Source organism: Paenibacillus elgii NBRC 100335 (assembly GCF_004000865.1).
Classification (GTDB): Bacteria; Bacillota; Bacilli; order Paenibacillales; family NBRC-103111; genus Paenibacillus_G; species Paenibacillus_G elgii.
The window spans coordinates 1-46,934 of record NZ_BIMB01000055.1; the positions used below are offsets into that span (position 1 = coordinate 1).

Sequence of the window (46,934 nt, forward strand, 5' to 3'; positions counted from 1 at the left end):
TCCCGCAGTCCAGGGGAAATCGAGTTTTTTTGCAGCTGGGGAGCCATCTAACTAAAGCTCGGGAAGTTTCTTCAGATGGCTCAGCTTATCCGGATTGTTCACGAAATACATCGTCCGGATTCGCGTGCCTTCGAATTCGAATAACATGGCGATGCGGGAGCGGGAGCCGTCAACTAGCAGTCCGGCTCCGCCATTGAACGATACGGGGACGCTCCGCGTCAGGACAGTGCCTTTGGACGCTATGCCGAGCAGAAAGGCAGCAATCCGGTCTGCGCCGAGAATCGGCCGGAGCGCCGCGCGCACCTTGCCTCCGCCATCGGAGTACAGGACGGCATCCTCCGTCAGCAGGTGGACGAACTGAAGCACGTCTCCCGTGCTGACTGCCTTCAAAAAGCTGCGGACAAGCGATTCCGATTCCGCGATGCCGGGCTGAGGGAGCAGGGGCTCCTCGGGATGCAGCTTTTGCTTCAGACGGCTGTATGTTTTACGGCAGGCGGCTTCGCTTTTGTCCAGCATGTCGGCAATTTCTTTATAGTCGTAGTCGAACACTTTGCGCAGGACGAAAATCGCCCGTTCAACCGGGTTCAACTGCTCCAGCAGCAGCAGGAAGGCAAAGGAAATGTCTTCGTTCCGGGCCGCATGCAGCAGCGGGTCTTCCTTGTCCGAAGTTTGCAGCGGCTCGGGAAGCCACGGCCCGACATATACTTCCCTGCGCGAGCGAGCGGATTTGAGCTGATCGATACAGCGGCGGGTAACGGATTTGCACAAATACGCCTTCGGGTTCTGAATCGCGCCCGGGTCTGTGCGGGATACGGCCAGAAACAGATCGTGGATGATATCCTCCGCTTCGGACACCGACCCCAGCATCCGGTATGCGATCGAAAACAACAGCGATTTATACTCGGTATACCAGTCTTCCAACGGAAGCTGCGTCATAGGCGGATTCTCCTTTGCGGTAAACATCGAACTGCCGGCTTCGGCAAGGTTCGCTCGTAAGAAAATAAGACGAGACGGCGGGCAGGTTTGTGACAAGTCCTTTCCATTGTAGCACGGATCGTTTTCCGGAGGCAGTGAAATCCGGGGTACTTGCAACGGCCGCCGGACCCTTTTAGAATGGGGGTAGTTTAGACGAGCCCGCGAAGCGGAATCGAGAAAGGAGCGGGTTAGCCGCTATGGACAAGCAAGAGATGACGCAGCCGAAGAAGAACGGGCTTTCGGATTTGCTGCTGCTGGACCGTTCGCAAGACGTAACGGAACAGGATGTGCTGTATCCGTTTGCGCTGGAGGAGCTGCTGTGCAAGCACGTGGGTGAAGGCGGGGCGTCAATGTGCCATCTGTGGCGTCACCCGCGCGCGTTCGTCATGGGGCTGCGCGACAGCCGGCTGCCCGGAGCGGCGGAAGCGGCTAGGTACTTAGAGGCGCAAGGCTACAATGTCGCCGTCCGCAATTCGGGTGGCGCGGCAGTGCCGCTTGATCTCGGCGTCGTCAACGTATCGTTGATCATGCCGAAGCGCCGGGCGGGGGAAATCGACTTCCGCGACGACTTCGAACGGATGTTCGAGCTGATCCGGCTGGCGCTTCAAGCGACCGGATGCGAAGTGAGCAAAGGGGAGATCGAAGGGGCTTATTGCCCCGGGGATTACGATCTGAGCATCGGCGGCCGCAAATTTTGCGGCATCGCCCAGCGGCGGCAGGCCCATGCGTACGTCGTGCAGGCGTTCGTGATTGCCGAAGGAGCAGGGGCGGAGAAAGCGCGGCAAGCGCGCGAGTTTTATGAGCGGGCTTCCGCCGGCGCGCAGGATATCGATTTCCCGCGGGTGACGATCGATAGTATGGCCAGCTTGGAAGAGCTGACCGATCTGGGCGAGGGGGCGGCGCTCAAGTTCATGGAGGCGGTAAAGCGGGTCGTGCGCGAGCGGCAAACCCCCGAAGGGCTGGAACGGGCGGCAGCGGGACTGTGGGTCCCGGAAGCCTCTCAGGTGAGAGAAATGGCGGCCCTGCTCCGAGAGCGCTACGGCATTCGCGGGAAGGAATCCGGCGGCGAATAAGAGGTCTGTAATGAATTCAGGTCAAAAATCGCTTCAGCATGCCCGGCAGTTCATTTTGCCAAAAGCCCCAAATGTGTTTTCCCGGCTTTTCTTCATAATGCAGCGAACAGCTTCTCGTGACGAGGAGCTGTTTTGTTTTGCGGTTCGCCTCCACAAAATCGAACGTACCGCGTTCCGTCGTCACTTCCGTTTCTTCGAGCCCAATAACCATGGATAGCTTCAGCCACGACAACTCGTCCTCGGCTTCGATCCGCTCTTGCGTCGTTTGTAAAAATGCGCCGGACAAGGATATAACTTGGCAAAAAAGGCTACGATAATCTAAGGCAAGATGCAGAGAAACGGTACCCCCGAGCGAATCGCCGGCCAAGATCCGTTCGTTCAAATCCGCGCGAACCGGGTAATGATCTTCTATAAACGGAATCAGCTCTTCGGCAAAAAACGCGCAGTAAGCGCCGAAACGCTCTCCTTCGGGTGCGTACTCGGAAGTGCGAACCTTTTTGTCTACGTCTACGCCGACGATGATGGCGGGCTCCACATTATCATCGAAGATAAGCCGGTTCATCGTGGTGGCAATGCGGCCGAAATTAAAAAAATCTTCGCCGTCCTGGCAATAGATGACAGGATACGACAACAGTTCGTTGTAGCCCGGCGGAAGGTAAACGCGCAGCGATCTTTCCTGCCCGAGAGCGTGTGAAAATACGGTTTCTTTTACGATAGTACGCTTGTAATACAAGCTGTCGTCCATGTGACAAACCTCACAGTGTATTATAATAGTTTTATGGATTTTATTAATCTGTATTATTATTTTTTAGAAACTGTTATATACGCCTAATCGAAAAGAATTCACATTTTACAAGTATGTTCTTGTGCAATTCACTAAAACAGGTTTATAATAATACTATAACAGAAATACCCCAATTTCGACATCCCTTCAAAATCTATCGCTGAGGTGAATATGGAAATGAGCAAGCCTTATGTTGTGGGCGTACAGGAAGTACAGCCGTTGTCCGTTCTGGGCACCGACGGTACCGTTACGAATCCCGAAGCTATGCCGAACCTGACGGATGACCAATTGAAAGAATTAATGCGCCGTATGGTGTTCACACGTACGTGGGACCAACGCGCTGTCAATTTAACGCGTCAAGGACGCCTTGGATTTTATGCGCCGGTTTCCGGCCAGGAAGCAACGATGGTCGGCAGCGAATTCGCGCTGAACAAAGACGATTTCATCTGCCCGGGCTACCGCGACATGCCCCAAATCGTATGGCACGGTCTGCCGATGTACCAAGCGTTCCTTTATTCGCGCGGACATCAGCACGGCGGACAAATTCCGCAAGACGTACACGTTCTTATGCCGCAAATCATCATCGGCGCGCAATATTTGCATGCGATGGGCGTGGCGATGGCGTTCAAACAGCGCGGGGAAAAACGCGTTTCCATTACGTACACCGGTGACGGCGGGTCGTCCGAGGGCGATTTCTACGAAGCGATGAACTTCGCGGGGGCGTTCAAGCTGCCGTCGATTTTCATGGTGCAAAATAACGGCTATGCGATTACGACACCGTTCTCCAAGCAGACGGCTGCGCTTTCTGTAGCGCACAAAGCGGTTGCTGCCGGTATCGAAGGCGTACAAGTAGACGGGATGGACGTGCTCGCGGTGGTGAAAGCCGTTCAAGACGCAGCAGAGCGCGGCCGCAAGGGTGAAGGCGCGACGCTCATCGAGGCGATAACTTATCGTTTCCTGCCGCACTCCATGTCCGGGGACGACCCGTCCAAATACCGCACGAAAGAAGAAACGGCTGAATGGGAGCTTAGAGATCCGCTGAACCGCTTCCGTACGTACCTCGTTTCCAAAGGCTTGTGGTCCGAAGAGGAAGAAGCCAAAGTCGTCGAGGATGCGAAAAACACCGTTGCTGAGCAGATCAAGAAGGCCGAAGAAACGGAAAAAATGACGGTTCCGGGCTTGATCGACAGCATGTTCGAAACGACGCCGCAGCATTTGGAAGAGCAAAAAGCGGATTACTTAGCGTAAAAGGGGAGGAACTTTCAGCCATGGCTCAAATGACAATGATTCAAGCGATCAAGGACGCGATGCGAGTCGAGCTCCAGCGCGATCCGAACGTGGTCATATTCGGGGAAGACGTAGGTAAGGTCGGCGGCGTATTCCGCGCAACGGAAGGTCTGCAGGCCGAATTCGGGGAAAACCGCGTATTCGATACGCCGCTTGCGGAATCCGCAATCGGCGGGATGGCGGTCGGGATGGCCATTCAAGGCTTCCGTCCGATCATGGAAATCCAGTTTGTCGGCTTTATTTTTGAAGCGTTCGACCAAATCGCCGTACAAGCGGCGCGCATGCGCTATCGTTCCGGCGGCCGTTACAACGCGCCGATTACGATCCGTACGCCTTTCGGTGGCGGCGTTAAAGCGGCAGAGCTGCACACCGACCCGCTGGAAGGGCTGATGGTGCAAACGCCGGGTATTAAAGTTGTTGTACCGTCCAACCCTTACGATGCGAAAGGGCTGCTCATTTCGGCAATCCGCGACAACGATCCCGTGTTCTTCATGGAGCATCTGAACTTGTACCGTTCGTTCCGCGCGGAAGTGCCGGAAGGCGAATATACGGTACCGATCGGCAAGGCAAATGTTGTTCGCGAAGGCTCGGACGTCACGATCATTACTTACGGCGCCATGGTGCACACTTCGCTCAAAGCGGCCGAGGAGATCGAGAAAACGCGCGGCGCGAAAGTCGAAGTTATCGACCTGCGCACGTTGATGCCGCTGGACATCGACACCATCGTTGAGTCGATCAAGAAAACGAATCGTGCGATCGTTGTACAGGAAGCGCAAAAGACCGCAGGTATCGCCGCGGAAGTCATCGCGCAAATCAACGAGAAGGCAATTCTTCATCTCGAAGCGCCGGTGCTGCGCGTAGCGCCTCCGGATACGGTGTATCCTTTTGCGCAAGTCGAAGATCAATGGCTTCCGAATCCGGCCCGTATCGTCAAAGGCCTGAATCAAGTATTGGATTTCTAATATCTTACTAAGAAGCAAGGACGGTGAGCGACCGATGGCAAACTTTGAATACCGCTTTCCCGAGCTGGGCGAGGGCATCCACGAAGGCGAGATCGTGAAATGGCACGTAAAACCCGGCGATACGGTAAATGACGAAACGATCCTGATGGACGTTCAAAACGATAAATCAACGGTGGAAGTACCTTCTCCGGTAGAAGGGAAAATCATCGAGCTCAAGGTCTCCGAAGGTACGGTATGTACGATCGGCGACGTGATCGCCGTCATCGAAGTGACCGGCGAGGTGCCGCAGCAGGCTCATGGCCACGGCGAAGCGCCGAGCGCTGCTCCGGCGGCAGTGGAAGCTCCGGCCGCGCAAGGCGGCGCAGAGTGCGCGGTTGGCGGTGCCGTAGCGGCGAACGTGAACGCCTCGAAGCTGGATACGCCGATGGCCGGCGGAGCCCAAGCGGCAGGCGACGAGCGCGAAGTGCTCGCGACGCCAAGCGTGCGCAAGCTGGCGCGCGAGAAGGGTGTCAACATCGCGGAGGTTATCGCGACAGGCAAAAACGGACGCGTGACGCGCGAGGACGTGCTTGGCTTCACGCCGGGCGGCGCGCCGAAAGCGGCTGAAGCACTGGCGGCAGCGGCTCCGGCAGCAAGCGCGTCGGCGTCTTCGGCAGCAGCGCCGGTCAGCGGCGACCGTGAGGAAGAGCGCGTACCGCTGAAAGGCATCCGCAAGGCGATCGCGAACGCGATGGTTAAGAGCGCTTATACCGCTCCGCACGTAACCCTGATGGACGAAGTCGATGTGACCCGCCTCGTCGCGCTGCGCGAAAAAGCGAAGCCGGTTGCGGAGAAGAAGGGCGTCAAGCTGACCTACTTGCCTTTCATCGTGAAGGCATTGGTAGCGGCGGCTCGTCAATTCCCGGCGATGAACGCCATGATCGACGAAGAGAAGCAGGAAATCGTCTACAAAAAGTACTACCATGTCGGCATCGCGACGGATACGGACAACGGCTTGATCGTACCCGTCATCCAGGACGCGGACCGCAAAAATATTTGGACCATTGCCGGCGCGATCAAGGATCTTGCCGTACGCGGCCGCGAAGGCAAGCTCGGTCCGAGCGAGCTGAAAGGCTCCACGATCACGATTACGAACATCGGCTCCGCCGGCGGCATGTTCTTTACGCCGATCATCAACTTCCCTGAAGTGGCGATCCTCGGAACGGGCCGCATCAGCGAAAAACCGGTCGTCAAAAACGGCGAAATCGTCATCGCTCCTGTTATGGCGTTGTCGCTTAGCTTCGACCACCGCATTATCGACGGCGCTACGGCTCAAAACTTTTTGAACTATATCAAGCAGCTGCTGGCAGATCCGGAACTGCTTGTCATGGAGGTGTAATCCAAGATGGTAGTAGGAGACGCATCGATTGAAATTGACGTTCTGGTCATTGGGGCCGGCCCCGGCGGTTATGTAGCCGGTATCCGCGCGGCTCAGCTTGGCAAAAGCGTGCTGATCGTGGACAAATCCGAGCTTGGCGGCGTGTGCCTGAACCGTGGCTGCATTCCGTCCAAGGCGCTGATTTCCGCGGCGCATCATTTTGAAGTGATGAAGCATGCCACGTCGATCGGGATTTCGGCGGAGAATGTGACCGTCGATTGGACGAAGATCCAGGAGTGGAAAGACGGCATCGTCAAGAAGCAAAGCGGCGGCGTAGGGATGCTGCTGAAAGGGAACAAGCTGCAAATCTTTAACGGTGAGGCGCTGTTCATCAACGAGCATGAAGCGCGCGTCTTCAACGATAACGAAACGGCGCGTTACCGTTTCAACCACTGCATTATTGCGACAGGCTCCCGTCCGATCGAGCTGAAGGCATTCCCGTACGGCGGACGCATTCTGTCCTCGACCGAAGCGCTGTCGCTGAGCGAACTGCCGAAGAGCCTTGTCGTCATCGGCGGCGGCTACATCGGTATCGAGCTGGGACAAACGTATGCCAAGTTCGGCGCGAAGGTGACGGTGCTGGAAGGCTCCGATTCCATCCTGCCGGGCTTCGAAAAAGAACTGTCGCAGCCGGTAGCGCGCAACCTGAAAAAGCTCGGCGTCGAAGTCGTCACCGAAGCGATGGCTCAAGGCTGCGAGCAAACGGACAAAGACGTGACGGTAACCTACACCGTCAAAGGCGAAGAGCACAAAATCACCGCGGACTATGTGTTGGTTACCGTCGGCCGCCGTCCGAATACCGATGGCGACTTGTCGCTGGAACTCGCAGGCGTACAGGTTGGCGAACGCGGCTTGATCCAAGTCAACGAAAAATGCCAGACGAACGTTCCGCATATCTACGCGATTGGCGACATCGTACCGGGCATGGCGCTCGCTCATAAAGCTTCGTACGAGGCGAAAGTGGCGGCAGAATCCATTGCCGGACTGCCGAGCGTTGTGGACTACAAAGTTATTCCGGCCGTCGTCTTCTCGGATCCGGAAATCGCCGGCGTAGGCCTCAGCGAGACCGAGGCGAAAGCCAAAGGCATCAACGTGTTCACCGGCAAGTTCCCTTACGGGGCGAACGGCCGCGCGCAATCGATGAACGTCACGGACGGCTTTGTGAAGCTCGTCGGCGACAAAGACACCGGCCTTTTGGTTGGGGCACAGGTTGTAGGAGCGGAAGCTTCCAACCTGATCGCAGAGATGACGCTCGGCATCGAGATGGGCGCTACGCTTGAAGACATTGCGATGACGATTCACGCGCATCCGACGCTTGGCGAAATCACGATGGACGCCGCCGAAGGCGCGCTCGGCCATCCGATTCACCAGCTTGCCAAAAAATAAATTCGTATATTCGAAACCCGAAGCAAATGCAGCTTAGAGCTGCGTTGTTTCGGGTTTTTTTAATAGCAAAATGGTCACGGTACTGAATTTGAAACTTTGCTCCTACTCCCAGTGACTTATTTACATATAATCTCATAATGGTAATATAAAACTATATAACCATAATTTTCATTTTCGTCAAATTTAATGTGCAGGAGTGTGTATCAAATGAGCTTGGGGTTTAAAAGATCGAGGTTTAAAGAAGTAATGGCAATTCTGCTGACTGTTGTTTGTTTCACGGGTCTGGGCACGAGGGAAGCCTTGGGCGGACCCTGGCAGACGACATGGGATTGCAGTGATGCGCTCTATCATTGTCAAGCGGCGGATCTAGTGCCCGATCTTGCGCAGCGAATGGACACGGTTGAAATCTACGTTCCCGAAGGACAAGTAATCTCATATCACTATAAGGATTCAAGGAAGAAGACGTATGATATTTCAAAGACGGAAATTTTAGTTTTATATTTGGAATCGGGTACTCCGGTACAAGTTGCCTCTGCGGTTGTTCCTCAAGGAGGCGAAGCCAATGGGGAATTTATCGCGCCGAAATCGCAATACTATTATCTTTCTATGGAATGTCGGTACTCAAGCGATTGCGATGGCAGAGGTTACTTACGAACATCGAAATGACATGATGCGGCCTCGCTAAGCGAATTGCTCCGTCTTTTATGATACAAAATGTATCAAATCATAAGTCGCAGCTTAATTTCTTCAACCCGGAAAGAATGGGGGATACTTCCGTAGCCGATCAATGTTCTGAAATTTAATAATTCAAAAGGATGGTGTATGAAATGAGTCTGTGGTTCAAAGAAAAAGCGGTTCAAAAAATAGTCGTAGTGCTTTTCGTTCTTGCGCTTTCAACAGGCTTGGGCACAAGGGAAGCTTTTGCTTACGTTACGTACAATTGCAGTGACGAGTTCTATACATGTCAAGGGGCATTCCTTCCTCCAGGCTATGGAGAGTCACAAACCCGATCCATTTATGTCAAGGAGGGAATGGTAATTGATTATGGCTACTTAAGTCTCAATACGACGTCCGAAAGCGTTTATAGTACGACTGTTTCTCTCGTGAGTCTCTATGACGGTGTCGTCAAATCCGAAGTCGTTGTGCCTCCGGAAAAAGGCGCCGGGGGATACTATACTGCAACCAGAACAGACTGGTATTCTCTTAAGTTTGAATGCGAAACGGATCATGCGATGGAATGCTATGGCGACGGTTATTTAAGAGTGCCAATTGAACCATAAATAATGGAGCGTTGGAAGCGGGCCGTCCCGGCCTCAGCTTGTCGCCCGTTCCAAAGCTTCCAAATACGCATAAGCCTCTTCGTTCGAATGGCCGCACATCTCCTCTGAGGCCCGCAGGTTGCCGCATACGGCCGGGCGTTCCGGACTCCCGAACAATCCGCAGCGGTTATCCGCTGTGAGCTGGGTACAGCGAACCCCGGCAGGCTTGCCTTCCGGCATGCCCGGAATCGGGGAAGAAATCGATATAACGATGCAGCAAGCGGCGCATCCGACTCGGCATTCCATAGTTCTTACCTCCTATTTTTTTGCGCTTCAACCACGCTCTACGACTCATTTTCTTATTATACCATATTCGTTAAGAAGATCGGGGAAGCCAATGGGCTTTCCCTTTTTTTATTAGAAATACACTATTAAAAATGGAAATAAATAATAAGTAGATAATTTTATCCCACCAAAGTTGAAATGTATACCTGTGACGCGCCATGGCGCGATTTTATAATAAAAGCAAGGTGAAGGTCACCGATACAAATATGGAAATAGGGGGATTCCCAGATGAAGAAAAGTGTACTTTGTTCCGCAAGCGCAGCGCTCTTGCTGACCACCGTACTGGCAGGCTGCGGCAGCTCTGCGCCGGCAGCGAATAACGACAAAGACAAAGGCGCAGATCCTGGCAAGTCGGCTGCCGGTACGGAGGCGAAGGCCGGCTCGTTCCAAATGACGGTGCGCCACATCAACGTCCGGGACACGGCGAAATCGACGCTGGAGCTGCTGCAAAAGGTGACGGCGAAAACGGAGCAGGACGTTCCGGGACTTAAGCTGAACCTCGACGGCGTCGAAGATACCGTCAACCGCGATGTGAAGCTGAAAGCGGAAATGTCCTCCGGCAAGCCGCCGCACATTTTCAACTTATTCGGCGGTGCGGACACCCAGAACTATGCCAAGGCAGGCCACTTGCTCCCGTTGAACGATATTCTTAAAGAGCTTGGCTTGTCGGACCAATTCTACAACCTCAGCGAATTTACGGTAGACGGCAAAATCTACGGTCTGCCGGAATCCGGTTACGTGGAAGGGTTCTACTACAACAAGAAAATGTTCCAGGACGCCGGCGTACAGGTTCCGAAAAACTGGGAAGAATTCCTCAAAGTCTGCGAAGCCTTGAAAGCGAAAAAAATTACGCCGATCGCACTGGGCGGCGGACCGGAAAGCGCTTGGGCCATCAACATGCTCGGCAACAGCTTGTTTGTCGGCTTAGGCGGTACCGAGCTGCAGGAAGGCTTCAAACCGGGCAAAACGAAGTGGACTGACGCTCCGGTTGTAGAAGCGTTCAAGAGGATGAAGGAATTGAAGGAAAAAGGCTATATCGATCCTAACGTGTTGGGACTGAAATATGCCGAAGGTCAGGCGAAGTTCTACACAGGCCAGGCGGCCATGCTGTTTGACGGCACGTGGGCGACTTCCGCGGTGCTTGACAAAGAAAAATCGACCGTGAAAGACAATGTCGGCTTCTTCCGTCTTCCGGAGGTTGGCGGCAAAGGCGACGGCTACATCAACGGCGGCTGGAGTAACGGCTACGGTTTCTCCGCTCACTTGAACGAAAATGAAATGAAAGCCGTGAAAACATTCATCAAAAACTTCTACACGGTTGAGAATCAAGCCGATCAACTTAACAAAGCGAACCGGATTCCGGCCATGAAAAACGTTAAAGGCTCGAATGACGCGCATCCGCTGGTTAAAGAAATCAGTGACGTTCAAGGGTCGTCCAAAGGTGCATTCCCGGCGTTCGACGCTTTGGTTCAGCCGAAAGTGAAGGTAACGCTCGAAACTTCGATGCAAGAGCTGCTTGGCGGACAAATTGCACCGGAGAAAGTAGCCGAACGCATGCAAAAAACGCAAGAAGAAGCAAATAAAGCCGACGGTGAAAAAAAGTAAACAGCTAAACGAGGGTGCCGCCATCGCGCGGCGCCCGCATTTTGCTATCGGAGGGTGATCCATGAATAAGGTGCTGAGGAATCCGGTGGCCTACTTAATTTTTGTCGTCCCGGCCCTGGTTTTGTATGTGACGTTCTATATTGTCCCGCTGTTCTCGTCCTTAAGATATTCCGTCACAAGCTGGAACGGGATTAACGAACCGGTGTTCAACGGAATCGATAACTTCCTTAAAGCGCTCCAAGACGAAAAGTTTTGGATCGGATTTAAAAATAACGTCTATTTTGTCGGGTTCTCATTAATTATTCAAGTACCGATCATTATCGCGGTCGGCATTATCATCAGCAGGGCGAAGAAGATGCTGGGGCTCTATAAAGTATCGGTATTTTTGCCGAGCGTGCTGTCGACGGCTGCGGTCGGGATTATATGGCAATTCATTTACCAACCGGATGCCGGGCTGCTTAATCAGCTTCTCCGCGTTACCGGTTTCGCCGATGTGGCCAAGCCGTGGCTCGGTAACCCGGATACGGCGATGACTGCGGTGCTTGTAGCGAACGCTTGGCAGTGGACCGGATTTTATATCGTTCTGGTGCTTGCAGCCATCTTCGCGATTCCTTCGGAAGTGCTGGAGGCGGCGGAAATCGACGGCGCCGTCGGCTTCAAGAAGGCGTGGCACATTACCGTGCCGCTCATTCGATCGGTCATCGTCGTCGTCATGCTGCTGTCGATCACAGGCGCGATGAAGGCGCTGGATATCGTATTGATTATGACAAGCGGCGGGCCTTTCGGCAGCTCGGAAGTCATGGCCACGTATATGTACAAGCAGGCGTATTCAGCCGGCGAATACGGTTACGCGAATGCCATTGCGATTATCATTTTTGTGTTTACGTCTGTCGTCACGCTTATTTTCCATCTGTTCACACGCAGGGTAGAGGAGGTTAAATACTGACATGAAGAAAGCGTTGGCCAAAAGTATTCCTCATCTCGTCCTGATTCCGTATGTGCTTATCGTCGTCTACCCGATCTACTTCATTGTGATCTCGTCTTTAAAGAAAAATAACGAGATCATCACGAATCCATGGGGACTCCCTTCGGAGTTTTCCTTTTCGCACTATGAGAGCGCGCTGACGAATTCGCATTTGGGCACGTATTTTATTAACAGCCTTTATACCGCTACCATCGCTACGTTCGGGTCCTTGCTGCTCGCCATGGGGATCGCCTTTGCGGTCACGAGAATGCGGTTTCCGTCGCTCAGCAAGCTGGTGTACGGGCTGCTGTTGCTCTCGCTGCTCATTCCTCCCGCTTCGCTGCTGATTCCGCTGTATATTATGGTGAAGGACATGGGGCTGTACAACACCCCTTTGGCGCTCATTATTCCGTATATGGCTTTCGGGATCCCGTTAACCGTCTTTGTCGTGGCCGCTTTCATGAAGGCGATTCCTACCGAGCTCGAAGAGGCCGGCGTCATGGACGGGCTGTCCGCTTACGGCTTGCTGTTCCGGGTTGTGTTCCCGCTGTCGCTGCCGACGCTTGTGACGGTGTTCATCATTAACTTCCTCGGCCATTGGAACGAATACGTCATGGCGAACCTATTCCTGTCTACGCAGACGCTCCGGACGCTGCCCGTGGCGGTCGTCGGGTTTGCGGACAAATTCAACATGAACTACGGCGCCCTGTGCGCTTCGATTAGTATCAGTGTCATCCCGATCATTATCATCTTCATCTTTTTGCAAAAGCAAATTATTGAGGGCGTCACGGCGGGCAGTGTAAAGGGGTAATCACCCCTTCTGCCCGCCTTCGCTGCGTCAAGGGCGGGGTATCTGCTTCCGGTCGCTGCTCCACCCCACAAAGTGAAGTTGAATCGGGGAAGCTTAGTCCGAGTACTTTGCGGGGACCCCGGGTCTGCAGGAAATTATTATTAGAAGCCGCTTAGCAGCGGGTATTTCCCGCAGACAAAGGCGAACGCTATTGCTCCTCCAGCAGATACCCCGCCTCAGTATGTATCTCTAATTCCAGCCAAAAACCTCTTTCTAAAACATTCAAAATGAAAAGACCTCTAAGAAACGAGGTCTTTTCGCTGTCGTTATATTTTGCCTAAGCTGAGCATTAGCCGATAAATCATGGCCGCTGCCTGAGCGCGGGAGGAGGGCTCATTGCCGGCGAATCTGGTTTCTTCCACTCCGTTAATGATGCCTTTATCGAAGGCATAGGCTACGAGGGAGCGCCCTTTCGGGGTAAGATTATCGATATCCTTGAAAGGAAGCTCGACGTTCCCGCTCGGAAGCTCAATTCCCAGAGCCTCCACCAGCATGGAAACCGCTTCTTCGCGGGTGAGCGGCTGTCGAGCGTCCTCTTCTTGGGCACGCTGGCGCCAATCCGTTTCTTTTCCCAATACCCGGTCCAGCATGACCGCAAATTCGGCCCGTGTCACAGAATCGTCGGGAACGAACGAATCATCCGTTTTCCCTGCAATCACGTGTTGGGAGGCAAGAATCTCCATCTCATTCCGCCCCCAATGCCCGGCTATGTCGGCAAACGTTCGGTGATATTCCAATGCCGCATATGAGCCTGGGCGGGAAAGGGTGCCAACGAGCCCGTCGCCGTTGCGGGCGGACGCTCTGTCAAAGCTCCATCCGGTTTCCCGGTCTTTGCGGTACAACCCTGCTTTTTGCCCGGCGGCTGTCTTGCTGTCGAGCTTTAAGGTAAGGGTAATCGGTTGGCCGAAGACGTCATTAGAATGGTAGACGGATACGATCGGTGAAACTATGGTCGCGCTTCTCGTCGCCATCGGTTGAATACCGCCTAACCCTTCGGCGCTGACGGCCATATTGATTTTCAGACCTTCCTTAGTTCTAAACTCCGAGAGCGCAGCATTCGGAATTTCGATAGCGAAAGAGCTGCCGGTAATGATCATCCGCTTGCCTGAGGCCAGTAAACGATCGGTGGTGGCCGGGTCCAGTTCAACGATAACGGAATGAAACTTGGTCAGGCTGACGGAAGTGAAATTCATCGTTATGGCTTCCGTTTTTCCCTTGGCCAATTGGCGCTCTATTTCATCCTTGGAGATGGAAATGACCGCCGTCTCCACTCCGTTATTCGACGCTGCCTTTAAGTAACCGATAATTCTGCCGTCGTCCATGATTTTCAGCCGATCATCCACCTTCGGTCCGGTGGTAAATGACGACGGCGGCAGTGCCGGGGCCGACTCAGAGTCTGATTCTGAATCCGGTTCCGGTTTTGGTTCCGGCACAGGTACAGGCTTCGGCTCAGGCTTGGGTTCAGGTTTCGGTTCCGGCTGTGGCCGTGTTTCGCTTTCCACCGTAATTGCAGCCGATGTTGAAGCACCGGCATAGGTGATAAAAATAGTCGTTTGTCCCGCCTTGATCCCGCGAACAAGGCCCGTCTGATCTACAGTCGCAACTTTGTTATCCGAAGACGTGAAGTTCAGCCCCGAAGTCACGGGAATTGTCTTAAAGCCTCCGTTCGAATACACATCCGAATAGACGTTGGAATATACGGAGGCCGTCACGCTTAGCCGGACTGTGTCGCCCGCTTTCAACGCCGCTTGGGAAGGAGTGACGGCGATGGAGGCCACACCCGGAGGCGGATCGGCGGGAACGCCGGTGATTTTGTTGATTTTGGCCCGAATCATGAAATTGCCGATCGTCGTCGAACGCGACCATTGATCGCCGTCCTTTTTCCAAGAGCGTTTGAAGTTTTCACGGTTATTGTCAACGGCCAAGCCGGGAACATCCGGGTACACTCCGGTTTGCAGGTAGGCTATGTAAAAGTCGCCGTTAAGAATGACCGGGTTTTGAAAAGCAACGTCGGTCCATGTGCCGTCTGTTTTGGCTGTTCCGTCATAAGGTCCCGCGACCATTTTCCCCGGGATGCCATCGATCGGATCGGCTTCATAGATCGCATATTGGAAGCGGGTTCCTCCCGGTGCCGGCCAACCTTCGTTCCAAAAGAAAAAGCGCGCCCCCGTCACCTGCGAAGGGCTGTCCGTCGTCATCCGCACCGCATAGCCGTTCCCGGCGACGTGATACGCAAGCGCGTTATCCGCCTTGCCGCTATCGTAGGCCAGTTCATTCGGAGTACCGGTAAATGATTGCAGTCTTACAGGTTGGACGAGCGTTTGATCTCCCTGCACATGAATCGGCGTGTTTTCGGATAAGTAGCCGAGCGCGGAAATCAGCAGGGTATAATCGCCTTCATACGCTTCTATGGAAAATGTTCCCTGCACATCAGTAATTGCAGGTGTCGTTCGAAGATCCTCCATCGTTCGGACATTGGCGCCTGCAATCGGTTTTCCTGTCTGCCGATCGGTAATTTGCCCTGTTATCCGTCCCTTGGCCAAAGGCTGCAGATGGAAGTCCGCCTTGACGGTGCGGTCCTTTTGAATGCTGACCGTCCGGGTTACGGGACGATAACCGTAAGCTTCGACACGCAGCGTGTAGTCTCCGGGCGGGTGTTTCAGCGTATACCGGCCGGTTCCCGTCACGGTTTTCGTCGAGCGGTCCGTCTCAAGCACCGTGACGGTAGCGTCGGCGGGCAGAGAAGACGCTGCTGCGTCGATGCTCTGCAAGGAAAAGCTCTTCGTAGCGCGCATGGCTTGCAAAGAAGGCCTGAAGCCCGACCGCGCCGGCTGCTCGTCATCGTTAGCGTTAGCCTGGCTTGCCGATTTCGATTTGACCGGAGGCGTTTCTCTTACTTCGAAATCGTCGATGTACCATCCTGCGCTGCCTATCGAATTTTTGCTTATAAGATGAAAACGCACTTTGATTTTGTGACCGACATAGTTTCCTAGCCCGATTTCTTCCAAAACCCAAAATCTTGTCGGCTGCTTTGGATATTGAGCGATTTTGTCCCATGTCGCGCCGTTATCCTTGCTGACTTCGACATACGCTTTATCGAATTCGTCCAAATCATGCCACTGCTGAAAATAGACCGAGGCAGACTGTGCCCGAGTCAGATCGATTTCAGGGGAGATCAGGCTTTGGTCGCTGTTCTTCGCAAGCTCACTCGACAGTCCGGTTCCCCATACATTCGGCCCCGAAATGGCGTTCTTGGGTCCGCGAGCCAGATTGGGCACGCCACGCTCCCACTGATCGTTGTTTCCGCTGTGCGTCCAGCCGTTGTCATCGGGGCCGTTAAAGTCGTCGGCGAACAATTCTTTGCCGGCCGTGAAGGTCCAGGACACTTCGTTCGACGGTTCGCTTAGAACATTGCTCTGGGTTCGGGTTTTAACCGTATAGTAATAAGTGCCTTTTTGCGGTGTCGGCAGCTCCCCGTAATTTTGCGAGCGGCTTGTTCCGACCTCTTGATAATTGCCGCCCGGCTGCGTGGAGCGGTAGATGACGTATTCTTTAATTTTTCCTTCCGGCGATTTGTCCCACTCGACGATCACTCTTCCCGGCGTGTTGCTTCTTATCTTAACGTGAGGCGCCGGGGGCGGGGCCGTTTCCGGGCCGATCAGTTCCAGATTGTCGATGTACCATCCGAAATCGCTGCCGTATTCGCCGTTCAAGTTAAAGGCGACAAACACTTGCTCACCGGCATAAGCCGATAAATCGAGGTAATCGGTTTTCCAGCCGTAGCTTTGAAAGTCAAAGTGTTTGACCCGATCGAAGGCAAAGCCGGTTTTGCTGGAAGCGACGAAAATTTCGGCCTTATCGAAAATCGCGCTCATCCAGCTTCCTAGTTTGTACCAATGCGTGAAGGACAATATCGTATGCTGGCCGTCTCTTAAATCGATAAGGGGCATCACGACGAAGCTCTTGGTTCCGACGGGATATTTGCCGTCCAGTTTCGTAGCGAGCACCTTGGTGCCGGAATACGCTTTGCCGGGACCGCTCGTCGGCGTTCCCCATTCCCAGATTCCGGTATCGCCGCCAAATTCAAAGCCTTGGATATGTTCTTCGAAATTTTGCTTATAACCGAGCTTGACGCCTTCGGAGATTTCAATGGACCAAACCGTCGTTTCCGTAGAATTCCCGCCAAAATCCGTCGCTCGGAGCTTATAGTCTATGCCGGGAACTGTCAGCATCAATTTCGGAATATCGGCTTCATACTGGCCGTCCTTCGCATTGCCCGATACGAGCTTCATCGGAACGGATGTCCAATCGTCCGCGCCCTTCGCCCGAACCGACACTTCCGCGCCGGTTATGCCCGTCTGGTCTTTGACACCTGCGGCAACGGTCAGATCCATCACGTTAAAAGCCAGCGGAATAGGCGTATGTGCAATAACCGGCAGATCGGCATCCTTCCCGTCGATCGAGATTATGCCTTCCACGGTGCCGATCCCTTGCTGCAAGGACGATACGGCATTCAAGGCGTTGATCAGCCCCCATCCGTAGCCGTTGCTGGGAACTTGAGGATAGTCGTTGTCCGTTAGCGGAACCGCCGTTTCCTTTAAAATGGCTTCCACTTGATCGGCGGTTAACGAATGGTTGGCCTGCAGCAGCAGGGCGGCTACCCCGGCGGTATGAGGGCTTGCCATGGACGTGCCGTTTAAAGATTTGTACCCGCCCCCGGGCACGGAAGAGCGGATGCTTACGCCCGGCGCCGCCACTTCCGGTTTTACCGTTCCGTAAGGCGAAGGTCCGCGCAGAGAGAAAGCGGCCAGCTGATTCTGGTAATTGACGGCTCCGGTGGAGAACGATTCAGGATAATTGGCCGGAGCGGTAACGGAACCCGGCCCGCCGTTATTGTCCGGAGGCTTCGTATTCCCCGCGGAGAAAAAGGCCATGATGTTAGCTGCCCGCCACGACTTGACAATGTCCCGGAAAAATTCGTTTTTTCCTGCCGGAATATTCCCCCAGGAATTGTTCACGATATCGGGAGCCAATTCGGGGTGCGCATTACCGTGCTTATCCTTCGGCGCCAAAATCCATTCGCCGGCATCCAAAATGGCCGAATCCGTCGTTTGGCCATTCGAATCGAATACTCGGGCGGCCATCCATTTGGCCTGCGGCGCTACCCCGATCCTATTGGCGCCTTCCGGATCGGAGCCGACCATGGTGCCCATCACGTGAGTGCCGTGGCCGTCGCCGTCGTAAGGCAGCTTTTTCATCTCGAGCGTGGCGTCATACCAGTTCAATTCCGGGCTAACGATATTTCCTTGCGCGTCGAACCCCCTCCATTTTCGTTGGAGCGCGGGATGGGTATAATCGACGCCCGAGTCCATATTCGCCACGACGATTCCCGTTCCGTCAAAACCCATTTGCCAAGCTTGCGGAACGTTGATATTTTTCAGGTTCCAGGGGATGTTGTCGGGGCCGGCCGGTTGCGGCAGGGCACGTCCGTCCGCTTGCTCCGGCGCTTTATTCAACTGGTATACCTGGTTTGGCAGCACCTTTTCCACATCGGGGCGGGAGGCGATTTGCTCCATGACCTCTTTGGTGCTCGTGACCGCCATTGCGTTTACGATGAAATAATGTTTATAGTCCTTGACTTGCCCGTTTTTTTCCATTTGCTCCAGGTCGCTTGAGATGCTGGCTTGGGCACGGTCCGCCGTATCCTGCAGCGTATGTATAACCGTATTTCTGACGGACGCTTTCCGTTTGGCGGACGTTTCTTTCATGATTGAGGACCGCTGCCGGGCTTGGGTGGAGATCCGCTCGACATCGACCTGGTCTTTAAATTTCACAAGATAGGAGACAAAAGCGTTTTGATCAAATGCCTCTTGAAGCTGCGCATCGATTTTCTCTGCCGTCGTATGGAATCTGCGCTCATCAGGCAATGGCCGAGCCGCCGATTCCGTGTTGTTGGCATTCGCCATCGCGAAGCCGGCAGGGGATGATGAAAAAAGAATCAAGAAAGCAAGCACGAAATTAAACCACTTAGGAACGATTTTAAAATACACTCTCCTATGTCCTCCCGTATTGTTTGTGTAGAAACAGAACAAATTGTACTACACAAAGATTTTTTCGTAAATACAAATATTTTGCATTGATGCAAAACAGGCTGTGGAGCCAAGGTCGGACATCCCCCTAAATCAGGTAAAAAAAATGGTTAGTTTTCTATTGACAGGTTAGATTATCCAGTATAAAATACCAATCAGAGATCACTTGAACAAATGTTCAAAACAAACGTTCAAAATCGTGTTCAAATCGAAAGGGAGGTCTTCATGAAACCGGAAGCGCAGGGAAAAGACGTCAAGCTGAAAATATTGAACGCCGCCAAGAAGCTGTTCGCAAAAAAAGGCTTCGAGGGCACGACGGTACGGCAGATTTGCGATGAAGCGGGAGTGGCGCTAGCTCTGGTGTCTTATCATTTCGGCGGCAAGGAGAACGTGTTCTACGCACTGTTCGAAACGTTCGCCCCGGCGTTCCTGGCAGCGGAGTACGACCTCGAAAATCCTGCGCAGGATTTGCAAGCGTTCGTCCGTGAGTTTGCGCTCTTTCGTTTGGCGGAGCCGGAGCTGATCAATATCCTTCAGCAGGAGGTTATGATGGAGAGCCCGCGGCTGGAGAAGCTTCAGTCGATCATCTATGTACTGTGGCGGCAGCTGCGTCTCATTCTTGAAGCAGGCAGAGCCAAGGGGCAGTTCGAGTTCGATTCGACCCGCCATACGGTGCATTTTATCGTAGGTACGCTCGTGTTTTCGCGCAGCAGCCCGTTTCTGGACCCCGTATTTCAGGATGAGAACGAAACGAACCAGCCTACGGCGGCCGAGACCGAAAAAATCGTTGTAGAGCTGACAACCAAATTCATTTTGAACGGAATCAAAAGCAAAATATAGAGAGAAGAGAAGCATCGGGAGAGGGGAACGGAGGAAATGAAGAAACAAGTGGCGGCAATCGTCGTATTGGCATTAGCGCTCAGTGGAGGAGGCTGGATGCTGGCGGCGCAGGGCAAGGATGCGGTAACGCTGGCTTCTTCCAACAAAGGAAGCATTCTGACGGCAGAGCAGGTGAATGTTTCGTTTCAAGGCGTCGGCGGCAAAATCATCGATCTGCCGATCAAAGAGGAACAGACGGTGCGCAAGGGCGACGTGCTGATGACGCTCGATCCGACGGATATCGACCTACAGCTTCGCAAAGCGCAGGCCGATGTAGAGGTAACGACCTTAAAGATCAAGCAGGCGGAAGACGGCATCCAAGTCGCCCAAAGCAAGCTGGGCAACGCAGTCAAGCAGGCGCAGCTCGGCTTGTCGCAGGCGGAGACGCAGGAGGCGCAGGTGGCAGACGGCGCGAGAAGCGAAGATATCGAACGGCAGAAGCTTGCCGTCGCGGCTTCGGAGGAAGCGTACACGCATGCGCTCAAGCTGTACAACCAACTACTCAATACGGAAGAGGCGTACGATAGTAATCCGTATTCGTACAAGGATCACCGCGATGCGGTCGAGAATGCACGCAGCCAGGTAACGACACTGGAGAATGCGAGAAATCAGCAGAAGGCCGTTCTGGATAAAATGCTCGCCGGAGCGACGGATAAAGAACGCAAGCTGGCGGCGCTGCAAGCGGACCGCGCCAAGGCGGTCGTCGAGCAGCAGCAGCTCGCCGAAGGCGATATCGCGAATCAGCGGATCGGCATCGAGGCGCTGAACAAGCAGTTGGAGCAATTGAACATTTTGATGGAATCGCTGAAGGTGCAGAAGGACCGCTTCACGCTGCGCGCTCCGGGTGACGGCAAAGTGGTCAAAATCATGCCGAAGACGGGCGAGAACGTCGGCTCCGGGATGCCTGTCGTTGTATTGGAAACGGGCAAGCTCTATTACGACTTGTATGTCGATGAGCGCCAGGTTGGCAAGTTCCAGGCCGGTTCCGCTGTTCCGACGCATTTTGCCGCACTGCCGGACAAGGTGGAGGGCAAAGTCCAGTTTGTCACGGCCGCGCCGCAATTCGCCGCGCTCCGTATGAGCCGGGAGAAAGGCACCGCAGATTTGAACTCGTTCCAAGTGCGTGTCTACGTAGAGCGGACCGACAAGCTGCTGCCGGGCATGACAGCGGAGGTGCGTGTCGATGAAATCCCTGCTCGATGAATCGAAATATGCGCTATCCGGCAAATTCGTCCTGGCGATCCTGATCGCTCCGCTGATCGTAGCGGCGCTGTTCGGCTACATGTTCAAGAACGGCCAAATCAACGAAGCGCCGATGGCGGTCGTCGATGAAGACAACAGCTTGTACAGCCAGCAGTTTATCGACAAGGTGAACGCGTCCCAATATCTCAACGTCGTGGACGTGTTCCACGAGGCGATCCCGCCGGAAAAGCTGATGGCCAATGAAAAATATATGGTCGTCATGTATCTGCCGCGGGGAATGGAGCAGTACCGATTCCAAGGGAAGCAGATTAATATAGGCTTGCTCATCGATAACTCGATGCCATCGGCTATTGGGAACATACGTTCCGGTATGCAGGAGCTGATTACAATCGAGAACACGACACTGTCCGTGGGCAAGCTGAAGGTGATGGGACTCGGCGACGATGCGGCGATGGGGATTGCCTCCCCGCTCTCGCTGCAGCAGCGGCTGCTGTTTAACCCGACCTCCGATTTTATAGGCTTTATGGTCATCGGTTTCGTCAATGTGGTGGCTCTGGGGATTACCGCCATCGCCGGGGCATCCATCGTCCCTCGTCTGCGGGTGGAGGGCCGGCTGGAGGAGGCGCTTCGTTCGCCGATCGGGCTCTGGTCGCGCGTGCTGCCGTACGCGGTGATCTCCTGCATCAGCTTGATGCTGGCCTTCGGACTTCTGAAGCAGCTTGGCGGGCTGAGATTTGTCGGGAATCCGCTGGAATTTCTGGTTCCGCTGCTGCTCTACACGCTGACGGTCACGCTGATGGGCATGGTCGTGGGCTGGACGGCGGCGGACCCGTCGAAGGTGGCGCTTCGCACCTATGCGATTGTGTACCCGTCCTTTATGCTGTCCGGTGTGCAGGTGGCCACGATTATATTCCCCGGGCCGATTCAGGCGGTCAGCAACATGCTGCCGTTGACCTGGCTGTTCAAATTCATTCGGGGCATCGGCTACCGCGGCGGCGCACTTGAATATTTCGCAAGGGAACTCGGTGTATTTATCGTGATGATCGGCGTGATGTCGCTTGCCGTCGGTTTGCTGACGATGTGGGAGACGCGCCGGGTTAAAGTAAATTCAACAGTGGGAGAGGTTGCAGCATGACGAATTCGAACCATCAATGGAAAAAAACGGCACTATCCGTCGTTTTGACGGCGTCCCTGCTCGGCACGGCGTCCATGCCGTCTGCCATGGCGGCTTCGGCTGCGCCAGAAGCTGCGGTAACAACGGACACGTCGAAGGCAGCTTCGGGCGGCCAAGCATCCGGGACGATCGCGGGAACGCCGCTGCTGCAAAGCTATGCGCTCACGGATAAGCTGCAGGTCGAAATCAAGAGCCTGCTGAACGAAACGACCAGCGAAGGCACACGCATCGCTGCGGTCGTACGGGTTCGGAGCTCGGACGCCACGGTGGCGAAAATTCCGGACTTGGAGCTGCGGGTCAAAACGGCCGACGGGTACGAATATCCGATGCAAGCGAGCGTCTTTAACGCCCATGCCATTCGTCCGGGCACGACCGAGGAATTGAACTTCCTCGTCAAGGTGGACCGCCGGAGTCCTTCAGAGCTTACCGAGCTGGTCTGGTACGCCGTCGATTGGTACTCGTATCCGAAGAAGGAGACCGTGCAGCTTGCGGTGCCCATAAAAGGACAAGAATGGACCGGACCGCTGTCGAGCTTCACGAATTCCGCTTCATCAGTGCTGCCGTGGGAGCGCTCCTTTACGCTAAGTCCGGCGCTGGAATCGCCGCTCGTTTACACGCCGGTTTCGGTGAACCGGGACAATACGCCGCAAGGCCCGGTAACGACGGTGAAGATGCGCGTGGAAAACCCGTCCGCCACCAAAGAGGCTGTCCCTGATTTTACCATAGACGGCAGGTCGAACGGGAACGGAAGCACGGATAAAACGGTCTTCCCGGGGAAACGGGTCGAGGCATCCCCGCTGGTGCTTGAACCGAAGGAGCAGCGGTACATCCATTTCGCCATTCCAACGGATAAGGACACCGTGCTCACGAACTTCAACGTGCTGACTCCGGAAACGTTCCGCCAGCTTGATCCCAAAGGCCAGCCCAGCCAGGTTTCCTACAACGTGGGTCGTTATCAGGTGGCGCTGCCTGTTACGAGCCGCACGGCGGAGTTCAATGCAGCCAAGCCTTATGAGCCGGGCCAGCCGTTCGTCTTCGATAGCTTGTCCGATACGATCGATCCGCACCTGTCGGTGTCGATGGTCGAGTTCCATCGTCATGAAAACGAGGGCGAAGGCTATCAGACCGTGATTGCGAAGCTGCTGCTCACAAACAACAGCGACCTGCCGGTTCCGGTGCCGACGTTCCAGACGAAGCTGATTACGGCGCAGGGCATGACGTATTCCGGCAACCGTCAAACGGGGGCCATTGCAGAAATTATGCCGCAAACGAGCTATGCCGTGAGCTATGCGTTCAACATGCCGACCGAGAATGAGGACGAGCAATACGTTCTGAAGTTCACGGATGCGAAGACGGCGGCGCCGGCCTCGACGACGATCGGAGCATACCGCGTAGCAATGCAGGAAACGAAGCTGGATGTGGCAAATATGTCGTTCTATCCGTTCAAGGTGAAGCTCAACGACTGGACGCTGAACGCGCGGTATAACGTACCTTCGGCGCTCTCTCCGAATACGCCGATCAGCTATACGTACCGGATGAAGCTTGATATGGACATTGCCCGCAATGAGCATGTCGTGGTCGATCCGAATTCGTCCAAAATGCAGTTGGAGCTGGTAGATAAGACGGGCAGAATATTGTCAACCAAGTCGCTGCCGTTCAGCGGCGTCAACCGGTTGATCAGCGGCGCACAGTTTATTCAGTTCGATACCCTGCGCACCGAAGAGCACGAGTATCCGTTGGACATCAATATTTACGAAGTGATCACGACCCCGACGGGCGAAGCGAAACGGCTTGTCGGCGTTTTGAAACAATAGGACGGCGTTTGCGCATTCCGAAAGCAGCAGGTTCTCTCAGCGAGGGCCTGCTTTTTTTATTAATGATAGAATGTATAAGTTTTCAGCGGAGCTAAACCATTCTGATTCAGAAGCTGGTAAGAGTGTGATAAAATAACAGCAAGTAGAGTTCTATTCCGAACAGGAGATGGAGACGGAATCGATGCGCAACGATACTCATGAGACAGATACGAGCGAGACAAAGGAACAGATCATTCGGCTTAGCTTCTACCGACACGAGCACGAAGCGGCGCTTCGGGCGTTTAAGCTTCCGGAAGAGCAGGCCCGGTTTACGGCGCTCCCCGGCAAGGTGCTTGAGCTTTCGTTAAACGACGAGAACCGATATCCGGTCGTTATTTTAGCCGGGGATGTGCCGGTCGGCTTTTTCGTCTTACATTGCGGTGAAGTGACTGCCCCGTTTTCCGATAATCCGAATGCGATTCTTCTCCGGGCATTTTCCATCGATCAGGCTCATCAAGGACGCGGTTATGGCAAACGGGCCATGCGGACTGCGGCCGCTTTTGTGGCGGAGCATTTCCCGGAAGTGGAGGAGATCGTTCTGGCGGTAAACGAGCAAAATCATATTGCCAAGCGGCTGTATGAAGCATCGGGATTTCGGGATACGGGAAGGCAGCGTCTGGGATCGATCGGAATGCAGCACATCTTGAGCCTTTCTTTGAAGTCATGACGCGCAGCTTCAAAAGATCCGAAAAGGAGATTGCCGTGAATACTGCCGAAGCATTGGGATACGGCGAGAGCGACAGACTGTTGATCGTCAACGCCGACGATTTCGGAATGTGCCATGCCGTGAACGAAGGGGTACAGCAGCTGCTAATGGAAGGCGCTGTATCGTCGGCTACGGTCATGATGCCCTGTCCTTGGGCCAAGGAAGCGGTGAGCTGGGCGGCAAAGCATCCGGCCTGTGACGTCGGCGTGCATCTGACCTTCACCAGCGAATGGCCGACCTACAAATGGGGACCCGTCACCCGTACGGGGCCGGTTGCCTCGCTCCTAACGGAGGAGGGCTATTTTCCTGCGGACAGCGCGACCGTCGAACGCGAAGCGGACCCGGACGACATCCGCCGGGAGATTGTGAGCCAGATCGAGCTGGCGCTGCGGATGGGCCTGAAGCCGAGCCATGTGGACAATCATATGGGTAGCTTGTACGGGCTGCATATGGGCCGGGACTTTTTGGAGATCGTCCTGGACGTTTGCGCCGCGTACGGGCTGCCGTTTCGCCTGCCGAGATATTTGGAGCCCGGCGACCCGGGCATTTCGCCGCGAGCGTACGAGATTGCAGCGGCTCGGGCGGTACTGGCCGACCGGAAGGGCGTCGCGATCATTGATCATCTGCGCAGCCTGCCCTTTGTGCAAGGGCCGGGGGAGACGTACGAGTCGTTCCGGGACGGGATGGCGGCTTTGCTTCGTTCGCTGAAGCCCGGTATTACGGAAATCATCATTCATCCGTCGCGGATTGACGAAGAGCTCAAGGCCATTCATTCCCATTGGGAAAAAAGGGGAATGGAGCTTGAGGTGTTCCGCGATCCGGTGATCCGTCAGGTGATCGCTTCCGAAGGCATTCGTCCGATTCGCTGGTCGGAGCTGCAGCGTCTTATGCGAAAGGAAGCTTAGCTTGAGCTCCAAAATCAAAAGATCCCGCCTAGTCTCCGAAAGGAGCCGGCGGGATCTTGGTTGTATAGGGGAACCGTTAGCGCTGCCAGTAAGCGGGCAGCTCCGCTTCGTTTTCCCGCAAAATATCGTCCAGCACCGACTTGGCCAGCGAAGCGGAGCCGACGAGCGGATGGAGGGTCAGCGCTTGAAGCGCGGTGCCGTAATCCCCGGTGACGGCAGCTTCGACCGTCAGCTCCTCGTAAGCTTTTACCGCTTGCAGCAGCCCACGGATTTTGGCATCGATCGGCGTGGTCAACTGCACCGGATGGGCGCCGTTCGCGTCGATGACGCAGTTTACTTCCACCGAGACGTCGTCCGGCAGGCAGCCGATGATGCCGTTGTTGCGCACGTTGACGGTTTGGATGTCCTTTTTGTTGTTGTAAATGGAAGAGACCAGATTCAGCGCCGCTTCGGAATAATAGGCGCCGCCGCGTTTTTCGAGCTGCGGAGGCTTGACGTTCAGGTTCGGGTCTTTGTACATCTCGAACAGCTCGTCTTCGACCTTCTTCACGGTTTCCGCCCGGGTGCCGGTCGTTTCCGCCGCATGGAGCTGTTCTTTCAGCATCTCGTCGCGCAAATAATAATAACGGTGGTAAGCGCATGGAAGCGAGCCGAGCGATTTCAAAAATTCGAGATCCCAGCCGAAATCCGGGATGTTTTTCATCGTAAACCCGCTTTGCCCGCTTGCCGCTTGGAACAGCACCTGCTGGGTCACGTCAACGCCGTCCACGATTACGCGGGTCGTCCAGTTCAGATGGTTAATGCCGATCATCTCAATGTCCACTTGGGAGACGTCGACGTTCAGCGCCTTGGCGATCTGCATCCGGGTGCCGATCGGCAAATTGCAAAGCCCCATCGTCTGGATGCTGGAATGCTTCAGCACGGCCTCCGTCACGATCCCCGCCGGATTCGTAAAGTTGAGCAGCCAAGCGTTGGGCGCAAGCTCCTCCATGTCCCTGCAAATATCCAAAATGACCGGAATCGTGCGAAGCGCCTTGGCGAAGCCACCTGCGCCGGTCGTTTCTTGCCCGATCAGATTATAGCGCAGCGGAATGCGCTCGTCCCGGGCGCGTGCCGTGAGCAGGCCGACGCGGAGCTGCGTCGTGACGAAGTCGGCATCCCGGATCGCCTCCCGGCGGTCCAGCGTCAAGTGGAGATTGATGGGGACGTTCGCTTTTTCCAGCATGCGCTTGGCCAGGTTGCCGACGATTTCCAGCTTTTCCTTGCCTGCTTCGATATCGACCAGGTACAAATCTTTCACGGGAAGCTCGGGATACCGTTTGATGAAGCCTTCGATCAATTCCGGCGTGTAGGAAGAGCCGCCGCCGATAACGGCTACTTTTAACGATTCCTTTTTCATGCTTCATACCCTCCGTAAGCTGCAAATTTGGAATGAATCGCTTCGCCTGCCGCCAGACCCAGATGGTCCATGCCGAGCAGCACGGCGCCGTAAACCGGAGCCATCTCCGGAATGATCAATTCGATGGAGCCGTGCTCCTGCCGGACCGTCTCCTCCAAGGCGGCGAGCAAATGCGGATTGCGGCCTTTCTGTACGACGCTGCCGACCAGCACGATCGGAATCGTCGCCTTCCGGAAGCCGCCCAGCCGGCGAATGACCGAGCACGCCGCAATGCCGAGCTCCCGGCCGGTGTCCTGCAGGATGCGGATCGCCAGAGCGTCGCCTTCGTCAGCGGCTTCGTGCAGCACGATCGCGAGATTGCCCTCTCGCAGCGAGTAGATGTCCCGGTCCAGAAAATCGTTCACCATCTGCTCGACAGTCTCGAAACCGAAATAACGTGGCACTTTGTGCTGCAGAACGGACGGAATTTCCCGGTATTCCCAGGAGCGAACCGCCGCTTGGAATGTCCGCGTCGCCATGTAGTGGCTGCCTGCGGCGTCGCCGTACAGCGTTCCGAGGCCTCCGGTCTGAATCGTGAGGCCTTCCTCGTTGCGTCCCGCCGCATTCGTGCCGCTGCCGCAGACGAGCACGACGCCCGCATTGTCTGGACAGCCGATGCGAAGGCCTTCCATCGTATCGCAGACGACGTCCCAATGGGCAAAAGGCAGCGTCGCCAGCGCCGGGCGGAGAATCGAGAAATCGTGCTCCCGGTCCGCGCCTGCGAGGCCGTACTGGACGAAGGCGATATCGGAATAGGTCAGGCCGGCCTCTTGGATCGCCAGCTCCATCGATTGCCGGATATGCCCCAGCGCCTTCTCAATGCCGACGATCTGATGATTGCCGCATCCGGCAATGCCGCTTCCCCGCTTGTTTCCTTGCTCGTCAACGACGACCGCGTATGTCTTGGTTCCGCCGCCGTCTACGCCGATGATGTAGCGCATGATGAAGCCGACTCCTTTCCTTCTCTAAGAAGTATTTGTTATTACAAATATGATTAAATTGTATTTGTCATTACAAATTTAACATGCCTTCCGAGCGGCGTCAACGGGTTATTTTCCGGATAAAACAGGCTCTTGAATACCTATCTTCAACGTTGTATCCTATAGTTGTATCTAAATTTGTATCGAATGTATGGGTACAATGACTATGGGTTCATATCGGAGGTTTCAACGTGGCGAAAACGAAAGCGGACGCTCCGCTCTATCATAAGCTGAAAGACCGCATACTGGAGCTGATCGAGTCGGGACGGTACCGGCCGGGAGACCGCTTGCCAACCGAATACGAGCTGTGCGAGCAGTTCGAGGTAAGCCGGACGACGGTGCGGCAAGCATTGCACCATTTGAAGCTGGAGGGGCATATCGAGCAAACGCAGGGCAAGGGCACCTTCGTCGCTTCTTCCAAAATTCAGCAGCCGCTATCCAGCTACATCAGCTTCGACGATTATATGAAGCGGCTGGGGCTGTCCGGCGAAACGAAGGTGCTGGAATTCGCCGTAGTGCCGGCAACCGCGCAGCTGGCCAAGATGCTGCATGTCGCCGAAACGGACCCGCTCTATAAGCTGATCCGCATGCGGTATGTGGACCGGACACCCTTGAAATATTCCATTACGTATATTCCGTGGAAGGTCGCGCCGGGTCTTGCCTTTGAGGAAATTCAAGGCTCGCTGTACGACGTATTCCGCGGCAAGTACGGGCATCAGTTAAGCAAATGCGTCGACTGGATCGAGCCGATCCTGACCGACGATCAGTACAGCGAATATTTGGAGGTTGCCGTCGGGGCTCCCGCCTTGATGGTCCGCTCGGTCACCTATGATACGGCGGGCATGCCGCTGGAGCATTCGCAGGAAATATTCCGCGGCGACCGTTCGAAGTTCGTACTGGAGCGCGATCTCCAGTCGCCTTCTGCGAAGTATACGGGGCTGCTGCCCGACCCGTGGCAGCACGAGCCGGACGGCGCTGAATGACCCCGAAGCACGACAAAACGGCCCGGTTCCAACGAACCGGACCTGTTCCACGCTATTGGGGTTAGCCGGAATGATGCTTTCTGACGTATTGCTCCGGCGACGGCCCCACGATCGACCTGAAATCGCGGATGAAATGGGACTGATCGTAGTAGCCGAGCGCCAAGGAGAGCTGTGACCAATCGGGAACGGAGCCATGATGCATCTGCTCGGCCGCTTCATGAAGCCGGTAGCGCCGAATGACCCATTTGGGGCTTACGCCGACATAACGGTCGAACAAGCGCTGCAGCGTCCGCTTGTGCACCTCGGTTTGGCGCACGGCGTCATCCACTTTGACGATGGTCCGGTCATTTCGGATGCGGCTGACGATGTCGTTCACAAAGCTGACGTTGTCATCCGGCGCCGGAAGCCGCTCGCCGAGGAACGTTTCTACCCGGCTTAACGCCGGCTCGACCTCCTCCTGGGCAAAAATTTCTTTCTCAAGCGGCTCGCTGTCCATACCGAACACTTCGCGGAAGCTGATGGAGCCGTCCGTCAACCGGGACACCGGCTCGTTCAGGAAAGGATAGAAGCCTCCGGGCTTGAATTTCAGGCCAAGCACCCAGCCTCGATCCTGCAGCAAATGCGAGGAGGTCGTGCTGGCTACGCCATAAATGCGAGTAAGCTCCGGTTCAAAAACCAGGTTGACGTTCGGATGGGTCAATACCGTCTGACGATACGGCGCCTCTCCGCGCAAGTCCCACTTGACGATCCAATAATGCTGCACGAAAAAGTCAATTTCCGCCGAGGGCTGGAAGCGGGACAGGACAAACTTGGTTTCTCCGGTTTTCGGATGCAATATTCCTCTAGGGGGCTCGTCGGTCGTCCTGTGCATCAAATCTCTCCCTTGCTCCGTGTGGTGGGAAAATCGTTCTGTCGCGTTTTTCCTATACGCTTGTCCGCAGCCGAATGTATAGTAAGAGTAGCAGTCGGGACGTCCGATTGCAATTCCAAATTCATTGATGCGCGGAGGGATAAGGATGGATCTTGTTTACCATTACTATATCGGGGCGTCGCCGGAGGACGTCTGGCAAGTATTGATATCGGACGAAGGCGTGAAAAAGACGATGTTCGGCTGTACGATCCGCTCCACCTTCGAGGTCGGCGCCGATTACGCGTATGTGGGGCCTGGAAACGACGGCGACGAGACCGTCCATGTCTATGGCAAGGTGCTCGCCATCGAGCCGAACCGTATGCTCAGCGTGACCGAGCATGCCGGACCGTCTTACCGGGAAAACCACGCCGAACTGGAGACGCGGATCACGTTCACGCTGGAGCCTGTGGGCGGCTGCACCAAGCTGACACTGGTCAACGACCGGTGGCCGGCCGATCATCCGTCGTACGAGAACACCCGGCAAAGCTGGCCCATGATTTTGAGCAACATCAAAACCTATGCCGAAACGGGCAAAACGCTTGATTTCGGTTATTGATATCATGTCAAACGGGATGGAGACTTGCTTCGTTCCGTTTTGCTTTCTGCAATTTTTGCAGCGGCATAAGCAACGATCAGAAGGAGCGTAATCCAGACGGATCGTTCGAAGGCGATGCGAAAGTGAGCTTGTGTCCATAGGTCGTCGCCGATGATAAAATAAGCGACCTGATTGGAGATGCGTAAGCCTCCGTTATGCATGCCGGGAAACAGATTGTAAAAGTAGTTCTGCCCCAGACCGAAGTTGGCGACAAGCGATAACAGCACCGACAAGAGCAGAGCCGTGGAATAGACGGCCTTCGCGCCCAGCCGCTTGAGTACGCCTGCGACCAGCAGCACGGCAAGCAGCGTCAGAGCCGCATAAAGCATACGGCGATCCTCCTTTTGCCAAAAGATATCCATCTCTTTCAGCATAATGAGAATGAAGCGATGTGACAATGACGCGCTGCTGACAATTGGGTTATAATTGCAGGTGCCGGACGAGGCTCGAACATCTGCTCCGCGACACGAAGCTCCCGAATTTAGCGATTTTAGCCCTTCATGCTGTCAGCCGACAGGCCGGGAGCTGGCTGCGGCTTCTTTTTGGCTTTCCCCAGACCGGTCATCCATTGCCCGAGGAACGGAATCCTGGACAGCGCAAATGTGGCCAGCACCGACATCGCCGAGCAAAGAATAAAGGCAAGGATCATGCGAAGCGTGACGTTCATCTGCGGAAGCAGGAGGTCGGAGAGCAACGTAGCCCAGGTCAGCATCAGCGCATGGATCAAATAAGCGCCATAGGAATATTGGCTGACCATCCAGAGCGCACGGCGCGTAACCCCCTTCACGGATTCGGCGGCTCGCATTCCGAACTTATAGGTCACAAGAATCGAAGCGATCAAGAAAACCGCCGTCACCGGGCGCAGCAAAAGCAAATCCTCGTAGTGATTCTGAGATGCGGGGGTATTTTCGAAGCCGGCAACGACACGATAGGTCAAGTAAGCGGCCAAGCTAAAAAAAACGGCATACACCAGCGGCCCGTTGCGTCTCAGCCATTCCCTCCATTGCGTTAGCGCCAAACCGGAGACTGCTCCAAGGACGAAATAGTAGAAGAAATAGAGCGAGTTGCGGTCTGCATATTCGGTCAGCATCGGGGTCAGCACCGGCACATTCCATTGCTCCGCCACCTGATAAATCGGCCATATTAGAGTCATGCCATACACATACACGATAGCCAAAAGCATCATGACAGCAATCGCGCGCCCAACTGTCGAGATTTGGCTTCGCACATTCCGGATCACCCAGCGCCAAAGCGGAAACGTCACGTAAAACGGAATGATCATCACAATATACCACAAATGATACGAGGCTTTGCCGGTGAATGCCAGCCCCGCGAACTGCTGTATGCCTGTGAAGACGCCGGTGCTTTGCAGCAATGCGGGAGCGGCATAGACGAGGGACCAAAACAAATACGGGATGCCGATGTCCTTCAGCCGCTTTTGCAGAAACGAACCGTAACGAAGCGGCCCGTCGTAATTGTAAAACAGCACGAGACCGGTAATAAAGATGAACACCGGAACGGCAAACTTGGAAATAAGAAGAAAAAGTGTAAACATCACGCCATCCGAAAGCGTCGTATCCGGCTCGGACAAATAGTGGCCGATCGAGTGCTGCAGCACAACGGCCAGAAAGGCGAGCGCCCGTAAAACATGTACTTCTTCAATGCTGTTTTTTTTCATTTCTAGCTTCTCTGACCCCCTAATGGCAATGAATCCTGCTGCGTTGATTTAAACAACTCTATCATTATAGTGCAAAGCATAGCGTTTATGAAAGAAATGAGGGTTTGGGATTTCTGGAATTTTAGGAAAACAATAAAGTGATCTACCGGCGCCCTCTATGAAGCTTCGGGCTGATCCACACGGCGGATTTTCCGGTTTTGGAAAAGGGTTCCTGCTTTGGAGCCATTGTTTGCTTTGAAACGAACAGGCGGGAAGGGGCGGTTTTGCGGGTCCGCGATTTGCCGCTCTGGCTGGCGGTCATGGTTGTGGCGACGGATCGTTGTGCGGACTTCGACCGGTTTTGCGATCTTGCAGGCTGAGCCGAATCGTCCGGCGCAGAACCGGTCGCAGGATCGACGGATACCGGTGCGTTCGATAGCGGCGAGAACGATAGCGTCCGGGTGGCTTGATCATAAGCAAGCAGGTACGGCTGTCTGTTGCCCAGACGAAGCTTGGCCGCAGCGCCTGCCGACAATACGAATTGTTCGCTAAGCTCGTTTGGAGGCACCGAGAGACGGAGCTTGACGGAAGCATTCCCGTGTCGGGCATGCAAAGTCCGGCCCCTTCGCGCGTCGGCCATTCCGAGCTTGCTCAGTAACGAATACCCGATTCTGGCTCTCGGTTCCATTCGGCCCTTCTCGGTAAGCACGATGACCTTCTCCTTGTTCATGGTAATTTTGGTCAGAGTCACGGTCTGTTCGAGCTCGTTATATTCCAGCAGGCAGCGGGCCCCTCCCCGCAGATTGACGGCTTGGGCCGTGGCTGGTCCCATTTCGATGTAATGGAACAGGCATTCGTCGTCGTATCCCCGCGAGATGCGGATTTGTTTGCCCGGACTGCCCTCTTTTTTCAAAACGACCGCCGTTCCGTCCCGAAGCGTATACATCTCTTGTTCGTAGCCGCTAATACAATTCGCGACTACCGTCATCGTATCCTCGTCGTGCTCCGGGTTCACTATGACATCGAATAGTCCTCTAGCCACTTCGATCCTCTCCCGTATTCCGATGTAAGTTTCTGACGTCCTGCTTGCATTTATATATGGTATGTCACCCGTCGTCCCATGGTACGTACAGGTGTCCCTGAGGCAGTTATAACGAAAAAAAGGCTGCGGTCCCGGAAACACGGTATAATGGAGCTGGAACAGAGAGCAGCCTGGCTGCTGTGCGAGAGGAGAAAGAGGCTTATGGGGATGACCCGGTATACGCATTTGTTGTTCGACCTGGACGGGACATTAACCGATCCGAAGGAAGGGATTACCCGGTCGGTTCAATATGCTTTGGGGCGTATGGGAATCGAAGAACCGGATTTGGACAAGCTGACGCCGTTTATCGGTCCGCCGCTGCAGGTGTCACTGCGCGAGCGGTATGGCTTTACCCCGGAGCAGGCGTGGGAGGCCATTGGCTGGTACAGGGAGTATTTCACGGAACGGGGCATGTTTCAAAACGAAGTGTACCCCGGCATCCCGCAGCTGTTGGCGGAGCTCGGGGCAGAGGGCCGCAAGCTGATCATCGCGACATCGAAGCCGATCGTGTTTGCAAAGCAAATTTTGGCGCATTTCGGGCTGGAGCGGCATTTCGCCCATCTGGCGGGCAGCGAGCTTGACGGGACGCGTTCGGACAAAGCCGACGTGATCGCCTATGCGCTGAAGCTGGCGGGCTTTCCGCCCGTCTCCGCCTGCTTAATGATCGGCGACCGGAAGCACGATATCGAGGGAGCGAGGGCTCACGGAATGGATTGCGCAGCCGTTGCTTACGGCTACGGCACTGCCGAGGAGCTCAGGCTGGCGCAGCCCGCATATACCGCCGCAACCGTGCATTCGCTTGCGGAGCTGCTGCGGGGATGAGCCGCGGGGGCTACGTGGGGATCGACGGCTGTCCGGGCGGCTGGCTTGCGGTGGCGCTGTCGGAGGACGGACAGAGCTGGGCGGCGGATGTATATGAAGACATCAAACGTCTGTGGGAAGCCCACCAGGAGGCGAAGCTGCTGCTGATCGACATGCCGATTGGCTTGGCCGACGGCCGGGAGCCGCGGGCCTGCGATGCGCTCGCGCGGGAGCTGCTGAAGCCGGGGCGGACTTCCTCGATCTTCGCCGCGCCGGTACGCGAGGTGCTGGGAGCGTCTAGCTATGCCGAGGCGAATGCCCTGCAGCGGGAGCTCAGCGGCCGCGGCTTGTCGCGCCAATCCTGGGGGCTCGTGCCGAAAATTCGCCGGCTCGACGAGCTGCTTCAGCAGGATCCGGAGGCGAGCGGGGGCTTCCGCGAGTCGCATCCGGAGCTGTGCTTTGCGCAGCTTTTCGGCGGGCCGATGCATCACGGCAAGAAGACGCCAAAAGGCTTCGCCGAGCGGCTCGCGCACTTGCGGCGGGTCTGCGCGCACGCCGATGCTATCGTCGCCGAGCTGCTGGCGCGCTATCCGCGCAAGGCGCTGGCCCGCGACGATATGCTCGACGCGCTGGCGCTCGCGGTTACTGGCTGGCTCAGCGGCGGCGAATTGCGCCAGGTGCCTGCCGAAGGCGATGCGGACCGGACGGGGCTGCGGCGTACGATTTCATTTTACAAGCCGGAGGGACGCATGCTTGCTGCCGGGTCGCCATAATGTCTGGCAGCATCGGGCTTCATAACTGCTCGATTTGCTTATTCAATAGGCGAAGATTTCAAAGGCCGGGATTCCTTGTTACATAGGGGTCCCGGCTTTTTTGTTTTTGCCGGAATTAACGGAGCGGGCCTGCAAAATATAATTGACAATGATAATCATTATCACTTAATATGGTTGGGGAAGTATTATGGAACATTACGGAAAACGGAGGAGCTTGGATATGAAGCTGATTATTGTGTTTGCCAGCATGACGGGCAATACGGAGGAGATGGCCGACGAGGTCGCAGAGGGGGTCCGCGAAGCGGGAATCGAGCCGGTCGTCAAAAATGTGATGGATACAAGCGGTCACGAGCTGGGAGAGTATGACGGCATTATTCTTGGAGCCTACACTTGGGGCGACGGCGAGCTGCCCGACGAATTTCTGGATTTCTATGAAGAGATGGACGGTCTGGAGCTGGGCGGGAAAAAGGCGGCGGTCTTCGGTTCGGCCGATTCCTCGTACGCGCAGTTCGGCAAGGCGGTCGACCTCCTCAAGGAGAAGCTGGAGGAGCTTGGAGCGGACGTTGTCGCAGAAGGGGTGAAGGTGGAGTTAAATCCGTCGGATTCGGATAAAGCCGCCTGCCGGGCGCTCGGCAAACAGGTGGCGGACGCTTTGGCCTGATACGGCTGCTTCGCGCCGGCTCACCTTATCGCAGCGCTGCAGCCGGCGCTTCTGATCCTAGTATGGCATTCGCTTGGAGCTCCGAAGGGAGCGTGATAAAATCGGTTCAGACGAACTTTGTCGAAGATAGATTTTACGCTATGCCAGATCAGAAGAGGAGAGGGAACGCGATATGTTTACGGCCTTTATATTCGATATGGACGGTGTCATCATTGACAGCGAGCCGCTTCACTTCAAGGTGGATATGGAGGTGATGGAAGGGCTTGGCGTCTCGATTACGAAGGAGGAGCTGGAAGCGTATGTCGGGATGACCAATCCCGAGATGTGGACCCGAATCCGGCTCAAGTACGGCTTGGCGCCATCCGCCCGGGACATTATCGAGTTGCAGCTGAAGCGGAAGCTGGCGTACTTGGAGGCTTCGGACGACCAGCCGATCGAGGGGATCAGGGAGCTGTTCCATTCGCTGCATGGCAGCAAGCGGATCGGTCTGGCTTCCTCCTCGCCACGGGTGTTCATTGAGGCGGTGCTGAATAAATTCGGTCTGCTTTCGTATTTCGATTACGTGATAAGCGGCGAAGAGGTGGACCATGGGAAACCGGCACCGGATATTTATTTGAAAGCCGCTGAAATGCTCGGAGCTTCGCCCGAGGAATGCGTCGTCCTGGAAGATTCCCGCCATGGCGTGGCCGCAGCCAAAGCCGCCGGCATGACGTGCGTCGGGTTTCAAAATGCGAATTCCGGGGACCAGGATTTGTCGCAAGCCGACTGGATTGTCGGCTCGATCGGCCAGATCCGGCTTGAAGAGCTCGAGAGGCTGATCCCATCGGCCGAAGCGGGAGCTTAAGCCGCTGCGTAGTCGGTCTAACACAGAGAAGCGCACCTTTTGCGGACACGAGTGTAATTTGTTTGTAGCCCAGCAGCGGGTGCGCTTCCGTTTTCCTCTCCTTCCCCTCGAAAAAATCCCACCAGTCCCCTTTGTTCCGCCGTTTGTCTTCAAACCTGAAACTCATCTATGTCATAGACGCCTCAAGCAGCGCATAAATTACCAAGTACAGGGGAGATGGAAACGCTTCGGACAACCTGCCGCCGTTTGCCTCAAACTAAGGCGGACGGTCCTGCGGTTCGACCGCCAGGCGGTTAATCGTTTCCCCCATCGGCCGCCGCCGAGGCGTCATGCGTAACCGGTGAAACCGTCGGCGTCGGTCTCCAGACCAGGCAACCTTGCATGGAGGTGGTATTCATGCCCGACAAGCCTTGGCTGCGTCACTATCCTGCCGAGGTGCCGCTGACGTTCGACTACCCGCGACATTCGCTGGCTTGTTTTTTGACGGAATCCGCCCGTACGTATCCGCAGCGCGCCGCCTTGGATTTTATGGGCAAAACGATGACTTACCGCACGCTTTTGGAGCAAGCCAACCGATTTGCGGACGCGCTCGTCCGGCACGGCGTGCGCCAAGGCGACCGGGTGGCGCTCATGCTGCCGAACTGCCCGCAAACGGTCATTGCGTATTTCGGCACGCTGCTGATGGGCGGTATCGTCGTGATGACCAATCCGATGTACACCCCGCGCGAGCTGGAGTATCAGCTCAAGGATGCGGGGGCCCGGACGATCGTCACGCTGGATCTGCTGTACCGGCGCGTATCCGAAATTGCCGAGTCCGCCGAGCTGAGACATGTTATCGTCACGTCGATGAAGGACTACATGCCTGTCCCGCAAAAGTGGCTCTACCCGTTGTTCACGAAGAAGCAGGGACTGGATCGGAGAGTCGTTTACGGCAACGGCGTCTACCCGTTCCGGCAATTTCTGGAGCGGGGTTCCCCGGAGCTTCGGCAAGTGGAAGTGGACGCGGAGCGCGATCTGGCCTTGATCCAATATACGGGAGGCACCACCGGGCGGGCCAAAGGGGTGATGCTCACGCATTACAACCTGGTCGCCAATACGATTCAAGGCCGGCTGTGGTCCTACCGTTTGAAGTCCGGACAGGAAACGTACTTGTCGGCGCTGCCCTTTTTTCATGTGTTCGGGCTTACGGTGCTGCTGAATCAGTCCGTTTATTTGGGCGGAATGCTGGCGCTCCTGCCGCGATTCGAGACCGGCCTGCTGCTTGAGACCATCCGCCGGACGAAGCCGACCGTGTTCCCCGGCGCGCCGACGATGTATATTGCGCTTCTTCAGCAAGCCCGCAAGCCGCGGTTCAACCTGTCTTCGCTGAAGCTGTGCATCAGCGGGGCCGCTCCGCTGCCGCTTGAGGTGCAGGAGCAGTTCGAGGCCATCTCGGGAGGCCGCCTCGTCGAGGGCTACGGCTTGACGGAGGCGTCACCCATTACACATGGAAACAACATCTGGGAGCGGCGGAAAATCGGCTCCATCGGTATTCCGTTCCCCGATACGGACGCTCGGATTGTCGACCCGCAGACGCTGGAGGAGCTGCCGGTCGGAGAAGTCGGCGAGCTTGCCGTCCGCGGGCCGCAAGTGATGAAGGGCTATTGGAACCGGCCGGAGGAGACCGCAGCCGTGCTGAAGGACGGATGGCTGTACACCGGCGATATGGGAAGAATGGATGAGGACGGCTTTTTTTACATTTTGGACCGCAAAAAGGACTTGATCATCGCAGGAGGCTTCAATATTTATCCGCGCGAGATCGAGGAGGTGCTGTACGAGCATCCGGATGTGGCGGAGGCCGTGGTGGCCGGCGTGCTTGACCCGTACCGGGGGGAGACGGTGAAGGCGTATTTGGTCATGAAGCAGGGCAGCGAGGCGGGAGCCGAGGAGCTTAACCGGTGGTGCCGGGAGCGACTGGCCGCTTACAAGGTGCCCCATATTTACGAATTTCGCGACCATCTGCCCAAAACGATGGTTGGCAAAGTGCTGCGCAGAAAGCTGCTGGAAGAAGAGGCGGAACGGACGGAAGGCGAGACGCCCGGCGATTGAGGGCAGGTGCAGCCGTTTGGCTGAAGCGGGCGGAGACCGGCCGGGTTCGCCGGGCTCTTGAACAAGCAAAGTGCTTCTGCAGGCGGCGATATACGCTGTGTCAGAAGCACTTTGCTTTTGCAGGGATGCCGTCCGGACGCATCCGGCAGGTCGGGGTACGGCAGCCGATCACAAAATTTGCTCCCCCAGCAGGGAGCCGATCAATTCGACGGCGAGCTGTGCCGTCTTCTGCCCCGTATCGAGCGACGGATTCACCTCGACCAGCTCGGCGGACGTCACGATTCCCGATTCGTACAGCAGCTCAAGAGCCAGGTGCGCTTCCCGGTAGCTGAGCCCGCCTTTCACCGGCGTTCCCGTGCCGGGCGCTTCGACCGGATCGAGACTGTCGATATCGAAGCTCAGATGTACGCCGTCCGTGCCTTCGCCGGCCACCTGAACGGCTTCTTCCATCACGCTGCTCATTCCGCGCCGGTCGATATCGTGCATCGTGAAGCAGGTAATGCCCTGCGCTTTGATGCAGGCTTTCTCGCCCGGATCGAGATCCCTTACCCCAAGAAGGACCGTATGCTCCGGCCTGATCTTCGGGCTAAAGCCCCCGATTCGGGTCAGCCGTTCGTCGCTTTGCCCGAGACTTGCGGCGAGCGACATGCCGTGGATGTTGCCCGAAGGCGTCGTATCGGGCGTGTTCAGATCGGAATGGGCATCGATCCAGATCACGCCGAGCCGGCTATAGTGCGAGGCCAGCCCTGCCAGCGTACCGATCGCGATGCTGTGATCGCCCCCAAGAACGAGCGGGAAGCTTCCCTGCTGCACGATACGGGAAACGCTAGCGGCCAGCGCTTCGTTCACGGCGAGCACATCGTGCAAATGCTTCAGGGCGGTAAGAGGAAGCGCATCCGGATCGAGCTGTGGCTCGGGCCAAGTCAACAGTCCGGCATCATTCCATTGGATGCCGAGCCGGCGTAATTTTTCCGGCAGACCGGCTTGCATAATAGCCTCCGGTCCGCCGCAGGCTCCCCGGCGTCCGGCCCCCAAGTCGAAAGGAACGCCGAGGAGGGTGATTGAGTGTGTGCGGGTCATGAAGTCCAGCTCCTTCTTTTGTGCTTAGGTTAAGGCTCTACGCATCATGCTGCGGCAGCGATTCAAAATGGAAGAAAGCATCCTGCTATAAAATATTCCATGCGAAGCTCGGCTGTTCATAGAAAGCATCTTGAAGGAACGCCGAAAAGGGCCGGCCCAAGATCAGTCTTTATCAAAAGACTGGAGGGCGGCCCTTTCCTATTCGTTTCGATTATCCGGCAGCGATTAGGAGGATGTTGGCTTTGTTTGCTTTAACGCGGCAATAGCTTCCCGGAAGGCAACTACTTCTTCGAACATTTCATTATCCTGGGTATTGACACTAGTCTTGACGATAACGATGTTTTCCTTTTGATTTACATAAATGGATTGGCCATAAATACCGCTTGCAAGAATTTCTTGGCTGTCGCCGGGCAGCCACCACTGATTTTTATAGTATGGCATTCCTGGGCTACCGACATAGGTTTCTTTGACCCAGTTATCGGAGATGATCCGCTTGCCGTTCCAAAGGCCGTTATTTAAGTACAGGCGGCCGAACTTGGCATAGTCGCGCAGCGTTGCATTGAGAAAGGCGAATGTCATGTCATCGCCGTGCAAATCCGTGTTCCAATAGGCGCGGCTTTCCATGCCGAGGGGCTTCCATATTTTTTCTTCCAAATATTGCGCAGGCTGCTTTCCGGTTACTCTGTGAATGAGCATGCCCAGAACCTGGGTGTCCGATCCTTTATAAGTAAAGGTCCCCGGTGGAGTTTCGGCAGGGAGAGTTGCCATTTTGCTGTTGAAAGATTTTTTATTTACAAATAATTCATTATACCACACGGTTCTGTAAGGCTCTTCAAAAACGGGATATTTTACACCGGATGCCATGTTGAGAATATGTTGAATCGTGACGCCGTTATACCCCGACTGGCTCAGCTCCGGCAAATAATCGGTGATCGGATCGTTTACACTTCGAATATATCCTTCGTCTATGGCAATGCCAATTAGGGCAGAAGTAAACGATTTGGATATGGACCAGGACGTATTCAACGATTTTGCCGTATTGCCCAGGTAATAATTTTCCACCAATATTTTATCGTCTTCTATGATAAGAAGTCCTGTTGTTACGGTGCGTGCGAGCAAATCTTTAAATTGTCGGGACTCCCCATTATACGTGTAAGTGAAATTAGGCAGTTTGTGGAGATCTTTTTTGAACCGGAACACATTTTGTTTATCATGCTGGATTGTTCGGCTTGGGAAAACTTTATCCATAGAACGAAAATTTTGCACAATCTTCTTTCGGTCAAACAGGGTTAAAAACTTGGACGGATCATAAGTCGCCGAGCTAACGGACAACTGCTGCTCTTCCTGCCCGACGATTTCTTTGTCGCTTGACAATTGGATATCCTCGTAATCTTCCAAGCTCGCAATTTGCGATTCCTCCGCATGCGAGACGGAGTAGAGAGGAGAGAAGGAGCCAAACGATCCGATGACAAAAGTGCTGAGAACTGCAGACATCAACCATGGTTTCTTGGGCATGTACTGTTACACCTCTTAGATTGTAGTAGTAGATTCATAGAAAGCGGTTTCATGATTTATTTTACAGTATTTAATAAAATATTACAAATAAAGAACATACTTCCGTGATGATGGTGACCTAAAGAAAACAACACTCCGCCTAGAATTTGTCGCTTCCTTCTTTGGATAAATGGGATTACAACTTAATTAACGCAATATTTTATCATACATCCCAGAAAATGGTTTGCCAATCACCGAAAAGGGGGGATTTCATACGAGTCATCGGCCGGAACGATATGCAGCTGATTTCCATCGTAGAAAGGCAGCAAAACCGATTTACGAAAAGGAGGATTGTTTATATTGACAGCAAAAAAAGGTTTAAAACTGATGCTGAGCGCGGCGCTTGTCATAACTTCCTGGGGCTTTTTTTCGGCTTCGCAAGCGGAGGCCGCCGGGGTGCACCCATCGCTTCCGGATTGGTCCCATGCAGGCTACAAGGGCGGGGCGCCGCTGCCGACCGGAGGGACGGTCATCGATCTGGCCGCCAAAGGCGTAAAGGCCAATGACGGCAAGGACGATTCCGATGCGCTGCAGGCGGTCATCGACGCGATCCGCAGCGGTTCGCTAACCGTCAACGGCACTAAGGTCAGCGAGACGAACCGGGCGATTCTGCAATTTCCCGCGGGGGAAATCAATCTGAGCAAATTCATCCGGGCGGACGCCAGCTGGGTGACCTTCCGAGGCGCAGGCACCGATCCGGCCACGGGAACGAAGATTGTATTCAGGCCTGCCAGCACGTACACATCGGATAACGGCCTGCCCGTCATCGACGGCAAGCTGTGGCCGGGGTACGGCGCTTTTCGCGTGGAGGACCGGGACAAAGATCCGGGCGAGCCCGACTATGAAGGCAGCATCAACTTCCATTGGAAAGCCGGCGTCAAAGTAGCGAATACCGGCGGCGGAACGAAGGGCGGCAATCAAATCAAGCTGGCCAGCGGAGGCGGCAAAAAATTCAAGACCGGGGACACGGTCTACGTCGGAGCAGCTAATACGGCGGACTTTTATCAAATGATGGGCGCGCCACAAAATTACTGGATCAATCAGCACATGCGCAGCCAAATGTTCAAAGTGACAAGTCTGAGCGGGGACACGCTGACGATCGACAAGCCTTTGGAGTTCGATATCCCGTACAGCAACGGCGGGGCGATTCTGGGAACGACCTACTATAGCAAGGTGATGCCGATCAAGCTTGTGGAAGGCGTCGGTTTTGAAAATTTTTATTTCACGCAAGATATTTCCTACACGCCCTACAGCAATAAAAATGTAAACGATTACGATCCGGTCTCCAATCCGAACGGCGTCGGCTTGAAATATACGAACGAGGCCCCGGAATACGCGATCCATGCGATTGTGTTTAAATGGGCGCAAAACGGCTGGGTGAAGGGCATCCGCACCTACATGACGGGCTCGCACCCGATCGTCACGGAATTCGCCAGATATATGGAGTTTCGGGATAATGTCATTTTCGGTTCGTGGAACAAAGGAAAAGGCGGTCACGGTTATTTCCGCGGCTCCAAATTGTACGACAGCAAAATTATGAACAATACGATCGACCGCGTCCGCCATTTGACGCTGCAATGGTCGGCCACGGGCAACGTTGTCTCGGGCAATACGATGTCGGTGGATATGAATCTGCACGGCGGCTGGGAGCGCCGCAATCTCATCGAAAACAACGTCATTACGGTTCCTTTCCGTCATCGCAGCTGGGGCGAGGGAGAAGGCGGCGCAGAGCCGGAAGGCGGAACATGGTACCCCATCTGGTACGGAGCAGGGCCTCATGCGTCCAAATGGTCGGGCTCGACCGGCGAGCAGAATGTGTTTTTCAACAACACGATGAGCAAGCAGGAAACGGACGGCGGAAGCTACACGACGTATGCGCCTTACAACGATCCTCACCGCATCTATCAAATCGGCTGGGACGGAAGCAAGTGGACGCACCTGGAGAAGCCGGCCGGGACGCTGATCAGCACCTGGACCGATAACGAGAAAGTGGACTACGCGCTCGCTCCAAACAAAGGCGTCTACGACTGTTTGACGTTCTCCGGAACCTCTCTGTTGGGCGGCGGAACGGCCGTATTGAATTGCAAAGGCAGCAGTTCCGGGGATACGCAAGCACCGTCGGCACCGGCCAATTTGACGGCAACCGGCGTCACGTCCTCCTCGGTGTCGCTTTCTTGGAATGCTTCCACGGACAACGTCGGCGTCACAGGCTATGACGTATACAACGGCGCAGCGCTGGTTGCCACCGTGACCGGCACCGGCGCAACGGTCAGCGGGCTGAGCCCGAATACGACGTACACCTTTACGGTCAAGGCGAAGGATGCGGCCGGTAACGTCTCCGCAGCGAGCAACGCCGTGAAGGTAACGACCAGCGGAGGCACGCAGAACCCTGTGCCGGTTACGCTGACGGCAGCCGAAGACAGCTTCGTTCGAGGCGGGACGTATGCCAACGACAACTACGGTTCCTCGGATACCATGAGCGTCAAGCTCAGAGCCTCCAATGCCTCCTACGACCGCAAAGGCTATGTGAAATTCAATCTATCTTCGATTAGCGGAAACATCAGCTCGGCGACCCTGAAGCTGTATGTTACGAATATTCACAGCAACACGACGTCCTACAGGCTGGAAGCGAGGGGGCTGCAAAACGACGCGTGGAGCGAAACTACGATTAACGCCGCGAACCAGCCCACAGAAGCAGGAACCCTTATAGGTACGGCAACAGTCAACCAAAAAGACGCGTATGTCAGCTTTGATGCGACCGCTTTAGTGAAAAGCCAGACCGATGGAGTCGTCAGCTTCCGGCTTGTTGGCTTGGACGAGGATTTGGGTGCGGATTATGCGACCAAAGAACATGCCAATGCGGCGATACGCCCCGTTCTTGTCGTGAATGCAGGGGGAAGCGGCGGCGATACGCAGCCGCCTTCGGTGCCGACCGGGCTGTCGGTTACGGGCAAAACCTCCTCCAGCGTATCGCTCGCATGGAATGACTCTACCGACAATACGGGTGTCGCGGCCTACGAGGTGTATAACGGGTCGGCGTTGGCCGCTACGGCGACGGGAACAACCGCGACTGTCGGCGGATTAAGTCCGAATACGACGTACACCTTCACGGTCAAAGCGAAGGATGCGGCCGGCAACGCTTCCGGCGCAAGCATTTCGGTGAATGCGACGACGGATGCGGTCGGAGCCGGGTGCTCGGGCGCGCTGAATTCGACGCCGGCGATTCAAAACGCCATGAAAAACGCAAAGCCCGGCGATATTATCAGCATCGCTCCGGGAACTTATCTCGGCGACGTGTCGACGTCCGGGGATACGCCGAGAACGCCGGATGATCCTTATGGGCCCGGACTGTTCTTTTCGCCGAAAAACGGGACGGCTGCCGGTCATATTGTACTGAAAAGCTGCGATCCCGCGAATCGGGCGATTTTAACGGGAAAAGCGGTAAACGACGGGTCCTATGGCATTCATTTGACGGGGGATTATTGGGAAATCCGCGATCTGATCGTTACGAACGCCCAAAAAGGGATCGTGGTCGATAACGGCAACAACAACCTGCTGAACAACGTTGAAGTGCATCGGATCGGGGACGAAGGCGTTCATTTTCGAGACGGCAGCTCGTACAATACGCTGGAATACTCCAAAATTTACGAAACGGGCAACTACCAGCCGGGATACGGGGAAGGAGCCTATGTCGGCTCGGACGAGAGCTCGCCATACGAGCATACCGTGATCGGTAATACGATCCGGCACACCGTCTTTGACGGCGGGATTACGGCAGAGCACATCGATATTAAGGAGGGCGCGGACGCCACCGTGGTCGAGTACTGTTATTTCAACGGAACCGGCATGACGGGAGACAACAGCGCCGATAGCTTCATTGACGTGAAGGGCGTCAATTCCGTGATCCGTTACAACGAGGGCTACCGGAACGGGAACGCGAAGGTGGCGGACGCGTTTCAGGTGCGGACACACGGGTCCAAGTACCCGACCGGAAAGGACAATACGTTTTATAACAATAAGGTGAATCTCGATAACGCGCCGGGATACGTTGTCAATGCCACAAGCGCGGCTACGGGAACGAAAGCGCACGACGACGTCCGAATCGGCGGCGGAAATTTATACAATAAAAATGTGAACAAGTAAGGGCGAGAGGCAACTGCTGGTGGAAAAAACGAACGTTTAGGAGAAATGAGCATGAAGGCATTCTCTCTTCGCGAGGGAATGTCTTTTTGCTATGAATAGCACGTGACAATTTGGTATATATAACCAACTATGTTAAAATAAAATAAATAAAATAGACTCCTAAAACATAGAGAGGGATACTCCAATGACCAAAACGAAATCAAATGAAGTTGTACAAAGTAATTTCCTGAATGCTTTAACCGAGGAGAGGATACCCGTTACCTTAATCACCAAAAACGGATTTCAGATGAAGGGGGTCATCAAGTTTCACGATCAATATACGATTGTCCTAGAGGTGAATGGAAACGATACTTTGATCAACAAAGTCGCCATATCCACGATTATTTCAAGCAAGCGTGTGGCTATTTGATCAGCAAGTTTACCTGAACTTATTTACAAAGTCATCGCTCCAATTGCTCGACCGTCCTCGACAAAGGTAAACGGTCTATTCTTTGGCACACCCTTTGAAAATTCCGCCCTTAAAAGCGGCTATTATGTATGGGAGTGTAGATGTTACCAGCATCTGCATTCCCTTTTTTACATGCGATTGGTCTAAAATACCTAATAAATTCGACAAATAATTCCAATAGTAGTATTATAGATTCATGGAATAAGATTGGGCGGTGTTTCTATGGAACTAATTTGGAATGTCGTTGGGTTAGCTCTTCTAAGTTCGACTTTATATTTATCTTTGAGAGTGTTATTTAAAAAAACGGAATGAAATGATGCAAGAAGGCTTATTCAAAGTGGTAAGAGCGAATTCATTGAGCTAGCGTCTCCCACTAGTCTAATCTTTAGGTGTTATATTATAACTAACCAAATAAAATCTGGCTGTTGGAGTGTCATTCTTCAGATATAGTTCTACATTATCTTTTTTAACCCCAACATTACATAAACTAACGGTTATTTCAAAATACTTTGCTCCATGTAAAGCATCTGCACGAATGCTCCCGTTATCTTTTCTTTTTACTGTTACCTTCTCGTTAATATTAGTTATTCGTTCACAATTAAAGGTAGCATATTCTGTCTTATAAATGTCCTTGAGTGAAGCAACTATAACTGAATGCAATTGTTGTAACAAAGCTTCTTCAAGTTGTTTTTCCCTAGTTTCTGTATGAGCGGCTAATGTTGGTGTTGTTACATTAATTAAAAGCATGCATATAAGACTAAAATAGCAATAGCGGGTTTTAAAGGTCAAAGGACGCGCCCCTTTTAAATTTTCTGTATATTCCCCTTTCCGGAGAAAATTTATCCTTCCCAATATGATGTCAGTTACAACTCATTCATTTTGCAGCCCGTATTTGGATAAGACTTCTTTTGTGAATGCTTCTTTCTTACTATCCTCGCTGGTGTTCCCCGAAAAAGTCTTTTCATTGCTACTGAGCTTAAAGTTACCTAAATTATAATTAAAAATAAAATATTCGCCACTTATTGGATGCTTTGAGAGAAACACGATATATTTATCGTTAAGGCTGAGAAGACTCCCTCTTCGATAAGGGGGAGATGAATCAGCATCTCTTGTGTATACATGAGAACATATGTGCTATAATTGTCATGAAATTACCAAAGGAGGTAGATGCTCGCATGTTGC

38 protein-coding genes are annotated in these 46,934 nt (G+C 54.6%); 25 read left to right on the forward strand and 13 right to left on the reverse strand.

From position 1 onward, the window contains the following. Positions 1 to 51: 51 nt before the first annotated feature. On the reverse strand, positions 52 to 936 hold the full coding sequence (locus tag PEL01S_RS28300) for an RNA polymerase sigma-70 factor (RefSeq protein ID WP_127462642.1): 885 nt from the start codon (positions 934 to 936) through the stop codon (positions 52 to 54). Between the two features lie 236 nt (positions 937 to 1,172). Between PEL01S_RS28300 and PEL01S_RS28305 the strand changes: the two genes are divergently transcribed. After that, complete coding sequence (locus PEL01S_RS28305) at positions 1,173 to 2,048, forward strand: lipoate--protein ligase family protein (protein ID WP_010497122.1); 876 nt, start codon at positions 1,173 to 1,175, stop codon at positions 2,046 to 2,048. Between the two features lie 16 nt (positions 2,049 to 2,064). On the opposite strand, the gene PEL01S_RS28310 is transcribed toward PEL01S_RS28305, so the two are convergent. Next, positions 2,065 to 2,793, reverse strand: coding sequence for an alpha/beta hydrolase (locus tag PEL01S_RS28310; RefSeq protein WP_127462643.1), 729 nt, complete (start codon positions 2,791 to 2,793; stop codon positions 2,065 to 2,067). Positions 2,794 to 3,009: 216 nt separating this feature from the next. On the opposite strand from PEL01S_RS28310, the gene pdhA reads away from it, so the two are divergent. From pdhA to PEL01S_RS28340, 6 genes are all read left to right on the forward strand, one after another. Further along, entirely contained in the window at positions 3,010 to 4,080 is a 1,071-nt protein-coding gene (gene pdhA, locus PEL01S_RS28315; protein ID WP_010497124.1) for a pyruvate dehydrogenase (acetyl-transferring) E1 component subunit alpha, read from the forward strand. A 20-nt stretch (positions 4,081 to 4,100) separates the two neighbouring features. Then, positions 4,101 to 5,081: an alpha-ketoacid dehydrogenase subunit beta gene (locus tag PEL01S_RS28320; RefSeq protein ID WP_025850255.1), complete on the forward strand. Its 981-nt coding sequence runs from the start codon at positions 4,101 to 4,103 to the stop codon at positions 5,079 to 5,081. A 34-nt stretch (positions 5,082 to 5,115) separates the two neighbouring features. Beyond that, positions 5,116 to 6,459, forward strand: a complete 1,344-nt coding sequence (locus PEL01S_RS28325) for a dihydrolipoamide acetyltransferase family protein (RefSeq protein ID WP_127462644.1) — start codon at positions 5,116 to 5,118, stop codon at positions 6,457 to 6,459. Between the two features lie 6 nt (positions 6,460 to 6,465). Next, complete coding sequence (gene lpdA / locus PEL01S_RS28330; RefSeq protein ID WP_063183769.1) at positions 6,466 to 7,884, forward strand: dihydrolipoyl dehydrogenase; 1,419 nt, start codon at positions 6,466 to 6,468, stop codon at positions 7,882 to 7,884. Between the two features lie 207 nt (positions 7,885 to 8,091). Next, positions 8,092 to 8,550, forward strand: coding sequence for a hypothetical protein (locus PEL01S_RS28335; protein ID WP_127462645.1), 459 nt, complete (start codon positions 8,092 to 8,094; stop codon positions 8,548 to 8,550). Positions 8,551 to 8,711: 161 nt separating this feature from the next. Next, on the forward strand, positions 8,712 to 9,164 hold the full coding sequence (locus PEL01S_RS28340; RefSeq protein WP_127462646.1) for a hypothetical protein: 453 nt from the start codon (positions 8,712 to 8,714) through the stop codon (positions 9,162 to 9,164). A gap of 33 nt (positions 9,165 to 9,197) precedes the next feature. On the opposite strand, the gene PEL01S_RS28345 is transcribed toward PEL01S_RS28340, so the two are convergent. Further along, the gene (locus PEL01S_RS28345) at positions 9,198 to 9,449 is read right to left on the reverse strand and encodes a YkgJ family cysteine cluster protein (RefSeq protein ID WP_127462647.1); all 252 of its coding nucleotides are present in this window, start codon (positions 9,447 to 9,449) and stop codon (positions 9,198 to 9,200) included. A 267-nt stretch (positions 9,450 to 9,716) separates the two neighbouring features. On the opposite strand from PEL01S_RS28345, the gene PEL01S_RS28350 reads away from it, so the two are divergent. The 3 genes from PEL01S_RS28350 (at position 9,717) to PEL01S_RS28360 (ending at position 12,868) form a co-directional block, all read left to right on the forward strand. Next, positions 9,717 to 11,093: an extracellular solute-binding protein gene (locus PEL01S_RS28350; protein WP_063183762.1), complete on the forward strand. Its 1,377-nt coding sequence runs from the start codon at positions 9,717 to 9,719 to the stop codon at positions 11,091 to 11,093. A 61-nt stretch (positions 11,094 to 11,154) separates the two neighbouring features. Next, a complete protein-coding gene (locus PEL01S_RS28355; RefSeq protein ID WP_063183760.1) occupies positions 11,155 to 12,039 on the forward strand; it encodes a carbohydrate ABC transporter permease in 885 nt (294 codons plus the stop codon). A 1-nt stretch (position 12,040) separates the two neighbouring features. Further along, positions 12,041 to 12,868, forward strand: coding sequence for a carbohydrate ABC transporter permease (locus PEL01S_RS28360; protein ID WP_010497136.1), 828 nt, complete (start codon positions 12,041 to 12,043; stop codon positions 12,866 to 12,868). 305 nt (positions 12,869 to 13,173) lie between these two features. On the opposite strand, the gene PEL01S_RS28365 is transcribed toward PEL01S_RS28360, so the two are convergent. Further along, positions 13,174 to 18,957, reverse strand: coding sequence for a S8 family serine peptidase (locus PEL01S_RS28365; protein WP_127462648.1), 5,784 nt, complete (start codon positions 18,955 to 18,957; stop codon positions 13,174 to 13,176). 264 nt (positions 18,958 to 19,221) lie between these two features. Between PEL01S_RS28365 and PEL01S_RS28370 the strand changes: the two genes are divergently transcribed. The 6 genes from PEL01S_RS28370 to PEL01S_RS28395 all read left to right on the forward strand — a co-directional run bounded on the left by PEL01S_RS28370 (position 19,222) and on the right by PEL01S_RS28395 (position 25,716). Then, a complete protein-coding gene (locus PEL01S_RS28370; RefSeq protein ID WP_127462649.1) occupies positions 19,222 to 19,836 on the forward strand; it encodes a TetR/AcrR family transcriptional regulator in 615 nt (204 codons plus the stop codon). 36 nt (positions 19,837 to 19,872) lie between these two features. Continuing rightward, positions 19,873 to 21,078: an HlyD family secretion protein gene (locus tag PEL01S_RS28375; RefSeq protein WP_010497139.1), complete on the forward strand. Its 1,206-nt coding sequence runs from the start codon at positions 19,873 to 19,875 to the stop codon at positions 21,076 to 21,078. Continuing rightward, positions 21,059 to 22,213 carry an ABC transporter permease gene (locus tag PEL01S_RS28380; protein ID WP_127462650.1) on the forward strand — a complete coding sequence of 385 codons (1,155 nt, stop codon included), beginning with the start codon at positions 21,059 to 21,061 and terminating at the stop codon, positions 22,211 to 22,213. The genes PEL01S_RS28375 and PEL01S_RS28380 overlap by 20 nt, the downstream gene beginning before the upstream one ends. Then, a complete protein-coding gene (locus tag PEL01S_RS28385) occupies positions 22,210 to 24,066 on the forward strand; it encodes a hypothetical protein (protein ID WP_127462651.1) in 1,857 nt (618 codons plus the stop codon). Before PEL01S_RS28380 ends, PEL01S_RS28385 begins: the two co-directional genes overlap by 4 nt. 181 nt (positions 24,067 to 24,247) lie before the next feature. Further along, positions 24,248 to 24,772, forward strand: coding sequence for a GNAT family N-acetyltransferase (locus PEL01S_RS28390; protein WP_127462652.1), 525 nt, complete (start codon positions 24,248 to 24,250; stop codon positions 24,770 to 24,772). Positions 24,773 to 24,807: 35 nt separating this feature from the next. Continuing rightward, positions 24,808 to 25,716, forward strand: coding sequence for a polysaccharide deacetylase family protein (locus PEL01S_RS28395; protein ID WP_127462653.1), 909 nt, complete (start codon positions 24,808 to 24,810; stop codon positions 25,714 to 25,716). Positions 25,717 to 25,792: 76 nt separating this feature from the next. Here PEL01S_RS28395 and PEL01S_RS28400 read toward each other — a convergent pair whose 3' ends face one another. Then, positions 25,793 to 27,115, reverse strand: a complete 1,323-nt coding sequence (locus PEL01S_RS28400) for a 6-phospho-beta-glucosidase (RefSeq protein WP_127462654.1) — start codon at positions 27,113 to 27,115, stop codon at positions 25,793 to 25,795. Further along, positions 27,112 to 28,095: an N-acetylglucosamine kinase gene (locus PEL01S_RS28405; protein WP_127462655.1), complete on the reverse strand. Its 984-nt coding sequence runs from the start codon at positions 28,093 to 28,095 to the stop codon at positions 27,112 to 27,114. Before PEL01S_RS28405 ends, PEL01S_RS28400 begins: the two co-directional genes overlap by 4 nt. Before the next feature lie 230 nt (positions 28,096 to 28,325). Here PEL01S_RS28405 and PEL01S_RS28410 point away from each other — a divergent pair, with 230 nt between their 5' ends. Beyond that, on the forward strand, positions 28,326 to 29,117 hold the full coding sequence (locus PEL01S_RS28410; RefSeq protein WP_127462656.1) for a GntR family transcriptional regulator: 792 nt from the start codon (positions 28,326 to 28,328) through the stop codon (positions 29,115 to 29,117). Between the two features lie 61 nt (positions 29,118 to 29,178). Here PEL01S_RS28410 and PEL01S_RS28415 read toward each other — a convergent pair whose 3' ends face one another. Further along, positions 29,179 to 29,988 carry a helix-turn-helix domain-containing protein gene (locus tag PEL01S_RS28415; protein WP_127462657.1) on the reverse strand — a complete coding sequence of 270 codons (810 nt, stop codon included), beginning with the start codon at positions 29,986 to 29,988 and terminating at the stop codon, positions 29,179 to 29,181. 145 nt (positions 29,989 to 30,133) lie between these two features. Here PEL01S_RS28415 and PEL01S_RS28420 point away from each other — a divergent pair, with 145 nt between their 5' ends. Further along, a complete protein-coding gene (locus tag PEL01S_RS28420) occupies positions 30,134 to 30,583 on the forward strand; it encodes an SRPBCC family protein (protein ID WP_010497149.1) in 450 nt (149 codons plus the stop codon). Between the two features lie 2 nt (positions 30,584 to 30,585). On the opposite strand, the gene PEL01S_RS28425 is transcribed toward PEL01S_RS28420, so the two are convergent. The 3 genes from PEL01S_RS28425 to PEL01S_RS28435 all read right to left on the reverse strand — a co-directional run bounded on the left by PEL01S_RS28425 (position 30,586) and on the right by PEL01S_RS28435 (position 33,321). Then, entirely contained in the window at positions 30,586 to 30,951 is a 366-nt protein-coding gene (locus tag PEL01S_RS28425; RefSeq protein WP_108534125.1) for a hypothetical protein, read from the reverse strand. Between the two features lie 161 nt (positions 30,952 to 31,112). Then, entirely contained in the window at positions 31,113 to 32,300 is a 1,188-nt protein-coding gene (locus PEL01S_RS28430; RefSeq protein WP_127462658.1) for an acyltransferase, read from the reverse strand. A gap of 142 nt (positions 32,301 to 32,442) precedes the next feature. Next, on the reverse strand, positions 32,443 to 33,321 hold the full coding sequence (locus tag PEL01S_RS28435) for a hypothetical protein (RefSeq protein ID WP_127462659.1): 879 nt from the start codon (positions 33,319 to 33,321) through the stop codon (positions 32,443 to 32,445). Positions 33,322 to 33,522: 201 nt separating this feature from the next. Between PEL01S_RS28435 and PEL01S_RS28440 the strand changes: the two genes are divergently transcribed. The 5 genes from PEL01S_RS28440 to PEL01S_RS28460 all read left to right on the forward strand — a co-directional run bounded on the left by PEL01S_RS28440 (position 33,523) and on the right by PEL01S_RS28460 (position 38,527). Further along, on the forward strand, positions 33,523 to 34,182 hold the full coding sequence (locus PEL01S_RS28440) for an HAD family hydrolase (protein ID WP_127462660.1): 660 nt from the start codon (positions 33,523 to 33,525) through the stop codon (positions 34,180 to 34,182). Continuing rightward, positions 34,179 to 34,934, forward strand: coding sequence for a DUF429 domain-containing protein (locus PEL01S_RS28445; RefSeq protein ID WP_127462661.1), 756 nt, complete (start codon positions 34,179 to 34,181; stop codon positions 34,932 to 34,934). The genes PEL01S_RS28440 and PEL01S_RS28445 overlap by 4 nt, the downstream gene beginning before the upstream one ends. A 220-nt stretch (positions 34,935 to 35,154) precedes the next feature. Further along, a complete protein-coding gene (locus tag PEL01S_RS28450) occupies positions 35,155 to 35,595 on the forward strand; it encodes a flavodoxin (protein WP_063184412.1) in 441 nt (146 codons plus the stop codon). 172 nt (positions 35,596 to 35,767) lie between these two features. Continuing rightward, entirely contained in the window at positions 35,768 to 36,439 is a 672-nt protein-coding gene (locus PEL01S_RS28455) for an HAD family hydrolase (protein ID WP_127462662.1), read from the forward strand. A gap of 396 nt (positions 36,440 to 36,835) precedes the next feature. After that, positions 36,836 to 38,527, forward strand: coding sequence for a long-chain-fatty-acid--CoA ligase (locus tag PEL01S_RS28460; RefSeq protein ID WP_127462663.1), 1,692 nt, complete (start codon positions 36,836 to 36,838; stop codon positions 38,525 to 38,527). Between the two features lie 168 nt (positions 38,528 to 38,695). Here the strand turns inward: PEL01S_RS28460 and rocF are convergent, their stop codons facing one another. Continuing rightward, positions 38,696 to 39,607, reverse strand: a complete 912-nt coding sequence (gene rocF, locus PEL01S_RS28465; RefSeq protein ID WP_127462664.1) for an arginase — start codon at positions 39,605 to 39,607, stop codon at positions 38,696 to 38,698. 225 nt (positions 39,608 to 39,832) lie between these two features. Then, the gene (locus PEL01S_RS28470; protein WP_063184416.1) at positions 39,833 to 41,122 is read right to left on the reverse strand and encodes a serine hydrolase domain-containing protein; all 1,290 of its coding nucleotides are present in this window, start codon (positions 41,120 to 41,122) and stop codon (positions 39,833 to 39,835) included. Positions 41,123 to 41,461: 339 nt separating this feature from the next. Here PEL01S_RS28470 and PEL01S_RS28475 point away from each other — a divergent pair, with 339 nt between their 5' ends. Then, complete coding sequence (locus PEL01S_RS28475) at positions 41,462 to 45,304, forward strand: CBM96 family carbohydrate-binding protein (protein ID WP_127462665.1); 3,843 nt, start codon at positions 41,462 to 41,464, stop codon at positions 45,302 to 45,304. 184 nt (positions 45,305 to 45,488) lie between these two features. Then, on the forward strand, positions 45,489 to 45,713 hold the full coding sequence (hfq, locus tag PEL01S_RS28480; protein WP_127462666.1) for an RNA chaperone Hfq: 225 nt from the start codon (positions 45,489 to 45,491) through the stop codon (positions 45,711 to 45,713). Positions 45,714 to 46,130: 417 nt separating this feature from the next. Here hfq and PEL01S_RS28485 read toward each other — a convergent pair whose 3' ends face one another. Further along, entirely contained in the window at positions 46,131 to 46,541 is a 411-nt protein-coding gene (locus tag PEL01S_RS28485) for a hypothetical protein (RefSeq protein ID WP_127462667.1), read from the reverse strand. Between the last annotated feature and the right edge of the window lie 393 nt (positions 46,542 to 46,934).

Coding starts and splice junctions, on each gene's coding strand:
- PEL01S_RS28300 (WP_127462642.1), bottom strand. CDS start 936: ATGACGCAGCTTCCGTTGGAAGACTGGTATACCGAGTATAAATCGCTG.
- PEL01S_RS28305 (WP_010497122.1), top strand. CDS start 1,173: ATGGACAAGCAAGAGATGACGCAGCCGAAGAAGAACGGGCTTTCGGAT.
- PEL01S_RS28310 (WP_127462643.1), bottom strand. CDS start 2,793: ATGGACGACAGCTTGTATTACAAGCGTACTATCGTAAAAGAAACCGTA.
- pdhA (WP_010497124.1), top strand. CDS start 3,010: ATGAGCAAGCCTTATGTTGTGGGCGTACAGGAAGTACAGCCGTTGTCC.
- PEL01S_RS28320 (WP_025850255.1), top strand. CDS start 4,101: ATGGCTCAAATGACAATGATTCAAGCGATCAAGGACGCGATGCGAGTC.
- PEL01S_RS28325 (WP_127462644.1), top strand. CDS start 5,116: ATGGCAAACTTTGAATACCGCTTTCCCGAGCTGGGCGAGGGCATCCAC.
- lpdA (WP_063183769.1), top strand. CDS start 6,466: ATGGTAGTAGGAGACGCATCGATTGAAATTGACGTTCTGGTCATTGGG.
- PEL01S_RS28335 (WP_127462645.1), top strand. CDS start 8,092: ATGAGCTTGGGGTTTAAAAGATCGAGGTTTAAAGAAGTAATGGCAATT.
- PEL01S_RS28340 (WP_127462646.1), top strand. CDS start 8,712: ATGAGTCTGTGGTTCAAAGAAAAAGCGGTTCAAAAAATAGTCGTAGTG.
- PEL01S_RS28345 (WP_127462647.1), bottom strand. CDS start 9,449: ATGGAATGCCGAGTCGGATGCGCCGCTTGCTGCATCGTTATATCGATT.
- PEL01S_RS28350 (WP_063183762.1), top strand. CDS start 9,717: ATGAAGAAAAGTGTACTTTGTTCCGCAAGCGCAGCGCTCTTGCTGACC.
- PEL01S_RS28355 (WP_063183760.1), top strand. CDS start 11,155: ATGAATAAGGTGCTGAGGAATCCGGTGGCCTACTTAATTTTTGTCGTC.
- PEL01S_RS28360 (WP_010497136.1), top strand. CDS start 12,041: ATGAAGAAAGCGTTGGCCAAAAGTATTCCTCATCTCGTCCTGATTCCG.
- PEL01S_RS28370 (WP_127462649.1), top strand. CDS start 19,222: ATGAAACCGGAAGCGCAGGGAAAAGACGTCAAGCTGAAAATATTGAAC.
- PEL01S_RS28375 (WP_010497139.1), top strand. CDS start 19,873: ATGAAGAAACAAGTGGCGGCAATCGTCGTATTGGCATTAGCGCTCAGT.
- PEL01S_RS28380 (WP_127462650.1), top strand. CDS start 21,059: ATGAAATCCCTGCTCGATGAATCGAAATATGCGCTATCCGGCAAATTC.
- PEL01S_RS28385 (WP_127462651.1), top strand. CDS start 22,210: ATGACGAATTCGAACCATCAATGGAAAAAAACGGCACTATCCGTCGTT.
- PEL01S_RS28390 (WP_127462652.1), top strand. CDS start 24,248: ATGCGCAACGATACTCATGAGACAGATACGAGCGAGACAAAGGAACAG.
- PEL01S_RS28400 (WP_127462654.1), bottom strand. CDS start 27,115: ATGAAAAAGGAATCGTTAAAAGTAGCCGTTATCGGCGGCGGCTCTTCC.
- PEL01S_RS28405 (WP_127462655.1), bottom strand. CDS start 28,095: ATGCGCTACATCATCGGCGTAGACGGCGGCGGAACCAAGACATACGCG.
- PEL01S_RS28415 (WP_127462657.1), bottom strand. CDS start 29,988: ATGCACAGGACGACCGACGAGCCCCCTAGAGGAATATTGCATCCGAAA.
- PEL01S_RS28420 (WP_010497149.1), top strand. CDS start 30,134: ATGGATCTTGTTTACCATTACTATATCGGGGCGTCGCCGGAGGACGTC.
- PEL01S_RS28425 (WP_108534125.1), bottom strand. CDS start 30,951: ATGCTTTATGCGGCTCTGACGCTGCTTGCCGTGCTGCTGGTCGCAGGC.
- PEL01S_RS28430 (WP_127462658.1), bottom strand. CDS start 32,300: ATGAAAAAAAACAGCATTGAAGAAGTACATGTTTTACGGGCGCTCGCC.
- PEL01S_RS28440 (WP_127462660.1), top strand. CDS start 33,523: ATGGGGATGACCCGGTATACGCATTTGTTGTTCGACCTGGACGGGACA.
- PEL01S_RS28445 (WP_127462661.1), top strand. CDS start 34,179: ATGAGCCGCGGGGGCTACGTGGGGATCGACGGCTGTCCGGGCGGCTGG.
- PEL01S_RS28450 (WP_063184412.1), top strand. CDS start 35,155: ATGAAGCTGATTATTGTGTTTGCCAGCATGACGGGCAATACGGAGGAG.
- PEL01S_RS28455 (WP_127462662.1), top strand. CDS start 35,768: ATGTTTACGGCCTTTATATTCGATATGGACGGTGTCATCATTGACAGC.
- PEL01S_RS28460 (WP_127462663.1), top strand. CDS start 36,836: ATGCCCGACAAGCCTTGGCTGCGTCACTATCCTGCCGAGGTGCCGCTG.
- rocF (WP_127462664.1), bottom strand. CDS start 39,607: ATGACCCGCACACACTCAATCACCCTCCTCGGCGTTCCTTTCGACTTG.
- PEL01S_RS28470 (WP_063184416.1), bottom strand. CDS start 41,122: ATGCCCAAGAAACCATGGTTGATGTCTGCAGTTCTCAGCACTTTTGTC.
- hfq (WP_127462666.1), top strand. CDS start 45,489: ATGACCAAAACGAAATCAAATGAAGTTGTACAAAGTAATTTCCTGAAT.